The 53,761-nt window shown below is 58.7% G+C and carries 65 protein-coding genes and 1 pseudogene (2 of these 66 cut by a window edge); 29 read left to right on the top strand and 37 right to left on the bottom strand.

Going from position 1 to position 53,761, the window contains the following annotated elements; all coding sequences use genetic code 11:
* From D460_RS0103965 to D460_RS0103945, 5 genes are all read right to left on the bottom strand, one after another.
* A protein-coding gene (locus D460_RS0103965; protein WP_026282766.1) for an adenylate/guanylate cyclase domain-containing protein crosses the window boundary here: on the bottom strand, nt 1-155 show its beginning. Its footprint begins 1,051 nt before the window's first position; the window shows 155 of its 1,206 coding nt (coding positions 1-155); the start codon lies at nt 153-155; the stop codon falls past the left edge of the window.
* Nucleotides 156-327: 172 nt separating this feature from the next.
* The gene (locus D460_RS0103960; protein WP_018897210.1) at nt 328-1,194 is read right to left on the bottom strand and encodes an HlyD family secretion protein; all 867 of its coding nucleotides are present in this window, start codon (nt 1,192-1,194) and stop codon (nt 328-330) included.
* Nucleotides 1,191-1,400, bottom strand: coding sequence for a DUF1656 domain-containing protein (locus tag D460_RS0103955; RefSeq protein WP_018897209.1), 210 nt, complete (start codon nt 1,398-1,400; stop codon nt 1,191-1,193). Before D460_RS0103955 ends, D460_RS0103960 begins: the two co-directional genes overlap by 4 nt.
* Entirely contained in the window at nt 1,397-3,490 is a 2,094-nt protein-coding gene (locus D460_RS0103950; protein WP_018897208.1) for an FUSC family protein, read from the bottom strand. The genes D460_RS0103955 and D460_RS0103950 overlap by 4 nt, the downstream gene beginning before the upstream one ends.
* On the bottom strand, nt 3,480-3,935 hold the full coding sequence (locus tag D460_RS0103945) for a MarR family transcriptional regulator (RefSeq protein WP_018897207.1): 456 nt from the start codon (nt 3,933-3,935) through the stop codon (nt 3,480-3,482). The genes D460_RS0103950 and D460_RS0103945 overlap by 11 nt, the downstream gene beginning before the upstream one ends.
* Before the next feature lie 249 nt (nt 3,936-4,184).
* On the opposite strand from D460_RS0103945, the gene D460_RS0103940 reads away from it, so the two are divergent.
* Entirely contained in the window at nt 4,185-5,609 is a 1,425-nt protein-coding gene (locus tag D460_RS0103940; protein WP_018897206.1) for an efflux transporter outer membrane subunit, read from the top strand.
* Between the two features lie 106 nt (nt 5,610-5,715).
* Here D460_RS0103940 and D460_RS0103935 read toward each other — a convergent pair whose 3' ends face one another.
* Nucleotides 5,716-7,554 (bottom strand): ABC transporter ATP-binding protein, encoded by a 1,839-nt coding sequence (locus D460_RS0103935; RefSeq protein WP_026282765.1) that lies wholly within the window; start codon nt 7,552-7,554, stop codon nt 5,716-5,718.
* 56 nt (nt 7,555-7,610) lie between these two features.
* On the opposite strand from D460_RS0103935, the gene D460_RS35830 reads away from it, so the two are divergent.
* Together D460_RS35830 and D460_RS0103930 are read left to right on the top strand one after the other, a co-directional pair.
* Nucleotides 7,611-7,865: a hypothetical protein gene (locus D460_RS35830; protein ID WP_155947671.1), complete on the top strand. Its 255-nt coding sequence runs from the start codon at nt 7,611-7,613 to the stop codon at nt 7,863-7,865.
* 84 nt (nt 7,866-7,949) lie between these two features.
* On the top strand, nt 7,950-8,174 hold the full coding sequence (locus tag D460_RS0103930; RefSeq protein WP_018897204.1) for a hypothetical protein: 225 nt from the start codon (nt 7,950-7,952) through the stop codon (nt 8,172-8,174).
* Nucleotides 8,175-8,380: 206 nt separating this feature from the next.
* On the opposite strand, the gene D460_RS32565 is transcribed toward D460_RS0103930, so the two are convergent.
* The 3 genes from D460_RS32565 to D460_RS0103915 form a co-directional block, all read right to left on the bottom strand.
* Entirely contained in the window at nt 8,381-9,226 is an 846-nt protein-coding gene (locus D460_RS32565) for an aspartyl/asparaginyl beta-hydroxylase domain-containing protein (protein WP_018897203.1), read from the bottom strand.
* Nucleotides 9,227-9,397: 171 nt separating this feature from the next.
* Nucleotides 9,398-9,739, bottom strand: coding sequence for an SMR family transporter (locus D460_RS0103920; protein ID WP_018897202.1), 342 nt, complete (start codon nt 9,737-9,739; stop codon nt 9,398-9,400).
* 27 nt (nt 9,740-9,766) lie between these two features.
* Nucleotides 9,767-10,327: a TetR/AcrR family transcriptional regulator gene (locus D460_RS0103915; protein WP_018897201.1), complete on the bottom strand. Its 561-nt coding sequence runs from the start codon at nt 10,325-10,327 to the stop codon at nt 9,767-9,769.
* Nucleotides 10,328-10,480: 153 nt separating this feature from the next.
* Here D460_RS0103915 and D460_RS0103910 point away from each other — a divergent pair, with 153 nt between their 5' ends.
* Nucleotides 10,481-10,870 carry a group II truncated hemoglobin gene (locus tag D460_RS0103910; protein ID WP_018897200.1) on the top strand — a complete coding sequence of 130 codons (390 nt, stop codon included), beginning with the start codon at nt 10,481-10,483 and terminating at the stop codon, nt 10,868-10,870.
* 10 nt (nt 10,871-10,880) lie between these two features.
* Nucleotides 10,881-11,255 (top strand): DUF423 domain-containing protein, encoded by a 375-nt coding sequence (locus D460_RS0103905; RefSeq protein ID WP_018897199.1) that lies wholly within the window; start codon nt 10,881-10,883, stop codon nt 11,253-11,255.
* A gap of 20 nt (nt 11,256-11,275) precedes the next feature.
* Here D460_RS0103905 and D460_RS0103900 read toward each other — a convergent pair whose 3' ends face one another.
* From D460_RS0103900 to D460_RS0103875, 6 genes are all read right to left on the bottom strand, one after another.
* The gene (locus tag D460_RS0103900) at nt 11,276-11,647 is read right to left on the bottom strand and encodes a VOC family protein (protein WP_018897198.1); all 372 of its coding nucleotides are present in this window, start codon (nt 11,645-11,647) and stop codon (nt 11,276-11,278) included.
* Between the two features lie 3 nt (nt 11,648-11,650).
* On the bottom strand, nt 11,651-11,965 hold the full coding sequence (locus tag D460_RS0103895; RefSeq protein WP_018897197.1) for an antibiotic biosynthesis monooxygenase: 315 nt from the start codon (nt 11,963-11,965) through the stop codon (nt 11,651-11,653).
* A gap of 8 nt (nt 11,966-11,973) precedes the next feature.
* Nucleotides 11,974-12,243: a hypothetical protein gene (locus D460_RS0103890; protein WP_026282764.1), complete on the bottom strand. Its 270-nt coding sequence runs from the start codon at nt 12,241-12,243 to the stop codon at nt 11,974-11,976.
* Nucleotides 12,240-12,647 carry a DUF2325 domain-containing protein gene (locus D460_RS0103885; protein WP_026282763.1) on the bottom strand — a complete coding sequence of 136 codons (408 nt, stop codon included), beginning with the start codon at nt 12,645-12,647 and terminating at the stop codon, nt 12,240-12,242. The genes D460_RS0103890 and D460_RS0103885 overlap by 4 nt, the downstream gene beginning before the upstream one ends.
* A gap of 147 nt (nt 12,648-12,794) precedes the next feature.
* Nucleotides 12,795-14,099 (bottom strand): energy transducer TonB, encoded by a 1,305-nt coding sequence (locus D460_RS0103880; RefSeq protein ID WP_018897194.1) that lies wholly within the window; start codon nt 14,097-14,099, stop codon nt 12,795-12,797.
* A 56-nt stretch (nt 14,100-14,155) separates the two neighbouring features.
* The gene (locus tag D460_RS0103875) at nt 14,156-14,614 is read right to left on the bottom strand and encodes a hypothetical protein (protein WP_018897193.1); all 459 of its coding nucleotides are present in this window, start codon (nt 14,612-14,614) and stop codon (nt 14,156-14,158) included.
* 142 nt (nt 14,615-14,756) lie between these two features.
* Between D460_RS0103875 and hemP the strand changes: the two genes are divergently transcribed.
* The 7 genes from hemP to D460_RS0103840 all read left to right on the top strand — a co-directional run bounded on the left by hemP (nt 14,757) and on the right by D460_RS0103840 (nt 19,735).
* A complete protein-coding gene (gene hemP / locus D460_RS0103870) occupies nt 14,757-14,939 on the top strand; it encodes a hemin uptake protein HemP (protein WP_026282762.1) in 183 nt (60 codons plus the stop codon).
* A 9-nt stretch (nt 14,940-14,948) separates the two neighbouring features.
* Nucleotides 14,949-15,998 (top strand): hemin-degrading factor, encoded by a 1,050-nt coding sequence (locus D460_RS0103865; RefSeq protein ID WP_018897191.1) that lies wholly within the window; start codon nt 14,949-14,951, stop codon nt 15,996-15,998.
* Nucleotides 15,999-16,008: 10 nt separating this feature from the next.
* Nucleotides 16,009-16,917: an ABC transporter substrate-binding protein gene (locus D460_RS0103860; RefSeq protein ID WP_026282761.1), complete on the top strand. Its 909-nt coding sequence runs from the start codon at nt 16,009-16,011 to the stop codon at nt 16,915-16,917.
* Between the two features lie 2 nt (nt 16,918-16,919).
* Nucleotides 16,920-18,032, top strand: a complete 1,113-nt coding sequence (locus D460_RS0103855; protein ID WP_018897189.1) for an iron ABC transporter permease — start codon at nt 16,920-16,922, stop codon at nt 18,030-18,032.
* A 9-nt stretch (nt 18,033-18,041) separates the two neighbouring features.
* The gene (locus tag D460_RS0103850; protein ID WP_018897188.1) at nt 18,042-18,833 is read left to right on the top strand and encodes a heme ABC transporter ATP-binding protein; all 792 of its coding nucleotides are present in this window, start codon (nt 18,042-18,044) and stop codon (nt 18,831-18,833) included.
* A gap of 143 nt (nt 18,834-18,976) precedes the next feature.
* Nucleotides 18,977-19,324 carry a DUF883 family protein gene (locus D460_RS0103845; protein WP_018897187.1) on the top strand — a complete coding sequence of 116 codons (348 nt, stop codon included), beginning with the start codon at nt 18,977-18,979 and terminating at the stop codon, nt 19,322-19,324.
* 9 nt (nt 19,325-19,333) lie between these two features.
* Nucleotides 19,334-19,735, top strand: a complete 402-nt coding sequence (locus D460_RS0103840; protein WP_018897186.1) for a hypothetical protein — start codon at nt 19,334-19,336, stop codon at nt 19,733-19,735.
* 84 nt (nt 19,736-19,819) lie between these two features.
* On the opposite strand, the gene D460_RS0103835 is transcribed toward D460_RS0103840, so the two are convergent.
* Complete coding sequence (locus D460_RS0103835; RefSeq protein ID WP_018897185.1) at nt 19,820-20,374, bottom strand: RNA polymerase sigma factor; 555 nt, start codon at nt 20,372-20,374, stop codon at nt 19,820-19,822.
* Between the two features lie 10 nt (nt 20,375-20,384).
* Nucleotides 20,385-20,588, bottom strand: a complete 204-nt coding sequence (locus D460_RS0103830; RefSeq protein ID WP_018897184.1) for a NepR family anti-sigma factor — start codon at nt 20,586-20,588, stop codon at nt 20,385-20,387.
* 273 nt (nt 20,589-20,861) lie between these two features.
* On the opposite strand from D460_RS0103830, the gene D460_RS0103825 reads away from it, so the two are divergent.
* The 5 genes from D460_RS0103825 (at nt 20,862) to D460_RS0103805 (ending at nt 26,485) form a co-directional block, all read left to right on the top strand.
* Nucleotides 20,862-21,656: a response regulator gene (locus D460_RS0103825; protein WP_026282760.1), complete on the top strand. Its 795-nt coding sequence runs from the start codon at nt 20,862-20,864 to the stop codon at nt 21,654-21,656.
* A 168-nt stretch (nt 21,657-21,824) separates the two neighbouring features.
* Entirely contained in the window at nt 21,825-22,856 is a 1,032-nt protein-coding gene (locus tag D460_RS0103820) for a PAS domain-containing sensor histidine kinase (RefSeq protein WP_155947670.1), read from the top strand.
* 444 nt (nt 22,857-23,300) lie between these two features.
* Entirely contained in the window at nt 23,301-24,662 is a 1,362-nt protein-coding gene (locus tag D460_RS0103815) for an NAD(P)-dependent oxidoreductase (RefSeq protein ID WP_018897181.1), read from the top strand.
* A gap of 15 nt (nt 24,663-24,677) precedes the next feature.
* The gene (preA, locus tag D460_RS0103810; protein ID WP_018897180.1) at nt 24,678-25,991 is read left to right on the top strand and encodes an NAD-dependent dihydropyrimidine dehydrogenase subunit PreA; all 1,314 of its coding nucleotides are present in this window, start codon (nt 24,678-24,680) and stop codon (nt 25,989-25,991) included.
* 170 nt (nt 25,992-26,161) lie between these two features.
* A complete protein-coding gene (locus D460_RS0103805) occupies nt 26,162-26,485 on the top strand; it encodes a hypothetical protein (RefSeq protein WP_018897179.1) in 324 nt (107 codons plus the stop codon).
* An 18-nt stretch (nt 26,486-26,503) separates the two neighbouring features.
* On the opposite strand, the gene ftrA is transcribed toward D460_RS0103805, so the two are convergent.
* Complete coding sequence (gene ftrA, locus D460_RS0103800; RefSeq protein WP_018897178.1) at nt 26,504-27,526, bottom strand: transcriptional regulator FtrA; 1,023 nt, start codon at nt 27,524-27,526, stop codon at nt 26,504-26,506.
* A 77-nt stretch (nt 27,527-27,603) separates the two neighbouring features.
* Between ftrA and D460_RS32560 the strand changes: the two are divergent.
* Nucleotides 27,604-27,912 (top strand): annotated as a pseudogene (locus D460_RS32560) (rhodanese-like domain-containing protein); the annotation flags it as partial.
* 83 nt (nt 27,913-27,995) lie between these two features.
* Nucleotides 27,996-29,807 carry a recombinase family protein gene (locus D460_RS0103790; RefSeq protein WP_018897176.1) on the top strand — a complete coding sequence of 604 codons (1,812 nt, stop codon included), beginning with the start codon at nt 27,996-27,998 and terminating at the stop codon, nt 29,805-29,807.
* 4 nt (nt 29,808-29,811) lie between these two features.
* On the opposite strand, the gene D460_RS34430 is transcribed toward D460_RS0103790, so the two are convergent.
* The 15 genes from D460_RS34430 to D460_RS0103710 form a co-directional block, all read right to left on the bottom strand.
* Nucleotides 29,812-30,852: a phage tail protein gene (locus D460_RS34430; RefSeq protein ID WP_018897175.1), complete on the bottom strand. Its 1,041-nt coding sequence runs from the start codon at nt 30,850-30,852 to the stop codon at nt 29,812-29,814.
* Between the two features lie 186 nt (nt 30,853-31,038).
* On the bottom strand, nt 31,039-33,162 hold the full coding sequence (locus D460_RS0103780) for a hypothetical protein (protein ID WP_018897174.1): 2,124 nt from the start codon (nt 33,160-33,162) through the stop codon (nt 31,039-31,041).
* Nucleotides 33,162-33,980 (bottom strand): M15 family metallopeptidase, encoded by an 819-nt coding sequence (locus D460_RS32550; RefSeq protein ID WP_018897173.1) that lies wholly within the window; start codon nt 33,978-33,980, stop codon nt 33,162-33,164. The genes D460_RS0103780 and D460_RS32550 overlap by 1 nt, the downstream gene beginning before the upstream one ends.
* A 67-nt stretch (nt 33,981-34,047) precedes the next feature.
* Complete coding sequence (locus tag D460_RS0103770) at nt 34,048-35,883, bottom strand: hypothetical protein (RefSeq protein ID WP_155947669.1); 1,836 nt, start codon at nt 35,881-35,883, stop codon at nt 34,048-34,050.
* A complete protein-coding gene (locus D460_RS0103760) occupies nt 35,883-37,196 on the bottom strand; it encodes a tail fiber domain-containing protein (RefSeq protein WP_081619844.1) in 1,314 nt (437 codons plus the stop codon). Before D460_RS0103760 ends, D460_RS0103770 begins: the two co-directional genes overlap by 1 nt.
* A 2-nt stretch (nt 37,197-37,198) precedes the next feature.
* The gene (locus D460_RS0103755; RefSeq protein ID WP_018897169.1) at nt 37,199-37,591 is read right to left on the bottom strand and encodes a hypothetical protein; all 393 of its coding nucleotides are present in this window, start codon (nt 37,589-37,591) and stop codon (nt 37,199-37,201) included.
* On the bottom strand, nt 37,591-38,925 hold the full coding sequence (locus D460_RS34425) for a hypothetical protein (RefSeq protein WP_018897168.1): 1,335 nt from the start codon (nt 38,923-38,925) through the stop codon (nt 37,591-37,593). The genes D460_RS0103755 and D460_RS34425 overlap by 1 nt, the downstream gene beginning before the upstream one ends.
* A 24-nt stretch (nt 38,926-38,949) precedes the next feature.
* Nucleotides 38,950-40,473: a hypothetical protein gene (locus D460_RS0103745; protein WP_081619843.1), complete on the bottom strand. Its 1,524-nt coding sequence runs from the start codon at nt 40,471-40,473 to the stop codon at nt 38,950-38,952.
* Complete coding sequence (locus tag D460_RS34420; protein WP_018897166.1) at nt 40,467-41,045, bottom strand: hypothetical protein; 579 nt, start codon at nt 41,043-41,045, stop codon at nt 40,467-40,469. The genes D460_RS0103745 and D460_RS34420 overlap by 7 nt, the downstream gene beginning before the upstream one ends.
* Complete coding sequence (locus tag D460_RS34415; RefSeq protein WP_018897165.1) at nt 41,045-41,407, bottom strand: hypothetical protein; 363 nt, start codon at nt 41,405-41,407, stop codon at nt 41,045-41,047. The genes D460_RS34420 and D460_RS34415 overlap by 1 nt, the downstream gene beginning before the upstream one ends.
* Nucleotides 41,408-41,479: 72 nt before the next feature.
* Nucleotides 41,480-42,412, bottom strand: a complete 933-nt coding sequence (locus D460_RS0103730; protein ID WP_018897164.1) for a DUF5309 domain-containing protein — start codon at nt 42,410-42,412, stop codon at nt 41,480-41,482.
* A gap of 13 nt (nt 42,413-42,425) precedes the next feature.
* Nucleotides 42,426-43,421, bottom strand: coding sequence for a hypothetical protein (locus D460_RS0103725; RefSeq protein ID WP_018897163.1), 996 nt, complete (start codon nt 43,419-43,421; stop codon nt 42,426-42,428).
* A gap of 54 nt (nt 43,422-43,475) precedes the next feature.
* Nucleotides 43,476-43,733 (bottom strand): hypothetical protein, encoded by a 258-nt coding sequence (locus D460_RS0103720; RefSeq protein ID WP_018897162.1) that lies wholly within the window; start codon nt 43,731-43,733, stop codon nt 43,476-43,478.
* 9 nt (nt 43,734-43,742) lie between these two features.
* Entirely contained in the window at nt 43,743-45,965 is a 2,223-nt protein-coding gene (locus D460_RS32530; RefSeq protein ID WP_018897161.1) for a hypothetical protein, read from the bottom strand.
* A gap of 171 nt (nt 45,966-46,136) precedes the next feature.
* Nucleotides 46,137-47,546 carry a hypothetical protein gene (locus D460_RS0103710; protein WP_018897160.1) on the bottom strand — a complete coding sequence of 470 codons (1,410 nt, stop codon included), beginning with the start codon at nt 47,544-47,546 and terminating at the stop codon, nt 46,137-46,139.
* Between the two features lie 129 nt (nt 47,547-47,675).
* Here D460_RS0103710 and D460_RS0103705 point away from each other — a divergent pair, with 129 nt between their 5' ends.
* A complete protein-coding gene (locus tag D460_RS0103705) occupies nt 47,676-47,990 on the top strand; it encodes a hypothetical protein (RefSeq protein ID WP_018897159.1) in 315 nt (104 codons plus the stop codon).
* 51 nt (nt 47,991-48,041) lie between these two features.
* Here D460_RS0103705 and D460_RS34410 read toward each other — a convergent pair whose 3' ends face one another.
* Nucleotides 48,042-48,476 (bottom strand): hypothetical protein, encoded by a 435-nt coding sequence (locus tag D460_RS34410; RefSeq protein WP_018897158.1) that lies wholly within the window; start codon nt 48,474-48,476, stop codon nt 48,042-48,044.
* A gap of 193 nt (nt 48,477-48,669) precedes the next feature.
* Here D460_RS34410 and D460_RS0103695 point away from each other — a divergent pair, with 193 nt between their 5' ends.
* Genes D460_RS0103695 through D460_RS32515 form a run of 4 tightly spaced genes read left to right on the top strand, consistent with a single transcriptional unit; the run spans nt 48,670 to nt 49,811 of the window.
* Nucleotides 48,670-48,996, top strand: coding sequence for a hypothetical protein (locus D460_RS0103695; protein WP_018897157.1), 327 nt, complete (start codon nt 48,670-48,672; stop codon nt 48,994-48,996).
* Entirely contained in the window at nt 48,983-49,237 is a 255-nt protein-coding gene (locus D460_RS32520; protein ID WP_018897156.1) for a hypothetical protein, read from the top strand. Before D460_RS0103695 ends, D460_RS32520 begins: the two co-directional genes overlap by 14 nt.
* Entirely contained in the window at nt 49,237-49,368 is a 132-nt protein-coding gene (locus D460_RS37055) for a hypothetical protein (RefSeq protein ID WP_018897155.1), read from the top strand. Before D460_RS32520 ends, D460_RS37055 begins: the two co-directional genes overlap by 1 nt.
* On the top strand, nt 49,368-49,811 hold the full coding sequence (locus tag D460_RS32515; RefSeq protein WP_018897154.1) for a DUF5681 domain-containing protein: 444 nt from the start codon (nt 49,368-49,370) through the stop codon (nt 49,809-49,811). Before D460_RS37055 ends, D460_RS32515 begins: the two co-directional genes overlap by 1 nt.
* Nucleotides 49,812-49,857: 46 nt before the next feature.
* Here D460_RS32515 and D460_RS0103680 read toward each other — a convergent pair whose 3' ends face one another.
* A complete protein-coding gene (locus tag D460_RS0103680; RefSeq protein WP_018897153.1) occupies nt 49,858-50,391 on the bottom strand; it encodes a hypothetical protein in 534 nt (177 codons plus the stop codon).
* A 457-nt stretch (nt 50,392-50,848) separates the two neighbouring features.
* Between D460_RS0103680 and D460_RS0103675 the strand changes: the two genes are divergently transcribed.
* The 5 genes from D460_RS0103675 (at nt 50,849) to D460_RS0103655 (ending at nt 52,523) form a co-directional block, all read left to right on the top strand.
* Nucleotides 50,849-51,193 carry a hypothetical protein gene (locus D460_RS0103675; protein ID WP_155947668.1) on the top strand — a complete coding sequence of 115 codons (345 nt, stop codon included), beginning with the start codon at nt 50,849-50,851 and terminating at the stop codon, nt 51,191-51,193.
* Complete coding sequence (locus tag D460_RS0103670) at nt 51,190-51,498, top strand: hypothetical protein (RefSeq protein WP_018897151.1); 309 nt, start codon at nt 51,190-51,192, stop codon at nt 51,496-51,498. Before D460_RS0103675 ends, D460_RS0103670 begins: the two co-directional genes overlap by 4 nt.
* On the top strand, nt 51,495-51,764 hold the full coding sequence (locus D460_RS0103665; protein WP_018897150.1) for a hypothetical protein: 270 nt from the start codon (nt 51,495-51,497) through the stop codon (nt 51,762-51,764). Before D460_RS0103670 ends, D460_RS0103665 begins: the two co-directional genes overlap by 4 nt.
* Nucleotides 51,764-51,946 (top strand): hypothetical protein, encoded by a 183-nt coding sequence (locus D460_RS0103660; RefSeq protein ID WP_018897149.1) that lies wholly within the window; start codon nt 51,764-51,766, stop codon nt 51,944-51,946. Before D460_RS0103665 ends, D460_RS0103660 begins: the two co-directional genes overlap by 1 nt.
* A gap of 67 nt (nt 51,947-52,013) precedes the next feature.
* Nucleotides 52,014-52,523, top strand: a complete 510-nt coding sequence (locus tag D460_RS0103655) for a hypothetical protein (RefSeq protein WP_018897148.1) — start codon at nt 52,014-52,016, stop codon at nt 52,521-52,523.
* A gap of 4 nt (nt 52,524-52,527) precedes the next feature.
* Here D460_RS0103655 and D460_RS0103650 read toward each other — a convergent pair whose 3' ends face one another.
* Nucleotides 52,528-53,058: a hypothetical protein gene (locus tag D460_RS0103650; RefSeq protein WP_018897147.1), complete on the bottom strand. Its 531-nt coding sequence runs from the start codon at nt 53,056-53,058 to the stop codon at nt 52,528-52,530.
* Between the two features lie 478 nt (nt 53,059-53,536).
* Nucleotides 53,537-53,761 carry the 3' portion of a hypothetical protein gene (locus tag D460_RS0103645; RefSeq protein WP_018897146.1) on the bottom strand. The gene runs 156 nt beyond the window's last position, so 225 of the gene's 381 nt are visible here — the last part of the coding sequence; its start codon lies off the right edge, out of view — the gene reads right to left on this strand; it ends in the stop codon at nt 53,537-53,539.

Below are 53,761 nucleotides of genomic sequence, written 5' to 3'. Positions count from 1 at the left end.
TGAAGCGTATCGATGACGGCAACCGACCGGCCGATCGGCAGGCCGTTCGCCACGCAGCGCTCGCAGAAGCCGTCGAGCAGGTCGGCCTCGGACAGGCCTTTCAGCCCGCTCTGCATCAGCCATGTGGTGATTTCGATGACGTGGCGATCGTCCACGGGTGTCTCCTGATCCCGGATCATTGAGAGTATCCGGGCATTCTTAGGTTCAGGCATGCGCGGACGGGCTTAATCCGCGCATGCCTCGTCACGGCCCTTGAAGGACCCGTGGGCCGTAACGTGTTGGGTCATGCGTAAGGCGCCGAACCAGCTGCCTCACGCGACTGGTCGATCACTCGATGATCGTGACGCTTGCCGTGCGACCGGCGACCAGTGCCGCACCGCCGGGCTCTCCATCGAGCGTCACCCGAACCGGCACGCGCTGCGCCAGGCGAACCCAGGTGAAGGTCGGGTTCACATTGGCAAGCTGGGCGCCCGTATCGCTGCGTTCGCGGTCTTCTATGCCGCCTGCAACGCCGGTGACGCGTCCCTTGAGCGGCGTCTCGCTTCCCATCAGGTAAACCAGCGCTTCATCACCGACCTTGATGCGATCGAGCTTGTTTTCCTCGAAGTAGCCGGAGATGTAGTAGGAGTCGGTGTCGATCAGCGCCGTCACGGCACTACCCGCCGTCACGTAATTGCCAGGACGCATCGAGAAGTTGGTCAGCACGCCGTTGACGGGTGCGCGCACGACCGAGCGGTCGAGGTTGAGCTGCGCGGTATCGCGGCTGATGACGGCCTGGTTATAGGTCGCCTCGTCCTGCTGGACCGTGGTCTCCGCCTGCTGGATCTTCTGCCGGGTCACCGAGTTGTCGCCGAGCTTGCGGTAAAGGTCGAGATCGCTCTTGGCCATGTCGAGCGCGGCTTTGCTGCTTTCCATCTGGGCCTCGGCCTGACGCAGCGCCAGAGCAAAGCGAGCCTGGTCGATGCGGAATATCACGTCGCCCTTCTTGACCGTCTGGTTGTCGGTCGCGTCGACTTCGCTGACGATGCCGGAAACGTCCGACGCCAGGTGAACGACATCGGCGCGGACCTTGCCGTCACGCGTCCATGGGTCATTCATGTAGTAGTCCCAGAGATGCCAGCCCAGCACACCGGCCAGCGCCACGACGACGCCGGTCAGAAGGAAGCGGCCGGAATAAGCAAGAAGCGATTTCATAATGACACCTTGTTCAAAGACAGCGCGAGCGCGCCGAGCAGGCAGAAATACATGGCCGTATCGAAGAGTGGCCGGTGCCACACGAGACGATAGAATCCGATGAAGGCCAGGATCCGCCGCAGGATGGAGTTGAGAAAGAAGGCAGCAACGGCGATTGCCGCCAGCGTGGGTATGAAGACGCCATAAAGATCGAGCTCCGGTCTCATGCCGCGTTCTCCTTTGCGAGTTGTCCGCCGGCCTGAATGGTCGCGTCAGGCATCACGAAGCGCGCATCCGGATACAGATTGTAGCGAAGCGACGTGATGGCCCGGCGTGCGCCCTCAACGGCCGATGACGGATTTTGGTTGATAAGGTCGACCAACGATGTGTCGATCGCCTTTAAGAGGCCCTCGCCCGGCTGGGCGTGGCCATGCTTTTGCTTTTGCTGATAGAAGCCAGCAATTCCAGACAGAACGTCGTCGACATCCTTTCGGCTGTCGCGGGTCAGCAGCTGACGGTGGCGCTGCAGTTCCATCGTGTTCAGGCCATTGCGCAGATCGCCAAGGATGTCGTTCTGGGCGACGGCGGATTCGACCGGGATGCGCGCCAGGCGCGGCGCGACCAGACCGAAGCGGTCCACCATGCGGTAGAGCAGCCTTGCGAAGTCAGGTGCATCCGACTTGCGCGCCACGGCGACGATATCCGCCCAGCCGGCGCGCAGCACACGGTACGCCGTCCACTCGGCACCGACGGAGCGCACCAGAACCGTCGTGCCGCAGGCAATGACGAGGCCGATCACCATTGCCATGTTGGAATTCAGGAACGAGCTGAGGTCGGGGTTCAAGCGATCCTGCAGGGCCAGCATGTTCGGGAAGTTGACGCCGAAACCGAGGCCGTAAATCATCGTGGCCGGCTTGGTCATCAACACGCCGGCCGGAATGAGCACCAGGCCGAGAGACGCAGCCAGCGGCAGGTAGCCATGAACGAGCGGCAGTAGGCCGAACTGGAAGACGAAGGCAACGGCAACCGCGAAGATCGAGACATACATGAACTTCAGCATCATCGGCGCCGGATCGTCCATCGTCGCGAAGATGCAGCAGAGCACGCCCGCCATCATGGCGGCGGCGGCGCCCTGCGACCAGCCGGTGAAGATCCAGAGGGCTGCGGCGATGAAGGTCGACAGCATCACAGCCAGACCGGAATGGATCGCCATGCCGTAATCGCGGTGGATCGGCGCGCGGTCGAAGAGCGTGCCGAAACGCTGCCAGCGCAGCTCGCGGCGACCACCGGTCTCGATATCGTCGCGCAGCGCCAGACAGTCGCTCCAGATCTGCAGGAGGTCGCGCAGGCGGGAGGTGAAATTATGGGCAAGAAGGCCGTTCCATTCCTGCTGCTCCCGGCCCTCCTTTTCAGCTTTCTCCATCAGCGCCAGAATTTCCTGCCGCTCCGCGTCGCCATAAGAGGCCTCGTTTGACAGCAGCTCGGTCACGCGGCGGATCAGGTCGTTGGCCGAGTCTGTCAGCTTGCCATCGGTCGCCTTACGGAAGGCATGCAGAAGATCGGCAAGGCCGGAGACGACGGGCAGCATGGCGACCATGCGCTGCTGCAGCGTGCGCGTGCGCCCAACCATGTCGCGCAGGCCCGACGTGTCGTAGGCAACATGCGTGGTGAAGCTGTGCAGATCGACCGCATCGGCAGCGAGCTTGCGGGCGGCGGCCTGAAGCGCGTCGCTCTTGTCGCTGCTGTTGAGCGTGCTGATCGCAAGGGCGGCGACATCGCGCACCCAGCTATCCATGCGCGCGGCAAGCACAGGGCCGGCATGCCGCGGAAAGACCAGGCGGCTGACGAGCGCCGCGCAGATGATGCCGAGCGCGATTTCCTCGACGCGGGCAACCGGATAGGTGAAAGCGGTTTCGGGGCTGGCGACGATCGGAAAGCCGGTGAGCGCGGTCGTGTAGCCGGCGAGCATGAAGGAATAGCTCCGCGGCGTGCGATCAAGCAGGCTGACACCGAGGCAGAAGGCCATCCACAGCGCGATCGCCAGCGTCAGAAGCTCGGGCGCATCGACGAGGTTTGGCACCAAGATGATGGTCATGGCGCCGCCGATTGCGGTGCCGATCAGGCGATAGATCGCCTTCGACGTGCTGGCACCCGACAGCGGATGCGCCACGATATAGACCGTGCCGACGGCCCAATACGGGTTCGTCAGATCGAAGCAAAGCGCAATCAGAAGCGCCAGCATCGCCGCGATGAAGGTCTTGATGGAGAAAACGACATCCCAAATGCTTGGAGAGATCGTAGTGTGGCTACTCGTCATTGTCCTGCGTTCCAGTTATCGCCGCGGTCCTATCCGCGACGGCGCGCAAAACCTCGATAGCGGCATCGACCTGGTCCGGGTCGAGATCGCCAAGGATTTGCTCTCGCAACTTTGCCGCACAACGCTCGGCGCGCTCGGCGACCGTTGTGCCCTCATCGGTAAGCTGCACCAGCTTGATTCTGCGGTCCGCCTCATCGGCAACCCGGCAGATCAGGCCGTCATTCTCCAAACTGTCGAGCACGCGCACCAGCGTCGGGCCTTCCACCCCGACCCGTTCGGCGAGCACATTCTGCGGGATCCGGTCGCCATGGCGCAGCAACGCGATGAGCGGTGCGGCGCTGGCGTCGGAAAGCTTATGGTCGGTCAAAGCGGCGTTCAGCGCACGGCGCCATCCACGCCCGCAGATCATCAGCAAGGGTGCGAACTCGGTCCAGGTCTTCTTCATGTTCGTTGCCATGGAATTAGATAACATCCTATCGATTTGAATTCAATGATATTGGTGCATAGCTGCCATTCGATAGTTAGCGAACTCTTATCCGCCCATTGTCTGGTGATCCCCCTCTCAACGCGCCGAGCCCCCTCTCCGCGAAACCTGCCATGCGACTTTGCCGTGCAGCATGGAAAGTAAAAATTAACCATAAGCGATAATAGATTGTTAGCGAACCGCCTTGCGGTCATCGCTTATGGAGATTTCATGCGCCGCATCGCAATTCTTGCCGGATTATCCGTTCTCGCGGGCTGTGTGAGCGGCCCGGATCATGTTCCCCCGGAGATGCCCCTCCCGGCCAAGTTCAATGAAGGCTCTGCCAAGGCCGACGGCGACGTCTCGACGGTCGCATGGTGGACCGCGTATCGCGACACCCGCCTGAACGGACTGGTCACCGAGGGCCTCAATGAGAACCTGTCGATCCAGCAGTCGCTGGAGCGCATCAACGCCGCTGCCAGCAATGTCACGGTGGCGGGCGCCGGCGCCCTGCCGAGCCTGACTGTCGGCGCCGACCATACGGTCAGCGGCAGCATGGGCGAACGCCGCACCTCGATCGGTGCCACCAACACGAGCGGCGGCAGCGCCAGTGTCGGCTGGCTGCTCGACCTGTTCGGCCAGTATCGCCGTTCCAAGGAAAGCGCCCAGGCTTCGCTCGACGCCGCCTACTCGACCGCCGACGTCGCCAAGCTCACCTATCTCCAGGATCTGGTGAACTCCTACATCAACGCCCGCTACTACCAGGAGCGCATCGCGCTCTCCAAGGCCAACCTGAAATCGCGCCAGGAAACCTACGAGCTGACCAAGTTCCAGCTCGATGCCGGTGCAGCCTCGCGTCTCGACGTCGTGCAGGCCGAAGGTCTGGTGCAGTCGACCCAGGCTGAAATCCCGGGTCTGGAAACCAACTTCCGCGTTGCCGCCCACCACATCGCCACCCTGCTCGGCAAGCCGGCCGGCTCGATGGTCGCCGAACTGCAGCGCGGCGGCTCGCAGCCGGTCTTCCGTGCCGGCATCGTCTCCGGCGTTCCGGCCGACCTGATCCGCAATCGTCCCGACATCCGCGTCGCCGAGCGCAATCTGGCCGCCGCCACCGCCAATATCGGCGTTGCGATCAGCCAGCTCTATCCGTCGATCTCGCTCTCCGGTTCGATCTCGCCCACCTACGTCAAGGCGGCCGGCGTTTCCGGCGGCGGCCTGACCAGCTGGTCCTTCGGCCCGACGCTGACGCTCCCGATCTTCGACGGTGGCCGCCTGCGCGCCAATGTCGATATCGCCAAGTCCGACGCCAAGACCCAGTATCTTGCCTGGAAGCAGGCGGTTCTGCAGGCGGTCGAGGAAGTGGAAAACGCGCTGTCGGCGGTTCGCCGCGATGCGCAGACGGTTGCCGCACTGCGCGCCCAGGTCAAGACGACCCAGGAAACGCTGGATCTGTCGACCGCCAGCTACAAGGACGGCGCCTCCTCGCTGCTCGACGTCCTCGACGCCCAGCGTCAGGTCTCGCTCGCCCAGGCAAGCCTGGCCGCGGCCGTCCAGCAGATGGCAACCGACTACGTCGCCCTCAACGTCGCCATCGGCGGCGGCTACAACCCCGGTGGCAACACCGCCCCGGTCAAGGTTGCCGCAAAGACAAACTGAGACGACAACAGCAATTGAGAAAAAGCCCCGGTTCGCCGGGGCTCTGAGATCGCAGGGCCGGTGCATCGATCACGATGCTCCGGCCTTTTGTTTCGAATGCCAGCGATCACATGCTGGCCTGCACGCTGTGCAAGCCGGCATAGATTCCGTCGCGGGCCATCAGATCCTCATGCCTGCCCTCCTCGACGATCCCGTCGGCGGTGAGCACGAGGATGCGATCGGCGTGCCGGACCGTAGAGAGACGATGCGCGATGACGACGGTTGTGCGCCCCTTGGCGAGCCCGAGCAGCGCCTGTTGCACCGCCCGCTCGCTCTCATTGTCGAGCGCGCTGGTCGCTTCGTCGAAGATCAGGATCGCCGGGTTCTTCAAAAACGCCCGCGCGATCGTCAACCGCTGCCGCTGCCCACCCGAGAGCCGCACCCCGCGCTGGCCGATATCGGTATAGTATCCATCGGCAAGCGCCATGATGAACTCATGCGCATTGGCCGCCCGCGCTGCTTCTTCCACCTCGGCGTCGGTGGCATCCGGCCGCCCATAGCGGAGATTGTCGGCGACCGAGCCCGCGAACAGATAGACGTCCTGCTGCACCACGCCGACATGTCCACGCAGCGACGCCAGCGTGACATCACGGATATCCGCGCCATCGATCAGGATCGACCCGGCCTGCACGTCGTAGAAACGGGGAATGAGCGAGCACAACGTACTCTTTCCCACGCCCGACGGACCGACCAGCGCCACGAACTCGCCGGGCGCGATGGTGAAGGACAGGTTCTCGAACACGCCAGTCGTGTCGGCGTCATAGCCGAAGCTGACATCCTCGAACCGGATCTCTCCCTTCGGCGCCGGCAGCGCGTAGGCATCTGACCGGTCGACGATATCGGGCTCGACATCGAGGATCTCCATCGCCCTCACGAAGCCGGTATAGCCTTCCTGCCAGAGCCGCACGAAATTGGCGAGCCGCTGCACGGGATCGACGAGCACCGCGACGCAAAGCAGGAAGGTCAGGAGATCGGCCACCGTCATCGCCGACGACACGATCCTGACGCCGCCGATGACGATGACCAGGATCGTGATGAACTGCGCGAAGCTCTCCGTTCCCACGGAAAACCACGCCTCGCTGCGATAGCCATCGGCACGGCTTACGAGAAAGCGCTCGTTCTGAACGGCGAAGCGATCCCTCTCCAGCCCTTCATTGGCGAAGGACTGCACGACGCGGATACCCGCGAGGCTGTCTTCCAGCCGCTCGTTGACACCGGCGATTTGCTGCTTGCTGCGTTCGAGCGCGCGGTTCATGCGGCGGTTGAAATGCAGCGCGTAGGCGACCGCGAGAGGCGTCAGCAGCAGGATCAACCCTGCCAGGAGAGGATCGATATAGACAAGCACCAGCATGGCGCCGCCATATTTGAGGATGGCGATCGAGACATCCTCGGGACCATGGTGGAACAGCTCGCCGAGCCAGAGGGAATCGCTGGTGATGCGGCTCATCAGCTGTCCGGTGCGCTGGCGATCGTAGAAGCTGAAGGAGAGCTTCTGGCAATGATCGAACAGTTCCTGCCTGACGGCAGCCTCGATGCGCGCGCCCATCACATGGCCGCGATAATCGACGAAGAACACCGCGACCATCTGCACCGCGAGCAGCGCCAGCATGACGGCGCCGACCTTGAGGATCAGCACCGTGGCCTCCCCCGCATCCGCGATCACGAGAAGGCGGTTGGTGACGATATTGGCGCAGATGGGCAACGCCACCGCGGTCGCCGCGACGAGAATGGCGCAGACGACATCGGCGCAGAGCAACGGCAGATGCGGACGGTAGTAGCTGAGAAACCTGGCGACCCGAGAGCGCCGCCGCGCATGTTGATCGTCGGCAGTATCAGGCTCGGAAGTGGTCGGGAGTGGTTTACGACGCGGCGCGTCTTTTCGCGCGCGGGCGAATTGAATAGACATGAAGCGGAGTGTCCTTGTGAGTGATCGTTCCTTTCGTTCTGGACAGGATCGCTTTCATGACAGTCTCCCTGGACGAGTTTGCGTTCAGCTTCGCGCCATCCTTAACAGATCGATCGCCCGCCCGCAAACGCCACTCCGCACAGAAAATCAGAAAAACACGCTTAACGTGCGTTAACGGCGCGGGCCGCGCGTCGGCCGGCCGTTGGGCCCTCGCCCAGGATTTCGATCCGGATCGAGACATTCCGGCCTCTGTTTCCAGCCGTTTTCGGCTCGTCGTTTCGTTCCGCGACACCGCGTCTGTCGCAGCCTGAAACACCCGCGAGCCTTAACCTTACTGGGTAACCAATCCATTAGCATCCTGTTGAAAACGAAGGCGGTTATGGCAATCTTCAGCCATGACAAACATCCGCTCTCCAAGATTCAACGCCGATGATATGGGACGGTCGCGGGAATGCGAAAGCGTCTGCAAAGGGGCGATAACCGAAGTTGTCCGTCGCGCAATCGCGGCGGGATGGCGTGAAGCAGAAATTGCGCTTCACCTGGCAGACGCAGCAGAAGATTATGTCATCTACCTGGCAACCAAGCCGGACCGTCGCCTGAAGGCGGCAAACAACAACTAGTTGCGAATGGGGGCGACTGACGTCGCCGGAGCAAGGCCTGCTTACGAGGGGAAGCGACCTGCCGGCTCCGAAACATACGCATCGAGACTGCCTGCGGCGCTATCGCCGCACGACCATTTCAGAGCGGCGTCCCACCCGCCGAACAACAGCATGGCCGCTGAAACGAGGCCATGCTGTTTTATCTTTCCGGGCGCAGCCTTGTTGGCTTAGCCCTGCGGCCGGTTTCTGAAGGCCTCGGCTTCCGCGTAGAACTTCTTTTCCCACTCCTTGTGGTTATCCAGCCCTTCGCGGATGAACGGCGTGAACACGGCGAGGTTCATCAGCGCCCAGTTGACGAAACGGGCCGGAAACTTCAGCGGCTTGTCGAAATCGACGAACAGCACCACGCGGGTCTTGTCCGTGTGGTTCCAGGCCTCGTGCTCATAGGCATCGTCGAAGATCAGCGCCTTGCCTTCCTGCCAGTGGCAGATCTGGTCCTTGACGCGGATGGCGAGCTTGTCGGCCGGCTCCGGCACGATCATGCCGACATGCAGGCGCAGCACGCCGTTATAGGGCCCACGATGCGCCGGCAGATGCTTGCCGGGCTCGAAGATCGAAAACATCGCCGTCTTCAGGCCGGGGATCTTCTGCACGGCGCGCCACGTCTCCGGGCACTGCGCGATGTTCTGTTCCGATTTCACGCCGAAACCGAGGAGGAAGAAGGTCTTCCAGCCGGAATCTGTCGAGATGGTCTTCACGTCGGTCGAGATATCCTGGAAGGTCGGCAGCTCGCTCTGGCGCACCAGCACGCGCTCCAGCTCGGCACGGATCTGCGGATAAGCGGCCTCGACCTCTTTCGCCCAGGGGAAGGTGGCGTTGTCGTAGACCGGCGGATTGCCGAGCTTGGCGTATTTGTAGTTCAGCTTCTCCGCCCAGGCGACGATGCCCATGAAGAACCGGGTAACCGGGCTCGGGCGTCCCATTGGGGCGATGCCCGAGGTGCCGAAGGTCTGTCCCTCGGGCTTGGAATCGGCGGATTTTGGGGAGGTAAGATCAGCGGTGCTGTCAGTCATGGGTGTTCCAATGCGCGATGCTTAAACTGTCATCTGTCACTCAGGATATGGACATCGCAGCCGATTGCGCAAGTCAGGCCTCCGTGAGGTGAGGTCAAATATCGCGACCCCGGGGGCCATCTCCCCTGGTGACTGGGGGCTTTCCTCGCATACGACCGGATTCCATTAAAATCAATGGGTGACGGATTTGGAGAACAGGTTGACCACCAGCACACCCGCAATGATCAGCCCAAGGCCGATGACTGCGGGCGTATCCAGCCGCTGCTTGAAATAGATGAGGCCGACGCTGGAAATCAACACGATGCCGAGCCCACTCCAGATCGCATAGGCGATGCCGACAGGGATCACCTTCAGCGTCTGCGACAGGCAGTAGAAGGAGGCGGCATAGCACGCGACCATCAGCGCGGTCGGCCAGAAACGGCTGAACTGCTGCGAAAGCTGCAGCGCTGTCGTGCCGATGACCTCCAGCGCGATCGCCGTAAACAAGAGCGCATAGACCGCAACCGGTGCCATGATGATTTATCCTCTATTGCAGGGAAGTTAGCGTGCGGTCAGCTCGACCAGGCGTGCCAGAAGCGCCTGGCGCTGCGTGTCGTCGGAGGCGCCGCCGATCATGTCGGCGAGCCAGAGGCCATCGGCCGCGAAGCGCACGATCTGCGCATCGATAGACGAGTCCGTGCCTACATATTCCTCGATCCGCCCGTCGATCCACTCGCCCCAGCGCTGCCGCAGCCGCGGCTCGGCCAGAAGCGCGATCGTCACCTGCGCCCAGTGGCCGGCGTCGTCAGGGCTGTCGCGCAACCCGGCGACTGCGTTGAGATAGGCGCGCGTGAAGCGGCCATGCGGCACCGGATCCTCGCGCATGCGCTCGTCGAGATCGGCATCGAAGCGCGCCAGAAGATCCTCGAAGAGCGCGTCGAGCAGCGCGTTCTTGGTCGGGAAATGATGGAGAAGGCCGCCCTTGCTGACCCCGGACGCGCCGGACACGGCATCGAGCGTCACGGCACTCATCCCCTGCTCATTCGTCAGGCGCGCGGCGACATCCAGCAGCTGCTGGCGAACGATGGCGGGTTGCTTGCGGCGGTGATGAGCGTTTGACATGATACATAAAGATACCGTCTGGACGGTTCTGTCAAGATACCGCGAAATTTCGCCGTCGAAGCTTGCGCGAAATGTCGCGCTCGGTAGTGCTGGTTACGGTTGCGATCGAGACTGCGGCGGTGCATGAAGGGGCAAGCTGTGAGGAGCCGCGCCGTGAGCGAGAATACCATTACACTTTACGAGGCCGTTGGCGGCGACGCGACGATCCGCGCGCTGTCGCATCGCTTCTACGAGCTGATGGACACCCTGCCGGAGGCGAGCAACGTTCGCGCGGTCCACCCGCCGACGCTCGAAGGCAGCGAAGCGAAATTCTACGAATACCTGACCGGCTATCTCGGCGGCCCGCCCGTTTATGTCGAGAAATACGGCCATCCGCGCTTGAGAAGCCGCCACTTCATCGCCGAGATCGGCCCTGTCGAGCGCGACGAGTGGCTCCTGTGCTTCCGCCAGGCGCTGGAAGAAACCGTTCCGAACCCGAAGCTGCGCGAGATCATTCTGCCGCCGATCGAGCGGCTGGCCGATCACATGCAGAACAAGCAATAGGCTTCCAATAATGACGCTCAATCAGCGCTTCTCGCCGCTTTTCCTGGTGCTTTCAGGCCTCTTCGGCTTTGCCGGCGTGGCGCTGGCCGCCGCCGCCGCCCATCTCGATGGCGACGGACACTTCCTCGCCTCGGCCTCGGCCATGTGCCTCGCCCACGCCCCTGCCCTCCTGGCACTGGCGCTCGCTGGCGAAAAGCTGAAGACAGCCTGGCTCGCCGGCCTGCTAATGGGCCTCGGCACGCTGCTCTTTTCAGGCGATCTGGTGACGCTTCGCTTTGCAGGCTCCAGCCTGTTTCCGATGGCTGCGCCCACGGGCGGCTTCGCCATGATGTTCGGCTGGCTGGCAATCGCCGCCGGCGCCGTCTTCCGCAACCGCGCCGGATAATCTGGCTGGGAATAGTCGGCTTATGCCTGCTGCGGGATCCGGCCGAAGCGCAGCAGATTGCCGTGCGGATCGTGGATGTAGAACTCTTCCATGTTCCATGGCCGCACCGTCATGTCGCTGAGCTTCTCGACGCCGCGCGCCTTGTATTCCGCGTGAAGCGCGCCGATGCCGCCGCCGCGCAGGTAGACCGATGTGCGCTCGCAGAGCGACCGGTCGTCCGTCAGCCAGAAATGCAGCTCCATCTCGTCGCGACGCAGGATGAGATAATCCTTGTCCTGGTAGACGATCGTCTCGAAGCCGAGCCCGCCGCGATAAAAGGAAAGCGTCTCGCCGATATCGAGCGACGGCAAAACCGGCAGAACTTCGATACGGTCAGGATTGTCAGCAACCATCGCTCAGATCCCGTCCACGACTTGAAAGCCCTCGAACACGGGCGGCCCCTTGTACATCGCCTTGCGGTCGCCGGCATTGCGATGGGCAGCCCGAAACTGCTCGGACTTCGTCCAGTTGAGGAAATACTCTTCGCTGCGCCAGATCGTGTGCGAGGAAAACAGCGTATAGCCCTCCTCCGCATTCTCGCGGCCGCGCAGCAGCCTGAATTCCACGAAGCCGGGCACTTCCGAAAGGCTGGAATCGCGGTTGCGCCAGACGCTTTCGAATTCCGCCTCCGACCCGATCGATACCTTGAAGCGGTTCATCGCGATAAACATGGGAGCACTCACGCCTTGCGTTTCCTCTCGGCTTCGGGAGCCTCGAAGGCTATCACATTGCGACCCTCAAGGGCATCGCGCCCGAGCGGCTTTTCTGGCAATTCGCCCGGCATGCGCGCTTCCCAGATCGGAAACTGCTCGACATTGGGATAGTACCTGCGCCGCTCTTCGCGTTCCATCATCAGCTCATAGAGTTCGGGAACCATGCCATCGCCATTGTGGGCGGCCAGCTTGTGCAGGCCGATCAACGTATACCCTTCCGGGTGTCTGTCGCTCATCGGGTGGCGTTTCGCTCATTCATGGTCGTCAGCGCCCGCTCTAGGCTCGACTTGCTGCCGTTGCGCAGCGGAATGAAGGTCTTGCCGAACTTCTTGCAGCCGGTCTTTACCCTCAAGCAAGCATCATGGCTGATACAGTCGATCGGGCAAAAGACGCAGTCGACGGAGGGGAGCACCGTGTCGATGCGCGACACCGCCTCGCGCAGGCCGCCATCGTGGTGGATCAGCTCGGCGCCGAAGTTGCTGGCGATCTGGCGCAGATGCGCCACCTGGCAGTCACGCCCGCCGACATAAAGGAAGCTGCGGCCATCGAGCTTGGAACGTCCGGAGGTCTCCTCAACCGTATTTGTATCCGCACTCACGCGGATTTCCCGGTTAGAACCCTTCTTCGCCTTACGCGCCATTGACCACCCGTTCGTTCATTGATCGGCACACGATTGCTGCGTGTGTGGGTGGACCTTAGTAAACTTGATTTTTAGAGTAAAGTATAAAGTTGATTATTTTCATCATATTTTCTGGACGGTCCGATTTTGTCATCGGGCCGCCTCTTGTCAGCGACCCGTCGTGACCTGCACTTCCTGGGTGAAGGTCCAGACAGGCTTGCCCCATTCCGACGGCAACGGCGGGAATGGTGCTGCGCGGCGAACGCCATCGACCACGGCGGCGTCGAGTTCGGGAATGCCGGAGCTGCGCGCCACCGACAGACCACCAAGCGCGCCCGAACCGGTGATGCTCAACCGGATGCGAACACTCATCGCGGCGTTCATGCGCCTATATTCTGAAGGCACGCGGACGGACCGCCGGATTTTCGATTGCACCTTGCCCGGATAGTTCGCGACAGCGGCACTGCCGGAGCCGCCGCGATTCCCGGCGCTGCGCGAATCCTGGTCGGAAGCCTGATCGACGCCATCAGACGCGCCGCGGCGGCTATCCTGCTTGTTCTCGCCCTGGGAGCCTGAACGCGTGACAACCTTCTTCGGCGGCTGCTTCTTCTCAACCGGCTTCGGCTTCTCGACTGGCTTCTGCGCAACCGGCTTCGGGTCAGGCTTCGGTACGGTCTCCGGCTCAGGCGGAATTTCCGCCGTCTCGGTCGGCTGCACCGGCGCCACGTCTTCCGGCGTCGTGGGCGTCGTCGGCGTGATCTCCGGCTGAACCTGCGTCGGCACCTCGGTCGCCACCGGCTGAACCACGGAGGTCTCGGCCGGCACCTGCGATGTCAGCACCTCAGGTTCAACCGCCGTCATGTTCTCAGGAGAGACGCGCGTCACTTCCTGCGTCGGCGCGACAGGCTGCGGATCGACCGGCTGCGCATCGGGCTGAACCTCCGTCGGCTGCTGCGCGGCTTCGGGCTGCACCTCTTCGGCCACGATCTCTTCCGGCTGCGGCTCGGTGTTCTCGTCGCCTGCCGATGCCTGGTCGAGATCGGAATCGCCGAGCATGATCACGCTCACCGTCTCGCCGGCCTCTTCCTCCGGCTGCTCCGGGGCAACGACAACGCCGACGATCAGCGCGATGGCCAGCGCGCCGTGAAAGATGAAGGAGCCGATGCAGGCGGCCGTCACGCCGAGCTTGCCGCGATGCGACCGGGTGGCCGCCGGCATCTCGACACTCGCATCCATCAGCGGCGCCGCGGCATGGCCGTTGCTCGCGCTGCGCGGGTCCTGCGGGAAGGACGAGATCTGCGCCTGGCGCGTATAGTGGATAACAGCCTCGGCCGCCGGCTGGCGCGCGACGTTGCGAAGATCAGACAACTCGTGGCCGGGATGCATGCCCGGATTGTTGTCGTTCACACCGCCATCGGCGACCGTCTCGTCGAAGAGAACCTGTCTCGGCTTTGATCTCGCTGAAACCACCATTTTGGATGCCTTGTACCGCTGCAACGCAAGAGGCCGGGGCTATCCCCGGCCGTCGCTCAACCTTCGAAAGGAATGGAAACCTGGGAGCGAGTCACCAGACCCTTCATGCACTCGCCCTTGTCGGGGCCTTCGCAGGCCGGCGTGTCGTTGATCAGCACCCGCGTCACCGCTTCGCATTTCACATTCGGCATATCGAACTGCCGCACCCGCTTCTTGCCCTGCGGCAGTTCGCGGAAATCGAGAACCGTGATCTTGTCGACGGCGTTCTTGTCGTTGAAGAAGGCGAGCTCGAAGGACACCTTGGTGATGTCTTGAGGCAGCGTGTTCAGCGCCACGAAGGTCATCATGCAGCCCTTCTGCGAAGGCGCCAGCCCGTTGAGCTCGACATCGAGCGCCGCCTTTGGCGCGGCAGCCGCGGCGGGTTCCTGGGCATAGGCCTGGATCGCGCCGGAAAGGACCAGCGAGCCGGCCGCCAAAAGCGTTGCAAATCGGGTGACCGGCCTCGTGACTGCCATTGCGCATCTCCAATGAAATTCTAAAACTTGACTTACAAAGTCCGCTATTGCGTCTTTAAAAAATGATGACTATGAGAGTCAAGATAATTGTAGGTCGCAGGGGCTTTTTTGGCCCACCCAGAGAAGCAAAAAAGCCAACGAAATGATGGTCGAGAAGCCGGACACACTGAAGCAAACGCTATTGGCGCGCGACGCCGTGGCCGACGTCCGAATCCTGGAGAGCAGCGAGATTTTTCGCGGCGCCAATGAGATCGTCATCCGCCACGACGGCGCTCTGTACCGCATGAAAATCACCCGCCAGGGCAAGCTAATTCTGAATAAGTAGGGGTAGACAATGACTGAGAACACCAAGCCGTCGCCGGCCGAAATCCGCGCCTTCCGCGCCGAAAACCCGAAGATGCGCGAGCGCGATATCGCCGCCCAGCTCAAGGTTTCCGAGGCAGCGCTCGTTGCCGCCGAAGTCGGCATTTCCGCCACCCGCATCGACGGCAGCGCGATCAAGCTTCTGGAGCGCGTCGCCGAGCTTGGCGAAGTCATGGCGCTCTCGCGCAACGAAAGCGCCGTCCATGAAAAGATCGGCGTCTACGAGAACATCAAGACCGGTGGCCAGGGCGCCATCGTGCTTGGTGAAAACATCGATCTCCGCATCTTCCCAAGCCGCTGGGTCCACGCCTTCGCGGTCACCAAGAAGGATGGCGACCAGGAGCGCTTGAGCCTGCAGTATTTCGACAAGGCCGGCACCGCCGTCCACAAGGTTCACCTGCGCCCGGCCTCCAACGTTGAAGCCTATCGCGCAATCGTGAACGACCTGAAGCTCGAGGACCAGTCGCAGGACTTCGTCGCCGACGACAGCAAGACGGTGGCCGACGAGAGCGGCAGCGTCACCAAGGACGAGCTGCGCGACCACTGGAGCAAGATGACCGACACGCACGAGTTCTTCGGCATGCTGCGCAAGCTGAAGATCGGCCGCCAAGCCGCCGTGCGCACCGTTGGCGACGACTTCGCCTGGCAGCTCGACAACACCGCGACCGCGGAGATGATGCACGCCTCGGTGAAGTCCGGCCTGCCGATCATGTGCTTCGTCGGCAATGACGGCATCGTCCAGATCCACTCCGGCCCGATCTTCAACATCCAGCCGATGGGTCCGTGGATCAACATCCTCGACGAGACCTTCCACCTGCACCTGCGTCAGGACCACATCGCCGAAACCTGGGCCGTGCGCAAGCCGACCAAGGATGGCCACGTCACCTCCGTCGAGGTTTACGGCGCCAATGGCGAAATGATCATCCAGTTCTTCGGCAAGCGCCACGAAGGCTCCGCGGAACGCGCAGACTGGCGCGACATCGTCGAAAGCCTTCCCAAGGCGACGAGCGTTGCGGCATAAGCCGAAGGAGATGACGATGCCGAGCCACAATCGCGGTTCATTCAACAAGACGTCCATGCTGCGGGGCCTCATGGCCCTGCCGCTGGCAGCCTCGCTTCTCGCCTTCTCGCCGGCTGTCCATGCCGAGGACAAGATCGACAGCACCCGCCTGATCTCGATCGGCGGCGACCTCACCGAGATCATCTATGCGCTCGGCGAAGAAAAGCACCTGATCGCCCGCGACACGACCAGCCTGTTTCCCGAACAGGCCCTGAAGCTGCCCGATGTCGGCTACATGCGCGCGCTGTCGCCCGAAAACATCCTCGCCATGAACCCGACTGCCATCGTCGCCGTCGAAGGCTCCGGCCCGCCGGAAGCGCTCACCGTACTGCGCAGCGCCAGCGTCCCCTTCGAGACGGTGCCGAACGCCTATACGCGCGACGGCATTCTCGCCAAGATCGACAAGGTCGGCGCGCTGCTTGGTGTCGAGCCAAAGGCCGCCGAACTGCACAAGCAGGTCGCGACCGATCTCGATGCGGCAATCGCCGACGCCGCCAAGCACCCGGAAAGCGAACGCAAGCGCGTTCTCTTCATCCTCAGCATGCAGGGCGGCAAGATCATGGCTTCGGGCACCGGAACGGCGGCCGATGGCATCATCAAGCTCGCCGGCCTGGTCAACGCCGTCGGTACCTTCCCGGGCTACAAGCCGCTGACCGATGAGGCGATCATCGAAGCCAAGCCCGACGTCATCCTGATGATGAACCGCGGCGATGGCGCAGGCACCAAGAACGAAGACCTGATGACACAGCCGGCGTTGGCGCTGACGCCCGCCGTACAGAACAAGGCGATCATCCGCATGGACGGCCTGCACCTCCTCGGCTTCGGACCGCGCACGGCAAGCGCCGTGCGCGAACTCACCAAGGCGATCTACGGGGGCTGACCATGGCGGTGTTGAACGACATGGACGGACGTCGCATCGTGTTTTCGGCCTCGGGGATGCTTGAGCGTCACCGGGCCGGCGATCGCTCGCTGCTGGCACTGGCGGTCATCGCGCTGCTGGTGGTCGGCTCCGTCCTGTCGTTGCTGTTCTCCGTCACGACCGGCGCCTCGGATGCGTCCTTCCTCGACGTGATCGCCAATGTCGCGGGATCGGATGATGCGCTCAGCATGCGCGACCGCATCATCATCTTCGACATCCGCATGCCGCGCGCCATTCTCGGCTTCCTCGTCGGCGGTTCGCTGGCGGTGTCGGGCGCCGTCATGCAGGGCCTGTTTCGCAATCCGCTGGCCGATCCCGGCCTCGTCGGCGTCTCCTCCGGCGCCGGGCTCGGTGCTGTCGTCATGATCGTGCTCGGCAGTGGCTTTGTCGCTCCGCTCTACGTCCTGCTCGGCATCTACGCGCTGCCGCTCGCGGCCTTCGCCGGTGGCCTCGCCACGACGCTGCTCCTCTACCGCATCGCCACCAGCAACGGTCAGACCTCGGTCGCAACCATGCTGCTTGCCGGCATCGCGCTCGGCTCGCTTGCAGGCGCCATGACCGGCCTGCTCGTCTACATGGCCAACGACCAGCAGCTGCGCGACCTCACCTTCTGGGGCATGGGCTCGCTCGCCGGCTCGACATGGACCAAGATCGCCGCCGCCGGCCCGATCATCCTCCTGTCCTTCATCGTCGTTCCCTTCCTCGCCAAAGGCCTCAACGCCATCACGCTTGGCGAAGCCGCCGCCTTCCACATGGGCGTTCCCGTCCAGCGGCTGAAGAACATCGCCATCGTCACCGTCGCGGCCGCGACAGGCGCATCGGTCGCCGTCAGCGGCGGCATCGGCTTCGTCGGCATCGTCGTGCCGCACGTGCTCCGCATGGCGATCGGTCCGGACCACCGCTATCTGCTGCCGGCCTCGGCACTGCTTGGCGGTTCGCTGCTGATCTTCGCCGACGTGATCGCCCGCACCATCGTCGCGCCCGCCGAACTGCCGATCGGCATCATCACCGCAGCCGTCGGCGGCCCGTTCTTCCTCTGGATCCTGCTGCGCCAGCGTTCCCGCCTTGCCCTTTGAGTATCTGCCATGATCGAAGTCTCCGGCGTCTCCGTCCGCCTGTCGGGCAAAACCATCGTTGAGGACGTCGGCTTCACCGCCGCCTCGGGCAAGCTGACGGCGATCGCCGGGCCGAACGGCTCCGGCAAGACGACCACGATGAAGGCCGTATCCGGCGAACTCCTCTATAGCGGCTCGATCCGCATCAACGGCGAAGACGTGCGCGGACTGCAGCCATACCAGCTGGCGGCCGTGCGCGGCGTGCTGCCCCAGGCAAGCAACATCTCCTTCCCCTTCACCGTGCGCGAAATCGTCCGCATGGGCCTGACCTCGGGGCTGAACCGCAATCCCGAGCGCGCCGAGCAGACGGCTGCCAAGGCGCTGTCTTCCGTCGATCTCGACGGCTACGAAGGACGCTTCTACCAGCACCTCTCCGGTGGCGAGCAGCAGCGCGTGCAGCTTGCCCGCGTGCTTTGCCAAATCTCAGAACCCGTCGTCGACGGCAAGCCGCGCTGGCTCCTCCTCGACGAGCCGGTCTCCAGCCTCGATATCAGCCACCAGCTGACGATCATGCGCCTCGCCCGCGCCTTCTGCGATGCCGGCGGCGGCGTCATCGCCGTGATGCACGATCTCAACCTGACGGCGCTCTTCGCTGACCAGATCATCCTCATGCAGCAGGGTGGCCTCGCGGCCCGCGGCACCGTGCATGAGGTGCTGACCGATAAGACCATGCACTCGGTCTTCGGCTGCCCGCTGCGCATCAACAAGGTGCCCGACGACGGCACCCCATTCGTGCTCGCCCACAGCGCCGTCGGCGGCTGACCACGCGCGGAACCTTTTGCCCACAACCCGCGTTAAGCCATTGATTTGGGTCATTGCCGGGCATCTGTGTTCATGCAAGCTTGCGTTCTGATCCTGTGTTTAACCAGGCGGTGCGAAACCGCGCCGTAACAATGGAGAAAACCATGGCATCGTTCCTTCAGTCCGGCCGTCACCGTCGTAATGGCAGCGCGGCTCTTCACAATATCGAAGCAACGGTCGAGGACCAGATCGCGTCCCTTCAGGATGAGATCGCGTCGCTGACCAAGCTGATCAGCAAGAACTCGCGCAAGCAGAGCGAAAAACTCAGCGCCCAGGCAGCATCCGGCTACGAAGATCTCGTTGCCCGCAGCGAGGACTTGCTGCGCGACCTGCAGGATGGTTATCTGCGCGGCGCTTCCGAAGTGCGCGACACCGTTCGCAGGCACCCGGTCGCCACCATCGGCGCTGCTGCCGCATTCGGACTGGTCGTTGCCCTCCTGGCACGACGCTAAGGAGGCTAGATGCTGTTCCCGATCCTCAGCCTCCTGGTAGGCACGAGTGTTCACCGCACCGTTGCGCGCACCAAGCGCAACGGTATTTTCATTGCCATCGCCGCGATTTTCGTGCTGACCGCCTATGCGCTGGCCGTCACAGCCGGTGCAATCTGGCTTGCCGGCATTTACGGCGCCGTCGGAGCAGCACTCTTTCTGGCGGCCTGCGCGCTTCTGATCGCCATCATCGTGATGATCGTCATGATGGTGATGAATGCGCAGGAGGCCCGGCGCGCCAAAGAACGCAAGCAGGCGTTCGAAACTGCTGCTGCGGCCAGCCTCGGGATCATCCGCTCGCAGCCGCTTCTGACCGCCGGCGTGATCGCCGCCATGGTCGCCGCCAATCTCTTCACCTCGAAGGATCGCGACTGACCGCACTGCCGCTTTCGCTGAACGCATAAAAAAACCGGCGCCCGCAAGGGGCAGCCGGTTTTTCCTTGTCCGTTCAATGCACTTTCAGAAGGCGAAGGCCTTCGAGGTCAGCGGCGACGAGGTCGCATCCGGTCCGAAGTCGGCCTCGCCGGTGATCTGCAGCATTTCCTGCAGCCGCTGGCGGGCACGATTCACGCGGCTCTTGATCGTTCCGACCGCGCAGCCGCAGATTTCGGCGGCTTCCTCATAGGAGAAGCCTGATGCGCCGACCAGAATGATCGCTTCGCGCTGGTCACTCGGCAGCTGCTCGAGTGCCTTCTTGAAGTCCTGAAGGTCGAGCGCGCCATATTGCGACGGGTGCGTTGCCATGGATTCCGTGAACAGGCCGTCGCTGTCCTGGATCTCGCGGCCGGCCTTGCGCATCTGGCTGTAAAGCTCGTTGCGCAGGATGGTGAAGAGCCAGGCCTTCATGTTGGTGCCCATCTCGAAGTGATCCTGCTTGGCCCATGCCTTCATGATGGTGTCCTGCACGAGATCATCGGCGCGGTCATGACGACCGATCAGCGAGATGGCGAATGCGCGCAGGCTTGGGAGAGCCGAAAGGAGCTCGCGTTTGAAGCTTGGTTGCTGCTTGTCCATAGATCAACCTTCACTTCGCTGCTTTGGCCGAGGCCATTTCGGCCTGGTCGAGCTTTTCGAGGAGATCGAGGAAACGATCTGGGATCGCTTCTTCCTGAACGGCAGCATAAAGCGACCTCAAACGCACCCCGATCTGGCTGTTGGGATCCATGATATCGCTTGCACGTAACTCAGCGCGTTGGCCGTCTATGTCTTCGTTGTTCCGGCTTGTCATTAACTTTTCACTTCTTGTCCGTTGTCTCTAAGCCTCGCGTACCGCTGCGGGAAAACCTTCATTCCGGTCCCTCGCCGCCTCGGTCGAATTCTCGCCGGACAACCCTCTCGGAATGCATGTCGTGTCGCATGTCAGTTTACGATGAGCCCCTTCTCGTGGGCAGTAGAATGCGCGGTGGTAAAAAAAGTTCCTGATCATCTGGAACTTTTTTCAGGTAGTGTGCGTTCTCGATGCACTGGAGCTGTTTTTCGGCCCTGCTTATGGGAGCTTTCTATGACACTTTCTACTCGAATTGCGCCGCACCTTCCTTATCTGCGCCGCTATTCACGGGCGTTGACCGGCACACAGACATCAGGCGACGCGTATGTCGCCGCAGTGCTTGAGGCAATCATTGCCGACATATCCATTTTCCCTGACACATCGAATGACCGCGTCGCACTCTACAAACTGTTCACGACGCTGTTTGGTTCCTCGACAGTGCAGATTCCAGAGCCCTCCTCCCCCTATGCCTGGGAGCAGCGCGCCACCATCAACCTCGGCAAGGTCTCGCCGCGCGCCCGTCAGGCCTTTATTCTGGCCTCGGTCGAAAATTTCCGCGTCGGCGAAATCGCCGAAATCCTCGACAGCGAGGAGAGCGAAGTGGCGAACCTGCTCGACAGCGCATCGCGCGAAATCTCCCGCCAGGTCGCGACCGATATCATGATCATCGAGGACGAACCGCTGATCGCCATGGATATCGAGCAGATGGTCGAAAGCCTCGGCCACCGCGTCACCGGCATCGCCCGCACCCACACGGAAGCCGTGGCGCTCTACAACAAGACCAAGCCGAGCATGGTTCTCGCCGACATCCAGCTTGCCGACGGCAGCTCGGGTATCGACGCGGTCAACGACATCCTGAAGACCTCGAGCGTGCCGGTGATCTTCATCACCGCCTTCCCCGAGCGCCTTCTGACCGGTGAGCGTCCCGAGCCGACCTTCCTCGTCACCAAGCCTTTCAATCCTGACATGGTCAAAGCTCTGATCAGCCAGGCGCTTTTCTTCAACGAAAGCACGAAGGCAGCCGCCTGACGCTATATTTCAGCCATTGCGGAACAATGCGAAAGGGGGAGCGTTCCAGTCCATCTGCAGCGCTCCCCGGATATTAAGATTTTATCTAGCGCTTGCCTCTAAAAAGAAGCGGTGGGCGGACTTTAGGGTCTGCTGGCGGCATAAACGGATTGAAGGAAAGGCGGCTGGGTGAAGAGGACTGGACCATTGGCCGGCACGCCCTTCGCATTGGAAGGCAAGGAGCTCTTGATGGAGCGGGCGCTCGCGAGCGCCGGCATCGCCGTTGTCTATCAGGATCCCGACCTCGGCATCGTCTACGCCGAGAACCTCCCCGCGCATCTTGAACACGCCGTTCTCCCCGGCGGCAGCGACGCCGACATGTTCGGCGAGGTCCACGCGCGCAATCTCGAAACACTGAAGCGCAAGGTGCTGGAAACCGGCACGCCGGCCAGTACCGAGGCCGACATCGCCATCGACGGCGAAATGCGCACCTACGAAATCAAGGTGCAGCGCGTCACGCTCGGCCATGAGATCGGCCTGCTGTCTATTATCACCGAGATCACCGAGACCAGACACCGCGAAAAGGTGCTGAAATCGCTTCTGCGCGAACTCTCGCACCGCTCGAAGAACCTGCTCGCCATCATCCAGGGCATCGCCACGCAGACAGCCCGCAACACGCTGTCTCTCGACAGCTTCCTGGTCAAATTCCGCGGCCGGCTACAGTCGCTGTCGAACTCGCAGGATCTAATCACCGACAGTAGCTGGCGCGGCGCCTTTCTTTTCGAACTCACCCGCAAGCAGTTCGCCCCCTATTGGCCGGAGAGCGCCGGCCCCCTGCCCGTCACCGGGCTCAATGTTCACCTGACCCCGAACGCAGCTGTGCATGTCGGCTTGGCGCTCCACGAGTTGATCGTCAATTCGGCGACCTTCGGCGCCATTGCCGGCGGTGCGCCCGCGATCGCGCTCGACTGTCAGGAAACCATGCACGGCGACCGCAAGGCGATCAGCTTCACCTGGACGGAAACGCTGCCCAACGACGAAGTCCATGAATTCAGCGACAACAGCTTCGGCCGCATCGTGCTCGAGCGCGTGGTGCCCTCGTCGGTCAACGGCAAGGCCGATTTGCGCCTGACGCCGGGCCGCATCGAGTACCACCTGTTGATACCCGACACGGAATTCGAGATCCTCAAGCGCGCGCCGCAGCAGGTCGGCGGCGTCTGACCGTCACAACCTGACATTCCATCGATTTTTACTGAATACCGCACACAAGAAAACAGCCAGTGCGAGGGCGGCGCACCGGCTGTTTTCACTCACCGGGAGGGGACCGTGAGTGTGATCCGAAGGTGGTTTGGGGGCGCGCATTTTTGGGTCGATGCGATCACCATTCGGATATCGCCATAACGGGCTATGCGAGGAATGGTTCCCACCCTTCACGAAAAATCTCTGATTTTTTCAGTTATTCTTCCGCCTTGAAGATCGGCGCGGCCGCAAGCGCTCATTGAGTAATTTGACAGCAATCAACTCAAAAACGAAAAACCGTTTTAAAACAGCAGGATGAACCGCCCTTCAAGGCTGCCTCATGCTAAAATTTTACCGTTTGATAAATTTTTTATCCTGAGTTACGCTCCGTTCCACTGGCCGTTTACCTATAATGAGGGAACTTCAATGGAACGTCTGGACACTGGGATTCATGCTGGCCGGCTTTCGCCCGCCGAGTATGACAAGAATTTCTCCGATCTTCACCCCCGCCTCGACAAGCACGAGGCTCTGGTCGCCGCCGACCGCTGTTATTTCTGTTATGACGCGCCCTGTATGACGGCCTGTCCCACCGCCATCGATATCCCGCTCTTCATCCGGCAGATATCGACTGGCAATCCGCTGGGCTCCGCCAAGACCATCTTCGATCAGAACATCCTGGGCGGCATGTGCGCCCGTGTCTGTCCCACCGAAGAGCTCTGCGAACAGGCCTGTGTACGCAACACGGCCGAGGAACGCCCCGTCGAGATCGGCCGCCTGCAGCGCTATGCCACCGATGCGGCAATGCAAGCTGGCAAGCAGTATTACACCCGCGCTGCTTCATCAGGTAAGAAAATCGCCGTCGTCGGCGCCGGCCCGGCCGGCCTCGCAGCCGCGCACCGCCTCGCGGTCAAGGGCCATGAGATCGTGATCTATGACGCCAAACCGAAATCCGGCGGCCTCAACGAATATGGCATCGCCACCTACAAGTCCGTCGACGGCTTCGCACAGAAGGAAGTCGACTATGTGCTCTCGATCGGCGGTATAGAGGTCCAGCACGGACAATTGCTCGGCCGCGACTTCCAACTCGCCGACCTGCAACAGCAATATGACGCCGTCTTCCTCGGCATCGGCCTATCGGGCGTCAACGCGCTCCGCGTCGAGGGCGAAAACCTCGCGGGCGTCGACGACGCGGTCGATTTCATCGCCGCACTGCGCCAGACCGACAACAAGGCCGACATCGCCATCGGCCGCCGCGTCATCGTGCTCGGCGGCGGCATGACCGCCATCGATGCGGCCGTGCAGGCAAAGCTTTTGGGCGCCGAGGAAGTGACCATCTGCTACCGCCGTGGCAAGGAGCACATGAACGCCTCGGAGTTCGAGCAGGATCTCGCGACCTCCAAGGGCGTCATCATCCGTCACTGGCTGGCGCCCAAGGCGATCCTTGCGCAGGACGGCAAGGTCGCGGCCCTTGAGGTCGAATACACTACGCTGTCGGAAGGACGCCTTGCGACCACCGGCGAAACCGGCGTGATCGCCGCCGATCAGATCTTCAAGGCGATCGGCCAGACCCTCGTCTCGTCCAGCCTTGGAAGCCTGCGTCTGGAATCCGGCCGCATCGTCGTCGACGCCGAAGGCCGCACCTCGCTTGACGGCGTCTGGGCCGGCGGCGACTGCGTTTTCGGGGGTAACGACCTCACCGTCTCGGCCGTCGCCAATGGCCGCGACGCCGCCGAATCCATCCACCGCATGCTGGCCGCCGATGCGCAGCCGGCCGTTGCCGTCGCCTGAAGGGGAGAGTGAACCATGGCTGATCTCCGCAACAATTTCGTCGGCATCAAATCGCCGAACCCCTTCTGGCTCGCCTCGGCGCCGCCGACAGACAAGGCCTACAACGTCGAGCGCGCCTTCAAGGCGGGCTGGGGCGGCGTGGTCTGGAAGACGCTCGGCGAGGAAGGCCCGCCTGTCGTCAACGTCAACGGCCCGCGCTACGGCGCGATCTGGGGCGCCGACCGCCGCCTGCTCGGCCTGAACAACATCGAGCTCATCACCGACCGAGACCTCTACACCAACCTGCGCGAAATGAAGCAGGTCAAGATGAACTGGCCGGATCGCGCGCTGATCGCCTCGATCATGGTCCCCTGCGAGGAGGAGAGCTGGAAGGCGATCCTGCCGCTTGTGGAAGAAACCGGCGCCGACGGCATCGAGCTCAACTTCGGCTGTCCGCACGGCATGTCCGAGCGTGGCATGGGTGCCGCCGTCGGCCAGGTGCCTGAATATATCGAGATGGTGGTGCGCTGGTGCAAGCAGTACACCCGCATGCCCGTCATCACCAAGCTGACGCCCAATATTACCGATATCCGCAAGCCCGCCCGCGCCGCCAAATCAGGTGGCACAGACGCGGTGTCGCTGATCAACACGATCAACTCGATCACCTCGGTCAATCTCGACACCTTCTCGCCCGAACCCTCGATCGACGGACGCGGCAGCCATGGCGGCTATTGCGGTCCGGCGGTCAAGCCGATCGCGCTCAACATGGTGGCCGAGATCGCCCGCGATCCGGAAACCCAGGGCCTGCCGATCTCGGGCATCGGCGGCGTCACCACCTGGCGCGATGCCGCCGAGTTCCTGGCGCTCGGCGCCGGCAACGTGCAGGTCTGCACGGCGGCGATGACCTACGGCTTCAAGATCGTCCAGGAGATGATCTCCGGCCTCTCCGACTGGATGGACGCCAAGGGCCACCGCAACCTCGACGACATTACCGGCCGCGCCGTGCCCAATGTCTCCGACTGGCAGTACCTCAACCTCAACTACATCGCCAAGGCCAAGATCGACCAGGACGCCTGCATCAAGTGCGGCCGCTGCCACATCGCCTGCGAGGACACCTCGCACCAGGCGATCACGCAATTCGTCAACGGCGTCAGGCACTTCGAGGTGATGGAAGACGAATGCGTCGGCTGCAACCTCTGCGTCAACGTCTGTCCCGTCGAAAACTGCATCACCATGGAGCAGCTTCCATCCGGCAGCCTCGACGAACGCACAGGCAAGACCGTCGACCCCAACTACGCCAACTGGACGACGCACCCGAACAACCCGATGGCCAGACAGGCCGCGGAGTAAGGCGAACATCTGAACCCATACCGTGAGACCGCGATCTCACGGTATGGGTCTCCGCTTCATTCATGACGCCGTGTGATCCTGGCGATGCCGATCACCGGTATTTTAGCGATAGTATACATAAGATACTAAAGCGCCCCTGCTACAACCTTAAGAGGTTTTCGGGGCGGATCATGAAGTTTCCAATCATCGTCGCTTTGTGCGCAACAACCTCATTCCTTGCCGCCGGTGGTTATACCGTGGTGCCGCAGGCGCTGAGCTTCACTCGGGCAACGACACCCGCCAAACCGATGATCATCGAGAACGGTGTGATCGTTCAGCGAGGAACCTCTTGCAACATCAAGGGCAACATCAGCATCAACTCGGGCGAACGCATCTATCACGTTCCAGGCCAGCATTTTTACGCAGCCACGAAGATCTCGCCGCAATATGGCGAGCGGTGGTTCTGCTCCGAAGCCGAAGCGCGCGCCGCAGGCTGGCGCAAGGCCGGCTATTGATCACCGCCGCCAGCGGCATCATACGCCCCGGCCCGCACCCGTAACACCACCCGAAAACACCTTCCGATAAGCCCCCGGGCTGGTCCCCAAACGCCTGCGAAAATGATGCCGCATCGTTGCCGGCGTGCCGAAGCCGCAGGCGATGGCGATGTCGTCGAGCGATGCCTCGCCCTTTCGCTCCAGGAGTTCGCGCGCATGTCGCAGCCGCTCGGTGAGCAACCATTCGCCGACGCTCGATCCCGTGGTTGCCTCGAAACGGCGCTGGAAGGTCCGCTGGCTCATCCCCGCCTTTGCCGCGAGCAGGCTGATCGGCTGCTCCTCGTTGAGCCGCGCCCGCATCCACTCGATAAGCGGCCCGAGCCGCACGCCTTCGCGTGGCTGCGGCACCGGAGCGCGGATGAATTGCGCCTGCCCGCCCTCGCGATGCGGCGGCACGACGAGGCGCCGGGCGACCGAATTGGCCGCTTCCGCGCCGAAATCGCCGCGCACCACATGCAGGCAGAGATCGATGCCGGCGGCACTGCCCGCCGCCGTCAGCATCCGCCCTTCGTCCATGTAGAGCACATCGGCATCGAGCCCGATCTCGGGATAGCGCTCGGCGACGGAAGCGACATAGCGCCAGTGCGTCGTCGCCCGCTTGCCTGCAAGCAATCCCGAGGCGGCCAGAACCGCAACACCCGAGCATAGCGACATGATCCGCGCCCCGCGCCCATGCGCCGCCTGCAACGCCTTTGTCAGCCCTTCAGGCACCGGCGCATCGATCGCCCGCCAACCGGGAACGACAATCAGATCGGCATCCTCGAGATCGTCGAGACCGCCATCGACGGTGACGCTCAGCCCACCGGCCGCACGAAGCGGACCGGGCTCGACGCCGCAGGCGCGAAAGCGATACCAATTCGCCCCCATCTCCGGCCTCGGCAGGCCGAAGACTTCGTAGGCGATGCCGAACTCGAAAGTGCACAGACCGTCATAGACGAGCACGGCGACCTTGGGTCCGGTAAGTTCGATGGCATTTGGCATGATCTTTACGCCAGTCGTCATTATGGCCAGTTTCGCCAAGACCTATCATCGCGCATCTTCCGCGGCAACAGCAACGGCAGGAGACACCGATGACCGACATGATCCCCGAACCACAGCCCGCAACCCACCCCGCAGCACCAAGCTACGTCGCCGAAACCTCGGCCGCAGCACCCGAGGCGATCGCAGCCTACTATGCCCGCAAGCTCGCCTTCGAGACCGATTGCTGGGACGTTCACGCCTCGCTTGCATCAGGACGCATCGACTTCGTCCTCCTCGACGTCCGCTCCCCCGCCATGTTCGCGCGGTCGCATGTGCCCGGCGCCCAGAACCTGCCGCACGGCAAGATGACCGCGCACCGTATGTCTCAGTGGCCATCGGACACCCTCTTCGTCGTCTACTGCGCCGGCGCGCATTAGCGAATTGTGCGTTTGCTGTGCGCGCTTTTTTAACGCCCCCCAAGTAGCGTGGGCGCAAGCGTGGATGGCAGCAAATGACAAAAGCATATTCCTACATTCGAATTTCCAGCAAGAAGCAAGAAGACGGTCACGGCCTTGCTCGTCAGGTCGAAGCCACACAAGCGTATGCCGAACAGAACGGGCTGACGCTGGACCAAGAACTGCAAGACATCGGATCGGGCTTTAAAGGCGATCACGTCAAAGCCGGTCACCTTGGCCGCTTCCTCGATCTAGTCAAACAAGGTCAAATCCCGACGGGCTCAACGCTGATCGTTGAAAGCCTAGACCGACTGTCCCGACAAGAACCGCTTGTCGCGCAGAGGCAGTTGATCGACCTTCTATTGGCCGGAATGACGATCGTCACCCTGATGGATCGTCAAGTCTACCATCGTGACCGCGACTACACTCAGCTAATCGTCGCACTGTCGATCATGCAGCGGGCGAACGATGAATCGCAGACAAAAAGCGAGCGATCCAAAAGCAACGTGCAAGCCAACCGCATCCAAGCGCTGCAAGGGCATAAGCGACACGTTCAAACGCTTGTGCGCTGGATTGATCAGCGAATGGTTCCTGGCACGAAGTCCAAAATCGCGATGGCGACCTTCGAATTCAGCCTGAACAAACACGCGGATACGGTCAGAGAGATATTCGAACTGCGTGATATCGGAATGGGTGCGAGGTCGATTGCAAAGTATCTGAATGACCGCAATGTTCCTGTGCTGAAACCCGGCATGTCGAAAACGCAGAAATGGAAAGACCCGATTATTCGTCTGATCCTACAGAACGAAGCTGCAATCGGAACGTATCATGTGTTCGAAACCGTCGATGGCAAACGGGTGCAGATGGGCGAACCGATCCGCAACTATTTCCCCGCTGCTGTCGATGAAGACCTGTTCTGGCGAGTGCAGGGAAAGAACAAGCAGCTGACAACACGTGGCGCGAAAGGTCGTGTTCATACCAATCTGTTCACTGCCCTCTCCTGCTGCGCAACTTGCGGCAATCGGCTGCGGATCAAACATTCGGGTGGCATCAAGAAGGAAGGTGATGATCCTCGTTACAGGCTGTATCAGTGCATGGGCTACGAGACGATGGGTAAGACCGTTTGCAACACGAAACGGAAGTCCGTCCCATACGAGCCTCTTGAGAAAGCCATACTGGACCACGCGACTGAATTCTATCTGGCAAGCGACTTGGCCGGAAATCGAGCGTACCGGGAAAGCGACCTGAAACGGATGATCTCGGACTTGTCCGCGAATATTGCGAAGAACGAGAAACAACGCGCCAACTTTATCGCGGCAGTCGGTTCAGCAGAAGACGCAGAGGATCGACTTGCCTACCAGACGCAGGCTAGCGCAGCTCGTCAACAGATCGAAGCGGACAAGTCGCAGCTGGCCGAATACGAAATCGCCCTCCGCGAACTGAACGAACAGGAAGTCGAGCGTTCGAATGTCGCGGAGATGATCGCGATGGAACGGCTACGTTGGACCACGGCGAGCGATGATGAAGTCATGCAAAGCCGGTCGCGGGTCAGTCTGGCCCTGCGCAAGTTCATCAGCCGAGTTGAAGTCAATTTGGACCAGCAGGAGACGATTGTGTTCGTAGCTGGTGGTTTGAAGGGCTATCGCTTCGATACAGCTGGCAACCTGACAGGCAAGTATGACCTCACTCCGAGTTTCCAGACGATCAACGGTGAAACCCCGTATACGATGGAACACCTGACCAATCACATGAACGCGTTGGGCTTCAAAGACGCGGAAAAGGCCACTGCGAATGAAGCAGCGGCCCAAATCCTATCGTTGGCCGGTATTTCGCCGGAAGCAAAGCCGAAAGCGCTTCACTCAAAGTGAAGGCTCAGTATTTGATGCAAGCAAGGAGCGCGATGTTACGTGGACGCGCTTCTGTGCCGCCGTTGTTCTGGATCGAAATGTTCGTACCAGCAGCGTAGATGCCGATACCAGTACCTGCTGCGGACGTTGAACCGACTTGGCCGAAACCGCCGCCAGTCGTTCCCTGACCACCACCACCACCAGTGTATACCATAAAATTGTAGCCCTGCGCTCCATGCACGTGACCCGGATCATATACACTATGGGCATGGCCCGGATCGGTGATTGCGTGGTTGTGAGCAAGGTTTTGCGAAGCCTGTGCCGAACCGAATACACGGGAAATGTCTACACCACGACCACTGTCGAAGCCACGAATGAACTCGCCTCGGAGATCAGGAACATTGAACGTCGTTGAACCGTCACCGATGCCGTATGTTGTTCCGATCGCTGCGAACAGACGAGCGTATGTTGTACGAGACTTGGCTGAGCCATCAGCCGCGAAGTAGCCCGTCGGAGCGGCATTTGCGGCTGTGTGAATAACAGTTCCAGCCGGGACAATCGCATCGAGAACGGCCTGTAGGCCGGTGATCGTCGCTACGTCCTGTGTGCCGGTGTGATTTGCACGAGCCTGATACCAAGCACCTTCCTGACCATCCAGCTTATCGCTGTCGAGACCAGACCCAGCGCCATCATTATCAACGTTGAACACTGGCTTGCCGCCAATGGTCATACCAGTCGTAGCCGTTACGGTACCAAACGAGGCATTTGCAGTCGAGTTGACGATGCGGAATTTGCTGCCGTCGTATGTTGCCGTGAACACCATACCCGCGACGAGATCGCCAGCCTTGAGAGCCGAGCCATCGTTTTGCACGATGTCGCGAGAACCGAGACCGTTGATGTTGAGGGTTGCTGCGCCTGTGTTCGTCGCGTTGACGAAGAAAGAGAAGAATTCGCCCTTCTCATATGCAAGCGGGCCGACATCGTACGTTAGCGAATACGCATTGGCCGAATTTGTGAGAAGGCCCATTGCGTTGATGCGGTCGAAGGATCGAACCTGCGCACCCATACCAGCGCGGATGACTGCCGGGACCGCACTAGGTGCAGAGCCGGTCGAGATGCCGTTAGGGCTTGGACTTGTGTTCTGGGAATCGCTCTCGTTCCATCGAGGATCTGTGTAGTCTACCATTTTTCACCACTTTATTATTTTTGTTATTGGGTGCGTCTCCCCGCCTTTTGACGGTGGAGCAGTCTGTTATTTCGAGTAGCCAATCTCCCTCAGATACTCATTGATCGCGACTGCGGTTGCGTTGTCACCAACACTTCCGGCCATTGCTGCGAGACGTTCGACGTGCTTCTGCAAGCCGCCTTTTTGCATCTGCGCAGCTGGTACTTGAGCAAGCCAATTGACGGTGCGAGGGTCGGTCAGCATTTTGACCTGCCACTTTTTGTAGCCGTAGCCCGCTGCCTTCGCGCCCTGCGCAACAGCAAAGCCCTGCGGACCAGCAAGCACGGAACCGATAATCGTGGACTTGTCGAACGGGTTGAGCGCAGCTAGCGCACCAGCCGCCTTGTTCGTGTTCGAATGATTGTCGAGACGACGATAGCCCTTCATGTTGTCCGCGATGCGGGCTAGACGGTCCAAGTCCTCACGATACTGACGACGAGCCGTGCCTTCGAACATCGCGTTCTTGGCTTCGTCGGAAATCTTAGCCCAGCCGCGAAGCATCGTTGTCGGACTGAAATTGCCGGAAGCATCAATGCCCATGCGCTCGACTGTCGAGCCTGTCAGCGTGTTCCACAGGTCAGCACCACCTTCGCTGCGCTCGATCTGACGACGCACGGCATTCAAGCGCGTACCGCCCTTGTTAGCCTGTGCAAGTACCCAATCCGCCGCTTGTTCCGGGGTCTGTGCCTTCAAGATCGGATCGATTGCGCTCTTCGAATTGAAGACACTGCCGGTCTCGTTTGCGCGACGAGTTGCATTGTTGGCCTTTCGCCAAGCCTGAAACGCATCTGGATTTGCAGCCTTCGCGGTTGCTTCCATGTCCTTCGAGATTGCATCGTAAAGACCTTGAGCGCGTGCCTTCATTGTAGCATCGAGTTCAGGGCTGTTTGCGATGCGACCGATGTTCGTGCGGGCTTCCTTCAACGTCATGAAGTTCACGCCGCTTCCGATATCGTCGGAAACCGCACCGGCCTGTCTGAGAAGCGCGTCGTATTCGGCACCCTTGTTCAATGCATTCGAATTGGAAAGACCAGCACGCTCAGCGGCCAAGCCTTCTGCAAACTGACGAGTTGCGTTGCCCTGTGCTGGTGCATCACCTGTCAGAGTGCCGACGCGATCCCAGAGAGCATCGTGATTTTCTTTGATGCCGCGCTTTGCCGCTGCTGCCTGATCCTTCAACGCCTGACCGAGTTCCTGACGGCTCATCGTCTGCGGAGTGATATCACCGACGATACGACCGGCTTCACCATCCATCGCACTGAACGCCTGCTCGATACGATCTTGGATTGGCTTACCAGCGCGTTGTGCTGCTAGCGCCTGTTCCTTCACGGCAGTTTCAGCAGAACCGTTGACCATGCCAGCTGTCGGCTCTGCGCCGATTGCACGCATATCAGCCGCACGTTGACCAGCAAGCGCAGCGTCATCAGCACGACCAGCTACAAAGCCCTTCGGACCAGCGCTGAATGCATCACCGATGCCGCGAGCAGCCTTCTTGACTAGCGGAGCCGCCGCAACGCCTAGACCTTCACCCGCTGCATTTAGGCCGAATGTCTTCGCAGCATCCCATGCCTGTTCGCCACCAGTACGCGTGTCCTCGTTGCCGAACAGGTAGTTCAAGCCACGCTGCGTTGCCTCACGGCCAACCGTCGCACCAGCGCCAGCGCCGAGCATACCACCAGCAACAGCACCCGCTGCTGTACCAGCAACAGGAACAACACTGCCCGAAGTACCACCAGCGATACCGCCGCCGATAGCTCCACCGACAGCACCAACGCCCTCACCGATTTCCGGCAGGATACTTGCGATGTCGCCACCACTCGGCATCCAACCCGGCTGATTGTAAATCATCGTCTTGCCGGTCTGAGGATCGGTCATGATGAAGTTATCGCCATCATAGGGCTGCGCATCTGGATAAGTCTTTCGAACTGCCGCTAGACGATCCTCTGGCTTATCGAGCGCACCGACTTGAGCGCGGACGATTGCAGGGGCTTCCAGTTTCGGATCGATGTCAGCGGACGAAAGCATACGAGCCTGCGGCGCGTTCTGCTCTAGGATCGGGTCGTTTTCCCAAGGGGCATTGCCACCGGCTGGCTCAACGATTGGATCATTTTCCCACGGCATAGCCTCACGAGTTGTCTTTTGATCGGCCATTATGCTCTCCCTCTGCTAAACATCGACATCACTTCCCACGGCTTGAACGTCTGCTTTGGCTGCATCTGTTGCGCGGTCTGGATTTCGATTGGCTGGCTGCGAAGGAGACCGCCTTGAGGCGTGCTGTCCGGCTGTTGCGGTTGCTGCATTGCCAACTGCGAGAACGCTAGCAGTCCGCCGAGGTTCTTGTTTCCCGTAAGCCCAGGAACGTCTATGCCTAGCAAACCCTTCGAGGTGTCCGCTGGTGCAGCTGGCGCTGCGGCTGCTGTCTCTGGCGTTCCTGTGGACCCTGTGACTGCTGGGGGCGTGTAGCCTGCGGGCGCGTTGCCACCCGCTGCTAGCACTTCGGCAACCGGGTCGATCTGCTTGCCCTGAACCTGCGCCATCATCGTTTGCGGATCGCTTGCGCCACCGCCGGTATATTCGAAGTGCATGGCATCTGGACGCTTCCAAGTGCCGCCCCACTCCAAACCCCACTTCTTGGCGAGTTCACCGACGTTCGAAGGAAGATCGGTTTTGACAGCATCGCCGGGATTCATTCGGGGATTGGTAGCTGCGTTCAAATCCAGCGCAGTGCCGAAAGCGTGCTGGCTGAGTTTGTCGCCGCCGCGAATGTTGCGGTAGTTAAAGCCGCCGCTCGATTGAAGCGGATAGCCAGTTGCGGCTAGATCACCGAGAAAGCCGTTGAACGCTTGCTCAGCAGGCTTGTAGACCTGCCAGCGTTGCCCTTTTACGGGTTCGATCCATGTCAGGTTTTGTGCCTGCCAATCTGCGGAAGCGGGGTTGCCTAGACGGTCAACCGTTGCCCAATTTGCCAATATTCACCTCGTCCCCTTTTTCGGGGCTTCTTGTCGCGACCTCTTTTGGGTCGGTTGTTTCTCGTAGTTATCGCTTCGTGCGTGTTTTGCCCTGTGGATCGATGTAGACGGTTCCCGGTGCCAACTTCTGGAAGTCTTCAACACCACTAATGCGAGGAATTGCCGGTGCAGCTGGTGCAGTCGGAGCGCCATCAGCGCCCGCTAGTTCCTCAGGTGTCAGCGGGTTCAAACCATAGTTTACCGGGTGACGAGCCGGGCCATTGCCGGGACCGTGCACGAGGTCCATCCACATGTTGCGGAAGTTGTTTAGGTTGCGGATAAACTCAGGACGGCTCTGAGACTGCTCAAGTGTCGCGAACGACGCTTGGATCATCTTCTGCTCGCTGTCCGAAGGCGAACCCATACCAGCGCCAGTCGGGCTTTCATCGCGCATCTTCTGCAATGTCGTGAGCGACGCATTCGCCTTCAAAGTCTCAAGCGCAGCGCGGACGTTGTTGGACGCTGTTCCGCCAACTTCGTTCAACATGCCACCGAAGAAGCCAGTCGTCGGAAGTACGCGCTCGCCATCAACACGGAGAACGTTGTTGAAAGCAGTATCAACGGCATCAGACGAAACCTGTGCGTGATCCGACTTCGTGTCCTTGGCCTTTGCAGCCTGATCCGCCTTCACAGCATCCGGCGAACCCGGAATTGCTTCCATGTACGCGCCGTTCGGGCTTTCAACTAGGCGATAACCCGGTGGAATTGTGCCGTACTTGTTGCCATCGTTGACGTTGACCTGAGTTGCGCCCGCACGCTTCTGCGATGTTTGGTATTCTTCCATACCAAGCGGAGGCAGACCCTTTGCGGCACGTTCGGTGTTGATCTGGTTGAGTTCCTTCTGCTCGTTCGTCCACGCATTGCGCTGACCCAACGACGTTCCGGTTGCCTCGGCCTGCTTGAGAGCGCTTGCGCCTTCATTGAAGCCCGGTGCTGCGCTGTACTTCTGACCATCCCAGACAAGACCCTGTTTTGCAGCTTCGTTGTCCAAGTTGTTCATCTGCGCGAAGATCGGACGGGCGTTCTCGCCGTCACCGATTGCCATCAAGCCGTTGTATTGAGCCTGATACGTTGCACGCTGACGGTTGATCTGGCCTGCTAGATCGTTGCCAGTTGGGGCAGCGGGTGCAGCACTGGCAGTAGTAGGAGCAGCGGTAGCGCCAGTGTTGCTACCTCCGTTAAAACCTAGACCGCCTCCGAACAGACGTGCGCGAGCCTCGGCCTGACGCTGTTCAAGTGCCATCTTCTGTGCATCAGCTGCATTGGCTACACCGAAACGCTGCGTCTGTGCGGCCTTGTAAGCGCGATCAGTGTTGCCGTCCTTATAGCCTTCGTAGCCAGCGATACCGGACATACCGCCTTGCGCGATGTCCTGGCCTACAGAATGCGGCTTGTCAGAAGGACCACCAGCAGCCATCAAGCCCATCGAACCCGCAAGTAGACCACGCATTGCTGCCTGCTTGCTGTCCTCATCCTTGAAGTTGAGAAGACCACCGAAAGCGGTCGGTCCAGCCTTGCCGTCGTTCCAGCCGAGTGCACGACCAACGCCGCCAAGCATACCGCCCATGCCGGGTGCATCTGGGAACTGACCTGTCAGACCCGGAGCCGATGGAGCATTTGGATTTGCAAAACTCGCATACTGACCAGCATTCGGCGGAAGCGAACCAGTTGTCGTCGGATCAACCGGGGGCGTTGCTGGTGCAGCCTGAGGACCCGGAGCAACAGGAGTTGCCGGTGTCGCCGGGGCCACTGGTGTAGGGGTCATTGGCATCTGACCATCAGGACCAACGTTCGGCATCGCACCGCCCATCTGTCCCGGCAGGCCCTGTAGAGCCTTCATGATTTCATCGAAATTACTGAACATTATGCTGCTTCTCCAATTAGTGCGCGGGCGTCGATACGCTTAAATCCGTCGATCTCACGAACCGCGTGCGGACGAGTAATTTCGACTTCTTGTGCCATTGGGCCTTCGTAGACTTGGCCGGATGGGTCGTTTTTGTAGGTGAATTCGTAGATGCGGGTGCCGTTGAGCATGTAGCCGGTGAACTTGATGTTCTCCTTGGCGCGAATGTCGCAAAGCATACCGAAGATGGACGCGAGCGAACCGAGAGCGCCTAGACCAGTGGAAAGGCCATTGGAGTAAACCGGCTTCGTTGTCGTCTGCGTGTTGTAACCACCGCCGTTGAGGACGTTGACGAAGTTCGCCGCGTTGTTGATGTCCTTGTTCTGGTTGTAATTCCACTTGTCGATGTCGGCCTGCAACTTGGTGTCCGCATATGCGTCCTGCTGCGCACCGACTTGAGCCAACTGGTTTGCATCGAGATAATCGTTGCCGCGCTGATCGCCTGCCATACCAGCGCCCTGCAACTGCGTCTGCGCCTGACCCTGCTGACCAGCCATGAGGCCGGATGCAGCCTGATTTCGACTGTCCTGCTGACCCTGTAGAATACCAGCGAGCGAGTTGTTCGCGCCGATCTGCGTTTGAGCATTGCTGTTGTAAATGTCGCCAATGCTCTTCGAGGCGTCTAGCTGGTTCTGTCGTTCGGTAGCGTAGTTTGCGCCGTAGATGTTCTGCGCGTTCTTCGCCATCGCATCAGCGGCAGTCTGTTCCGCTGTATTGCGGACGCTCGCATATGCGCCGGAGCCGTTACGACCGCCCTTCGCAAATGCGCTGTCGATGCCCGGTGCAATATTGTTGTTGAAGTCAGAAACGACAGCAGCGTTCGCGTTCTTCACCATCTGGTCAAGATACGGATTGCTGTTGAGGTAATCGCCGTTCGCCGTGCCCTGCAACAATGCCGTCGCTGGGTTGTCCTTGCCCGCGAGAATGTCCGACAATGACTGAGCATTGCCAGCCGCACCGTTGGTGTAGGTCGTGCCGTCCTTCAACGTGTTTGCACCAGCCGGATCAAATGCCGCGCCGGTCGTCACACCATTAACGGCGTTCTGGCCGTTCTTGATGATCTGCGAGCCGTTGCCAGCGGTGTTAATGATCTGCTGTTGCGCAGCTTTTGTCGCGTCGGACTGATCAATGACCGTCGAACCCGGATAGTACGCGGGTTGGCCGTTCTTGATTGCCTGATCGATGGTCGCGTACTGCTGTTCCAAGTACGGCTGAGCACCGGCCCACGGCGTAGTCTCATTCTTTGTGGTCGTCTCTTTTGGTGTACTGGCCATTTTTAAAATTCCTTAAACATGACGATGGATGAAAATTCGAAGCCGTGGGGCGCAAGCACGCGCTCCCAGCCCTTGCGACCGAAAAGCACGAATGCCTCACAGCCGTTGGCCTTGGCCCAGGTCGAAATGACCTCTTGCCCCTCGCCTAAAATTTCGGAGAGATCGCCAGCTACGAGATAGAGGATGCAAACGGGGCGATTGTCCCACTGCATGTTCTGCGTGATCGCCGCGCTACGCTCGCCGGTCCACAACAGGTACTTTCGTTCTGTCAGGCCATCGAGAACGCCGCGCTCGTCGCCATTTGTGGAATGCGCAAGCGCGTCAAGCAGCCAGCCACGAACACGCGGATACTCGGTGCGCAAATCCTCAATCGATGTGATCTGTCTAATAGCCATCAGTACCCATAAAAAACCGCGTAATACTCGACGCCTGTCTGACACCAGCCAGCACCAGCAGCAGTAATTCTGCATTGCAATCGATGATGAGTTGTCGTCGGTGCTGTATTGCTCGCGACCAACGACGCATTCGAATATGTCGTGTTGAAAAAGAACATGTTCGGAACGGCTCGCATGTGGCCGACGAACGTGAGGTCTAGGAAGACGTTCGCGCTTGCTGCGCCATAGCCGGAAATCAAAACGTTCTGAAAAAACTGATAGTGGCGCAGCAACTCAGCTAGCTCGACACCAACACCCTTCGGGAAGAATGGATCAGGCACGTCTGTTGCATCGCCTTCAACGATACTGACATGAGCGATATCAAAGGTGCCGCTTTGCTGACCAAGGCTTGCAGTGCGGGAATTGAAGTTCGATCCGGCGTCGAACCAGATATTGAAGTCCAATGAATCCTGATAGTTCGCGTCGAGCGTCTTGCCCGCGATACTCGGAATGTTGATGACGGCCTGACACTTCTGCCAGCTTGTCGAAAGTGTAAACTTCTGTGCGCCAATGCCTGTTACAGCAGCGCTAGCCGTGCCATTGCCGAAAAATTGCACGAACTCGATTGCGATCGGACGCGCTGCATCGGCCTTTGCATAGAAGGTGACAGTTGCGGTTTTGCCTGCAAGCGTGCGGGCGTTTTCCATTGGCTGACGCGAGAACACGCGATTGCCAGCACCCGCGACACTGGTGACAACTGTGCGGAGGAACGTGTCATCAAAACCGGGAACCGCAGTTTGGCCGGAAGTGAACGTCTGCTTGGAGACAACTTTGGTCGAACCGAAATGGCCGTTGTACCAGCGGTCAGCACTACCGAAGTCGTCGTTGGTCTGACCGTTGCTGATGCGCCAGAAATAGAAGTTGCCGTTGTAGATGTAGTTGAACGGCACATACTGTTTGCGATTGTCCCATGTGGTCTGCGCAAGCGCACCAATTGTGGAACGCGCTGTAGCTGCGTCTGTGTCATCGAGGAGCGTCTTCGCAAATGGAGAGACGCCCAAACTTGTGAGGGCAGTGCTAGCGCTGGCAGCTGTAGCAAGCGCAACGCCGGTAGCTGTAAAGCCGAGCGTAGAAAGCGCCGTAGGGCTGTCAGGATCGTCCAGCAGCGTTTTTGCAAAGTCGGACATACCAAGCGCTGTTTGTGCTGCGCCCACGTTTGCTGAGGTAAGGACGGTCTCCATGTACGGAGATATTGTTGGGCCGGAACCACCACCCGCAGAAGCAACGGCATCGACCAGCTGATCGGTCAACACCTTCACGTCGCGTGGTGTGTGATTTTGCTTTAGTTTCAGCATCTTCCGCCGTCTCCTTTGGGATATTTAGCGGAAACCGGCCGGAACAGCGTCGTACTGGAAACTCTGCGCTTGGGTGAAATTGCCGGTCAGTGTCAGGCGAACGCGATGGAAACGGCCCTGCTGACGGACATTGCACCAGCCGCTTTCATTCGGAGCTGCCATCTGGCTCCATGTGACATCACCATGAGAGAGCAGACGAGAACCGACACGAGCGACGACATTGCCGAAGCCTTCAACAATCGGACGAATGCGGGTGACGACCGTGCGGTCGCCCTTCGCATTTGGGTTCAGCTGTTGCAGCGACTGCATTAGCAACTGCTCATTGCTCTCAATCGTGCCTGTCTGGTTGTCTCCAGTGAAAAGCCACTGAGCGCCACTAATCGACATGCCAGCGAGCGAGCTATTGCCGCCTGCCCACGTTGGAGAGTCGAAGGGAGCCGGTAGGTCTTCGATAGTGCCGAACTGATCAAGCTGCGCGATGGTCCAAGGAAGCGAAACTGTCGTGTAGATGAAATCGACTTCGCTGGTCGCCTCAGTGAATTCACCGAGCGCATAATTGTAGATGAGCATCTTGTCGGGCGTGCCGTCGATACCGTCGATGCTCGAATAGCACCAGTAGATGAGTTTCTTCGCCGGATCAGCCGCAACACTCATGTAGGAATATTGCGATGTGTTCACGCTGCGCAGGAAGTAGTTGTCGACCTTGCCTTCACCGATACGCTTGAGCGACGTGGAGCCGTCGTACATGTAGAAGCCGTCATCGGATAGGAAGTATGTGATACCCTCAACGGTGATGAGGCTTTCAGGAACAGCGCAGCCTTTGCCGGGAATTATTTCGTCAAACTGCCAAATCAGCGGAGTGCCGTAGTAGGTCATTTTCACGATGGAGTTCTTCATGAAAATGGTCACGTCTTCGCCACCGACGATGCCCTGAATGACACCGGAACCGCCGTTGATGTCCTGAAAGTCTGCCTGTGTGGTCAGGGAGAAATCCCAACTCTGAGGCTGATCGAGACCGGACCAACGCACGCGATAAGGAACGTCGCCGTCGAATGGGTCGTTGGTGTTCGCCACGATGATAAAGCCGCGAGACGTTGTAACGTAGCGGGCTTTCACGAGTGTCGTCAGGTCATCGAAATGCAAGTCCTCGTTCATGTCGATGTACTGAGGCGGATTGACGAAGTTTGTGCCGACTGCCCAGCTTCCGTACTTCGTGAAATTCCACTTCTCAGTGCCAGTCGTGTACGGACTCGATGTGCGGGAAATGTCCTGCCATTGCAGATCGGAAGGGTTCACCTTGAACAAGCCTTCTTCGCAACCCGCGTAGACCTTACCGTTACCAGCAGTGTCCTGACCGGAGATCGCACCGAGTGGGCGAGAAGGCAGCGTGCTATCCGAGAACAACTTCGTGCGCTTCATGGGCTCATAGGCGATAGCGCCGTTCGTTGCTCCGATTGCAGGGAGAACGTTGCGGGCTACAGTGACGCCGGTATTGTTGAATGCAGGGCGATCAGGACGCCATGGGCCGAGGACGCTATCAATTACCAAGATGGCAACTCCTCAATAATGGTGTTGCCGTAGACAGCTGCGCGGTTGTGGTCGCGGACAACTGCGCTGAGTGCATCCGATGTCAGGTCTTTTTCGCCCTGTTCGGCAGCTGCGTCTTTCAGCCAGTGATAAGCCTGCGCAAGCGATGCGCGAAGGTAGACGGTCGGGAAGTATGTGAGCAGCCAGTTTGTCGTGTTGGTCGCGGAGAGCGACGGCAAACGCTGGTAGTAATAGAGGTCGAACTGATAGTCCTCAGTCGGCACAGGTCGAATTTCCAGCGTCGTGCCGGTCAGGACGTAGCCGAGTGTCGAAGGGTCAGTGTTCTGAAAACTGAGAGGACGAGGACGCTTGCCGTTTACGAGGATCGCACGCGCTTCCTGAAAATCCTCTGGCAGCGACGGCGATGTTCCGCCTGGCACTGTTTGAGTGAGTTTCTTTTCCATACGGTAGTGCTTGAGCAGCGGGCGCAACGCCTCTTCTGCCAGCATCACGCATAGATCACCGGGCGCACCAGCACCAACGGTGTAGCTGTCGATTGCGGAGATCAGGTCGGAATAACTTTGAATGGCCATTAGATCACCAGCCCGTTCGTGCGGAACTTGCTGTGATCGCCATCATTCAGGAGGCGAGCCATTTTGACCGGATCGTCTAGGTAGCCTTTGCGCTTCCAGTCCTGATAGACACCGAGGGGAATGCTCGCCACGCGAACCATTTCACCGAGTTTGCCGGTCTTGCTGAATTCATTGGCCTCGGCAACATTCGCGTCGAGCAGCGAACCGAAGTCCTTCCAGACTGTGGTTTCCAAACATGTCTCGCCTTCCTTGGTCCAGAAGACTGTCTTGTTCTCGTCTTCGTAAACCGGAATGGTTGTGCCATCTGGAATGATATCTGCGCGGGTAAGTCCGAGGGGATTTAGGGCGTTGTACGCATCCATAGTTCGCCTTTTTGTTATTGTTTTTATTGGCGATATGAAAAGGGCCAGCACTTGGCTGGCCCTTCGTCAGTCTTAGTTCACGTCAGCGATCTTGCCGTTACCAGCCTCGTTCTTGCACTCAAGTGTGAGTTCTGTGACGAGCATCTTCTTGTCGCTGTCGCCTGTCTTCGCGAGGTCGATCTTCTTGAGCGGACGCAGAGTAGCAACTGCCCAAAGAGAAGGATCGAACGCAATAACAGTTGTCGCGCTCATGAACTGGTGTGGGATGATCTGGTGCTTACCGAAGTCGGAAACGTAGTAGTCTACGCCCTGATAGATCGTCTTCGAGTTCGCGTCCTGATACTTCGTACCATTGCCAGCGAATGTCGAAATCTTCTGCTTCAACTTGCCCGGTGCGATAACCAAAGTAGGATCGCCGCCCTGAGTCCAGACGTTCTGAACCATGTCGTTGAACATTGCTTCTGTGAGGCCGCGAGCAGTACCGTTCACAACCGCGCCAACTGCACCAGCTGTGTAACCAGCTGTCGAGCCGCTTGCTCCGTGGGAAATGTTGGTCTTGATCCATGCTTCTGCGCCGCCGAGTTTACCAGCTGTGGAGCCGGAACCGAATACAGCAGCGTTGGACGAAACCAGCGCGGATTCAATGTCGCGGTTGAGTTCTGCACCAACCTTAGCAACCTGACGAGCATACTCGTCCTTCGTGCCAGCTGTGTTCACAGCCTGCAAAGTAGCCGAAACCTGAACGTACTTGACGAAGTTCTGGGTCGTGTTCGAAATCTTCGTTGGTGGAACGAGAGTACCGAATACAGCGTCAGCGCCTTCAATGGCAGCGTTGTCCTTGTTAGCCGCAGCTAGATCGTCCTTGAGGAACTGGTGGTTAGTAGCGGATGCCTTTGTCGAACCGATTTCAGTCTTGAACGGTGTCTTCTCTGGCGAGATGCGGGAGATTACGTCTCCGAGGTCTTCGCGAATGTTGGTCGCGTTATTTGTAATCAAAGTGGGCATTTTTGCCTTCTCCTTATAGTAGATGCTTGAGAACGTCGGCCGCAGCTGCCTGCGAACCAGTACGCTTGAGGGCGCTCATCTTTCGTTCAACGACGCTTTGCGAGGAGTTCGAACGTGCCGGGGAAGAACCGGGCGTGGTCAACGGTGGTTTCGCGTCAACAACCTTGACTGCCTTTGCCTTCTGGGCCTGTAGCTGATCGAACTGCATGGCCTTGAAGGCGATGCTGAAAAGTACAGGGTTCGTCTCACGGCCAATTGCTTCCGCTGGAATACCCGCGTTTACGAGGTAGTCACCGAGAGCCTTGGCCTTGCCTGTTTCCGGCTTGGCTAGTTCGGGATGCATTTCCCACAAACGCTTCTGACCTTCGGCCAAATCGCGCTGCAATTGTGCTTCCTGAATCTGAGCCTGCTGCTGTTCAACAAGCGCTCGCTCTTGTCGGAGGCGTCCGATTTGAGCATGAATTCCAGCCCACTTTTCCTTTTGAGCTACGTACTCGGCAGGATCATCCGTTGCGAGTTGCGCCCAATTCGGCTCTTGTGGGAGGTACATTGCAATGTCGCGTTCCATGTTCTGGAACCACTGCAATGATTGATCGCGAATAGAATTGACCTGAACGTCTACACCCTTGCGGGCTTCGGCTAGTTCCTGTGTCTTTCGCGTATAATCAGCGTAGCGAAGGTTAGCCTCTTTCCACTGCTTGCCGGTGATTGTCTCGCCGTCGATTTCGAACACGAGGTCATCAGCAATCTTGATTGGGGCTGCTTCGGCTGTCGCCGCTTCATCCTCTTCCGCATCTACAGTTTCGTCCGAGTCCTCTAGGGATTGTTCGTCAGAAAGTTCGATCTCGTCGTCAGATGGTGTTGAAACCTCATCGGTTTCGTTCTCAACATCACTAGGTTCGTCGGTTGTAGCAATATCGAGATTGCTGTCGAGAAGGCTAGAAATGTGGCTCGCAGCGTCGTTCTGCGAAAGGCCAATTCCGTTATCGGAGTTGCTGGCATCTGTCATTTGGTTGCTCCAAATTTGTGTTTTTATTGTCCTTATTTAGCTGGACACGTAATTTTATTGCGCCGTTGATGCGGCCTGCATAATATTCTCATCACCCAACCGCTCTTTCATTTTTGCAATGAAGCGCTGAGCAACGTGGAGCTCGTAGCGGGTCGATCTACGGCCCTCGTCGTCAGTGAGCGGGCTTTCGACCAGCTCCTTCACGAGATCGTCCATGATTTCGGCCCAAGTTTCCTTCCACGCGGGGTTGTTCAAAAGTTCCTTCGCCTGCGCACTGCGTTGGATTTTCTGCGCCTCTGTGTATGTCTGCATGTCTGCTCCTTATGCCTGTGGCGGCATCTGAGGTGCCTGCTGCTGCTGTGGTGGGGTCTGCGGCTGCATCGCTGCGATATCGGCAAAGCCCTGCTGCAATGAATCGCGATGCGCGTTCACCTGTGCTTGCACGCCTGCTACATCGACCTGGGCCGCATACTTGGCTTGGATTTCAGCCTTACGAAGTTCGAAATCCATCGCCATCTTGTCGCGTTCGCGGTCGTCTTCCATCTGCAACTTGAGCAATTCGAGTTCGCGCTTTTGCTTGGCATCCGCGGCCTTAGCCTCTGTGTCTGCCTTCTGCGCTTCCGCCATGATTTCAGCCTCTGACGGCTTCTCAGGCTTTTTCTGTCCAGCATCCGGGGATTTAGAAGGATCGTTGACGAAAGCAGCCGAGTTCTTGAAACCGGCGTTCTCGAGGAATGCGACCGTCGCATTGTAGATGTTCTGCTCGGTGGCAAGCGCGGACTGCGACTGCACGGCCTGCGTTTGCATACCGATGATCTTTTCGAGCATCATGCCGTTGTAGTCCTTGTTCATCATGCCAAAGGCGACGGTCGTGGACATGTCCATTTCGGGATCCCACTTATCCATCGCCAGCGGAGTAAACTGACCGTAGAGGCGTGTGAACAAGTCCTGCGCGCCCTCTGGATTGCGACGGATTTGATCGACCATCACGCGGAACGAGTAGCGAAGGCCGGTATCAGCGAAGAAGCGGATGGACTTTTCGATGATCAGCATTTGCGCGTTCGAATGCTGGCTCATCGCGCTCGGTGACGTGCTTTGCAGGTCCGTGGCATTCATGACGGCCATAGGACCACCAACGCCGGTAACACGACCAATTTCGTCCGTTACCTTGTCCGCGAATTGCAACGAAGGACCGCCATTAAACGGCACGTTCACGTAATTGATGCCATTGGTCGGGTCGGACGAACGGACCAATTTGCCGGGATGCGGGTTCAACAGGTCGTCAAGATTGACGCTCTCTGGGTTCACGATCTTCATCGGATTGGTGCTTGCACGCAGACCGTCGATGTTCTCGCGGTAGATGCTGCTGATGAGAACCTGATCGTCAGCAACGCGATCAGCGATGCCGTGGCCGAACAGCGTGTCAGGCAGCGGGAACGGGCAAAATGCCGCGTACGGATAAAACTTGCTGACCTCTTCCCAATTCAGCAGAACCGGAGCATTAAGCAGATCGCCAGCAATGGTCAGGTGAACGTGTTCACGCCAGCCGTCTCCGTCAATATCCAAACGCATGTAGATTTCGTAGACTTCGACATCATCATCAATGTCACCAACGCCCTGATCATAATCGACCTCTTTGGCGCGTTCCATCGCAAGGCCGTCCATGGCGTCGGTAGCAGACGAGGCAAGTGCAACCTTGTCTTCATCAAAGCCCATTTCTACGAGAGCAGCACGAGCAATAATGCACTTGTGACCCTGCAAACGCGCTCGGATACCGCCTGTTTGCTGATCGAATACCGCGTCCTTCGACACGATAAAGTTTTCAGGGCGAACGCTTTCAAAGCGCATCTTCCAAGGACTATTTCGCTTGCGGACCTTGATATCGCGGAGCATTGGCAATGGAACGCCCATCTGTGCGAGCGTTTCCGGTGTCATGCCCTGCTGCTGTAGCTCTGGTGGCAGCGGAGCCGCATATGGCTCGCTACGGCTGATGATCTTCAGCTCGCCAGCTTCTTCTTGTGCGACTAGCTCGACCAGCTGCTCCTCTGGCACGCCCTTCATGGTTTCGGGCGGATGCCAGCCTTTTTCCTCGTAGAAATTGATATGTGCGATACCGAGGCCGGTGATGCCTCCGTTCATCAGCCATGAATCAAGCAGCGCGACATAGGAGTTTTGCGTGCGAACAAAGAAGTTGCCTGCATCGGTCATCTGCTTTGCGGTTTCGGCGTCTTCGGGGCCAGTCGGAGTGAACTCAACAACCTTAGCCTGACCATCAAGAACACGTTCGAACTGGCTGACAAACGTTGTCACCTGCTCCTGAACAAGAGGAACAACGTGCTTGGAACGGCCATTAAGCGGATCAGGCTTGCCGTCTTTTGCAAGGTCTTCCGCGAACAGGTCGCGATTATAGAACTTGAGACCTAGCTCGCCTTTGGTTGCGATATTGTCTTTCGACCAGTCAGCAGCCTTGCGAAGAGGGCTTCCAACGCGGTTGAGAATATCTTCATCACTGAGGGCTTTCTTGCCCTTCTTTTTGTCTGCCATGAAAGCCTTTCAATGGACGCTTTGCGCGTCTCTAGTTCTTGGATCGCTCTACCGATTGCCGTGTTGGCGTTGTCGATCGCTGCGATCAGCGCGGAATTGTCGTTAGTCATGTTCGCTCCTCCATGGGCTTTCGGCCCTCGTCATATTTAGCGGATGGAGCATTTTCGCCGCTCATTGGTAGTGGCGAACGTCGTATTCGATTGGCTTGGACCACGCCCATTTGCCGGTGTGCTGCTTGGTATTACTAGCGAAGGTCAGGCAAAGCGCGTCGGCAAAGTCTGGTGACTTGCGACCACGCTTGCGAATCGACTTCTTGTCCTCAACCTTGATCTTGCCGGTTGCCTCGTACTCGTATGTCGGAAAGGTCAGTTCGCTGATGAGATCGGGATGGTTCGGAATGCTGACATTGCCGTCTTCGAACCACTTGCGACATTCCCACCACAGCTGATCACGCAAGCGGCTGTAAACCTGCGGATCGCGGGTCGGGCTGTTCTGAACCATGACCTTTTTGACAGGCAGGCCCATGTTCAACAGCATCGTGTAGACACCGTAGCCGGGACCGTTGGCATCAACGCAAATCTCGACCGGCCTCAACTTCTGAGGGGTTGCGCGGTATTCATCATGGATGGCTTGAGCTAGCTGGACAGCATCGAGATTGGAGAAATCCTTGATGTCCTCGACCACGTTGTCACGACGCTTGCAGAGAACGCTTCTGTCTTTGCCGCCACCATTGGGGTCCAAGCCCCAGACAACAATCGCGTCGAACGGCGAGATCGCATCGATGTTCTCGATTGCACGGATGACAAGATCGCGAGGAATGACGCCATCGACTTCCTCAAGCGGAAACTCACCCTCGACGTGGATGCGATAGTCACGAGAGCCCTTGCCCCCGTACATGATCTCCATTTCCTTCGCTGCTTCCGGCGATAGGTCTGGATTGTCGGCCATGCGACCGTGAACGCGCGTCCACAGCTCCGAAATGTCGGGGTGTTCCCACGTGTCAAAGAAGAAACCGCTTGTGCGCGATGGGTTGGAAATCAGGCACAGTTTCGGATTGGGGTCAGGGAAAATATTGCCGAGAACCTGAAAGATTTCGTCGGGAACACCTGTCGCCTCGTCCACAAGCACAAAGTTATTGTGCATGTGGATACCGCGTGCGGTTTCGATGTTGTCTTTATTAGCGAGACGAAATTCAGCGAACGCAGCGGAAGGCGTGTCTTTGCGGGTGAGTTTCGTCGCGGAGTATTCGAAGCGATCCTTAAACGCCTCGTTCATGCGACCGAAGAGAATGCCGATTTCCTTCCAGATCGAACCTTTGATCTGGCTTTCGGATGGACCGAAAATCGTCACCTGAACATTGTTGTGACAGAACAGGCTCCACCAGACGACAATCGCCATGACGTGGGTTTTGCCGAAACCAACACCACCCTTGAAACTGATACGTCGGCTGTTCTGAAAGGCTTTGCAGAATTCGACCTGCTTGGGTCTAAGGTCGCTGTTGAAAATAGTTTTAGCGAAAAACGGAATGTCTTCGCGGAACGCAGCAAGTAATTCCTGCGTCTTCTCATGATTGATTGCCATAATATTCCGAATGTTTTCTGTTCGGATATTTAGCGAAAAACAGGAATTTTTGATTTTCCTGTGTTTTTACTTGTCCTTACGCATCGATGGCGCAACGTTATAAGCACAACAACTGCTGAGGGACTAGCAATGGCGCTTTGGATTATCGTCGCAATACTTGCAATCGTATTTTGGAGACAACTCTATTACGTGCTGGCCGTGCCGGTCTGCGTTTGTGTGGCGCTACTGCCCACTGTGTTCGCGGGACTGATGACGCTGGACGCGACGGAGACTTATCGGCTGACTTGGCTGCACATCGCGTGCGTCGTCTACTTCGGACTGAGCCTGTTGGTTATCGGCTGGATCTTTTGGCAATACGTGAGCGTGATGTGGTTCACCCCTGCACCGCCACAGCACGTTCAAAATTCAATCAAACGGATGGAGGGCATCACCAAGACAAAATGAGCAGTGCATAGGAATTCATACATTTCGCAACATTTGACTACTCGATCCCATCTAACTTCGTCGCTTTCGACGGACCGGGGCTTTCACAGACTCCGGTTTTTCTTCCTCTGGAATATCGATGGGTGCAGCTGGAGGGTTCACGGCGTCAGCTAGTCCCTTCAAGGACGCTTCCGATGGCAAGCGGGGTTTCTTCGACCAGTCTGTTGCCATTCGAACCGCGCCCTCTGCCAAGCGCAAACCGATAATGCCGATGCCGAATGCAACAGCGTTCGTCGTGCTAACCTGAGAACCGTCGAGGCCCATCCAGCCCACGACCAACGGTGTCAGATAGATCGCACATAGCGTCCCGACGAGTGCGCCGGAAATTGCTTCCCATTTTGTCTTGCCTTCGCTGATGATCGCGTGAACCGACGCACCGGCAACACCGGCTGCAAAGTAGGTTGGATTGATACCGAGAGATTCGAGATAGGTGGAGAGATCACGCAACAGGCACCGCCTGGAATGTCCCTTTGTGTGTGTGGTCGATGAACATTCTGCCCTGCCCGATCTGTTATGAAATGCGATCCAATATTTACCGGACGACGCCCAATCAGGGGCTCTTATAGAAGCCAAACAGGGGCCAACGACGTTCCGGCTGCAAAAAGCGCTTTCCCGGTAAATACGGGAAAGGGAGTGCTTTATGAGCAAAGTTCTATTCAACATCGCGGGCGGTCATATGCGCGGAGAAATCAAGGCCGAGATCGACAACAATCCTTCCAAGACACACGCCGATGTCGTCAGTGAATGGATCGAGCGTCGTTACGGCGGGTGGGTCCGCAAGCATATGCAAGGCAAGACCTTCATCATTGCCGACGTGATCGTGACAGGTAGTCCAACGAATGTGCCGCCTGATTTGGCTGGCAGTTTCACCATCGATTTCGAAAATCCGAACGATGAAGACTTCTTCGTCCACAATGTCGGCGGCAAGATCATTCCATCCGTGGAGGTGAGCAATGACCTCTCTTGATATCGAACGCAATTACCTGACGACTTTGCAAGTACGAGCGGTTGAAGCAAAACTGAAGCTGGAAACAGCACGCAAAGGTCTGCACGATGGGGATCATGCTCGTATCGCCGCATACAATAAGGCTCTCTTTTGTCATCATGACAGCGTTCGAGAACTCCGACGCGTAGAGCGGAAGATTGCCGAGCTAGAACGTGAGGCTGAAAAGCCGTCGGTGATCGAACGCTTGTTTGGAGGTGGCTGATGACTAAGAGCGAAAAACGCCTGCTGAAAGACCTGCTTGTTCAGTTCCTCAACTCGAAGCGCGGCACATCGATGTCATACTGGTTGCCCCTTCATGTGCACGTCGAGGCCGTGATCAAAGAGGTAAAGTGATGCCAGCGAATAACCAGACAGAAAGAACACGCACACAGAAAGCTGCGCAGTTTCAAAAGGGCAAATCTGGCAACCCGGCTGGCCGTAAGCCCGACACGGAAGAGGTCAAGCAGGAGAAGCGAGATGCTACCGAGCTGGCGAAATGCTACACGGTAGAGGCGGTCGAGGCGCTGGTGAAAGTCGTCCGAACGGTTGACGACCCCAAACATAATGCCGCCGCTGTTGTGAACGCAGCGAACTCCCTGTTGAACCGTGGATGGGGCGCGCCAAAGCAAACAGTCGATGTCGATGTGAACCACAAGCAGAATTGGTCAGATCTTCTTCTAGCACTGGATAAGCGAAACGCTGAACTAGCGCTTACGCAAGCTGAAACTGTCCCGCTGATCGAGGCGACCGTTATAGAATCGTTGACCGATTCAAACCAAATCGCTACAAATGAGTGACGGGCGAAATTGATCGCCCGTCACATGGTTAGAGTTTAGGCTCTTCTCATGTACCACCTCCTGGACCGGCTAAACGGCCATCCGCACTGGGTTCTAATGCCGTCGATTCCTCGTCTTCCCCAAGCACTGGATCGACGGCATTACTCGTTTTAGGCAGCGAGTACCGAGACTGATCGTCGCGCTCTATCGTGCCTGCTTTCCACATTCGCCAAGCAACTGCGTTAACTCGGCCAATGTCTGCGTCTGGATCATCGGAAGCGATGATCGCGCGATGAATTTCTTTCGGCCTAAGACCGACTTTGTGATCCTTTTCAGCCAGCGCGAGCCCAGCTAGAATCTTCTCTGGCATGGTCTTCCTTTTCGCCCTAAAGCGCTTCTGACGCAGTGCCCTCCCCTTATCGAAAATACGGTGTGTTGACGTGGAGGGCTTAATCCCACCAGTCAATTCGGCAAGCACGTTCCAAGCGATTTCTAGCCTCTCCATCTCTTTCATCTTCACAATGATCTTCTCATTGAGAAGGGAAATTTCCTCCTCGACTTCCTTTCGCCGTTGCCTGATAAGATCAAGTTCGCTTGCCATTGGTTCCGCCGATTCAACTTTTGTGATGGTGATTAACCATCAGTGTCGAAGGTCTGGCAAGTGGAATCTTCTCATTTTGGCCGTCATCCCGAAAAAAGATAGCAATTCTTCTTTTGTTCTCATGCTTTTCGGCCTTCCCTCGTGATTACTTGAGAGAAGATATTCGCGCTATGTTCTACATTGAGACAAAGACAGGTCATTCCACCTCGCGTTGACCGGCAAATGATTCGGCTCGGCGGCGTTAACCAATCGATAATTTTTATATTGACGGTTTCCAGAGCCACGGCTTATACCTCGGCCTTCACGTTTCATCACGTGATCGTAGGTCTGGCAGGGTGCCGCTGGCTGAGAGTTCAAATCTCTCTGTGACCACCAAGACATTCGGAACCATGACGTTCCCTGTGCTTGTCCGCTTGCCATCCGGCAGCGGAAACGATCACCTATGGAGCGTTCTCCCGTGACTAATCTTGCACCGCATAAGCGGCTTGTACTTGGCCTGACCGCCAACCCACTCTTTCAGACTGAGTTCAACAACCACACCATCAGCTGGTTTGGAATCGACGCTGGCTCTGACACCGTGTTTGTCATTCCCTTTCTCGATACGTTCCGCCCGACATTCGCGACGAAAACAATCGGCGCTGTGATCGGTAGCGGCATTCTGTATGTAGATCACATCGACAACATTGAAGAAGCTGCGCTGGGCGAACTCGCTATGTTTCCCATTCAGGGCGTAGCGGCATTCGAACCGGCTGTTGTCGAGGTCTTTCAGGACTACCTTTCGAGCGAAGGAGGTCAGGCATGAGTCTCAAGGGCTTTCCACTTCTCCCCCAGCGCACAACATACTTCGATGGTCACTTCATCAACTGGTTCAGGCCGGATTGGATCAAGAAGCCGAGCCTCGTCCCTTTTCTTGATGCGACATTCACCGATGACAAGGCAAAGATCATCTTCATGAACACGGCGAAGAAGCATGTCGTCGCTGACCTGAAGAGCGGCATCCGTGGGGCTGGCATTCCCTGCATGTTCCCGTTGAAGAACTTCGACAAGGTCGAAACGCAGGTGGTCGCCGTCTATCGGGCGTGGCTCGCACAAGGAGGCAAGCCATGAAGATGGCCGGTGTAACCTCAGCTGAACTCCCGAAGAGCGTCACGCGCCTTCGCAAGAGGATCAACAGCAAATTCATCCAGCTTCTGGAGAAGGATCAACGCGCATTGGATCTAATGATGGCGCTTGTCTTCCACGAGGACAACAGCGCGGTAGCAATCTATTTCGCGCAAACGGTCGTCAACGATCTTGATGACGCGACTGTCGAGGCAATCGAAGAGCTGATGGACGAATGCCGCAATCTCTCGGTGAAGAGGGATTTGCACTGATGGCGAAGAAAATCCGCAACATCAAGGTCGGCGGCAGGGCAACGACTAGTCGGAGCGTAGCAGAGGCGTTCCGCTTCGGTCGTGGCAGTGAGGTCGCTCGGCTGCAACGGGCGCTACAGAGCCAAGTCGTGCCGGTTGATACCTTCATGCGGGCGATGACCCGGAAATGGGACAACCGTTAACCAGACAAACCGGGGAGATTTTTAAGCCTCCCCGGTTATCAACGCGCCATAAGCACAGGAGCAAAAATTGGCATACTATTTTAGCAAGCCCGTTGATACAGCGGACGCAATCGCAGATTTTACAGCAGCAATGGGCAAAGAGGGCGTGACCGGGCGTGTACTCGTTGAGGCTGGTTCGGTTCACGAAGGCAAGCGGAGCCGGAGTGAGATCTCGATTGCATACGGCACACATGTTGCAGACTCAGCTGAGTTTCAGAAGATTTTCAGACCGGAGCTGGTTTGGGTCGCCTACGATATGCGAGGTCTCGGCCCAGATTATTTCGCGACTATCGCAGACGCATCAATCGAACCGGCAAAAGCCATCTGTATCGATACGGTGTCTGTGATTGCATTCGTCAGCTTCGATGGGTCCAACGACAATCCGTTCGACTTCTTTGCGAAGGACTGGTCAGAATCCTACGATCTATCGGAAGTCGATCCATTGGACCTCTGCGCGTTTTATGCGTTTGTTGGCTTCCACTCGACAGCTGATCGAGATCGGGCGCTCGCAGTCATGACCCGCGATATCGTTATCTGAGCGATCACATGAAGATTATATCGTCGCTGAACCCAAGTTTCAGCTGCATCGCCTGATTCTTGTCAGCGACGATATAGACGCCGATCCAATCCAACGGAGACAGCGATTTCCGGTTCTTCTTCATGAAATCGAGGCTTTCGAAGAAGTAGATCGACAAGCTGCCGGCAATCCGTTTCTCCAACTCGGTCTTGATACCCATGCGAGCGGTTTCAGTTAGCTGGCGCGATTTCGGAAATGTCCCGAATGGCGGTTGCTTGAGGGTCCAATCGATCAGCGCAATCGTGTTGTAACCGAGGAAGAAGACGAGTTTTTCGGTTGCATCCACTGACTCTAAAAGTGGATGATCATAGAACGCTGTTTCGTAGCGATGCACTTGATCACGGAGCATCTGGTAACGGGGATGGCTTTTCGCGATAGCTGCGGGAAACTCGTTGATAACGCCGAGATCGTGCTTGGCTTCCTTATAATACGTCACGCGGTCCTCGAAAATGCGGCAGGCATATTCGAGTTCAACTTCTTCGATGGGATTGGACATGGTTGCTCCTATGGGTCGCCATGCATAGCGCGGAGATTTTTAAGAGCCGATTAAAACGCTGACTGCTGAAACTTTTAAAAATCATATCAAATGGTTGGCGCAGTATAGAGGTTTTTATGGGCGGGCGCAGGGGGGCCTATGGGCAGATTCCCGCATAGAAAACAGTCAGCGGGACCAGTAGACGCCCATCCGCTACGATGGTGAGCCCACATGTGTAATGCAGCGTGGACGGCTAGAGCCAGCCAGAGACTGTCCTGTGGACCCATCGACGTAAGCGTGCAGAGTCCTCAGATTACCTCAGGACTTGCGTGAGCCCTGCCCTACATGCTGGTGCAAACTATGCAGCCATCGCAGTGTATGACGCTCCTAAGGACTCAGTGAGTGCGTGCGCAGTTGTGCCAGGCCATACGTTGCAGAGCATGGAAAAGCCCCAGCCTTTCAGCCGGGGCTCGATCCGATTGCGCAATCAGACCAGCGTTTACTTTGCCTTCTTAGCGCGACCAGCCTTCAGCCGAGCGCTGCGTTCAGCCGAGTGCTTGGCGATTGCGGCCTGCAACTTTTCATCAGCGCCGATTGCTTCCTTCGCAGCCTTCAGCAGTGCCACGACCTCATCGAGATCCTTTGCACGGAACAACTTGCTGCCTGCGATCTCGAAAGCGTTGCGACCGATGCGGACAACATAGCCCTGTGCGTCTTTGCGGAA

The organism is Rhizobium sp. 2MFCol3.1 (genome assembly GCF_000377565.1).
In the GTDB taxonomy this organism is placed as follows: domain Bacteria; phylum Pseudomonadota; class Alphaproteobacteria; order Rhizobiales; family Rhizobiaceae; genus Rhizobium.
This window is presented reverse-complemented; position numbering and strand designations above follow the sequence as displayed.

What these genes read in the sequence shown, in the direction of transcription:
- D460_RS0103960 (WP_018897210.1), bottom strand. Translation starts at nt 1,194, where the DNA reads ATGAAATCGCTTCTTGCTTATTCCGGCCGCTTCCTTCTGACCGGCGTC.
- D460_RS0103955 (WP_018897209.1), bottom strand. Translation starts at nt 1,400, where the DNA reads ATGAGACCGGAGCTCGATCTTTATGGCGTCTTCATACCCACGCTGGCG.
- D460_RS0103950 (WP_018897208.1), bottom strand. Translation starts at nt 3,490, where the DNA reads ATGACGAGTAGCCACACTACGATCTCTCCAAGCATTTGGGATGTCGTT.
- D460_RS0103945 (WP_018897207.1), bottom strand. Translation starts at nt 3,935, where the DNA reads ATGAAGAAGACCTGGACCGAGTTCGCACCCTTGCTGATGATCTGCGGG.
- D460_RS0103940 (WP_018897206.1), top strand. Translation starts at nt 4,185, where the DNA reads ATGCGCCGCATCGCAATTCTTGCCGGATTATCCGTTCTCGCGGGCTGT.
- D460_RS0103935 (WP_026282765.1), bottom strand. Translation starts at nt 7,554, where the DNA reads ATGTCTATTCAATTCGCCCGCGCGCGAAAAGACGCGCCGCGTCGTAAA.
- D460_RS35830 (WP_155947671.1), top strand. Translation starts at nt 7,611, where the DNA reads ATGACAGTCTCCCTGGACGAGTTTGCGTTCAGCTTCGCGCCATCCTTA.
- D460_RS0103930 (WP_018897204.1), top strand. Translation starts at nt 7,950, where the DNA reads ATGACAAACATCCGCTCTCCAAGATTCAACGCCGATGATATGGGACGG.
- D460_RS32565 (WP_018897203.1), bottom strand. Translation starts at nt 9,226, where the DNA reads ATGACTGACAGCACCGCTGATCTTACCTCCCCAAAATCCGCCGATTCC.
- D460_RS0103920 (WP_018897202.1), bottom strand. Translation starts at nt 9,739, where the DNA reads ATGGCACCGGTTGCGGTCTATGCGCTCTTGTTTACGGCGATCGCGCTG.
- D460_RS0103915 (WP_018897201.1), bottom strand. Translation starts at nt 10,327, where the DNA reads ATGTCAAACGCTCATCACCGCCGCAAGCAACCCGCCATCGTTCGCCAG.
- D460_RS0103905 (WP_018897199.1), top strand. Translation starts at nt 10,881, where the DNA reads ATGACGCTCAATCAGCGCTTCTCGCCGCTTTTCCTGGTGCTTTCAGGC.
- D460_RS0103900 (WP_018897198.1), bottom strand. Translation starts at nt 11,647, where the DNA reads ATGGTTGCTGACAATCCTGACCGTATCGAAGTTCTGCCGGTTTTGCCG.
- D460_RS0103895 (WP_018897197.1), bottom strand. Translation starts at nt 11,965, where the DNA reads ATGTTTATCGCGATGAACCGCTTCAAGGTATCGATCGGGTCGGAGGCG.
- D460_RS0103890 (WP_026282764.1), bottom strand. Translation starts at nt 12,243, where the DNA reads ATGAGCGACAGACACCCGGAAGGGTATACGTTGATCGGCCTGCACAAG.
- D460_RS0103885 (WP_026282763.1), bottom strand. Translation starts at nt 12,647, where the DNA reads ATGGCGCGTAAGGCGAAGAAGGGTTCTAACCGGGAAATCCGCGTGAGT.
- D460_RS0103880 (WP_018897194.1), bottom strand. Translation starts at nt 14,099, where the DNA reads ATGGTGGTTTCAGCGAGATCAAAGCCGAGACAGGTTCTCTTCGACGAG.
- D460_RS0103875 (WP_018897193.1), bottom strand. Translation starts at nt 14,614, where the DNA reads ATGGCAGTCACGAGGCCGGTCACCCGATTTGCAACGCTTTTGGCGGCC.
- hemP (WP_026282762.1), top strand. Translation starts at nt 14,757, where the DNA reads ATGATGGTCGAGAAGCCGGACACACTGAAGCAAACGCTATTGGCGCGC.
- D460_RS0103865 (WP_018897191.1), top strand. Translation starts at nt 14,949, where the DNA reads ATGACTGAGAACACCAAGCCGTCGCCGGCCGAAATCCGCGCCTTCCGC.
- D460_RS0103860 (WP_026282761.1), top strand. Translation starts at nt 16,009, where the DNA reads ATGACGATGCCGAGCCACAATCGCGGTTCATTCAACAAGACGTCCATG.
- D460_RS0103855 (WP_018897189.1), top strand. Translation starts at nt 16,920, where the DNA reads ATGGCGGTGTTGAACGACATGGACGGACGTCGCATCGTGTTTTCGGCC.
- D460_RS0103850 (WP_018897188.1), top strand. Translation starts at nt 18,042, where the DNA reads ATGATCGAAGTCTCCGGCGTCTCCGTCCGCCTGTCGGGCAAAACCATC.
- D460_RS0103845 (WP_018897187.1), top strand. Translation starts at nt 18,977, where the DNA reads ATGGCATCGTTCCTTCAGTCCGGCCGTCACCGTCGTAATGGCAGCGCG.
- D460_RS0103840 (WP_018897186.1), top strand. Translation starts at nt 19,334, where the DNA reads ATGCTGTTCCCGATCCTCAGCCTCCTGGTAGGCACGAGTGTTCACCGC.
- D460_RS0103835 (WP_018897185.1), bottom strand. Translation starts at nt 20,374, where the DNA reads ATGGACAAGCAGCAACCAAGCTTCAAACGCGAGCTCCTTTCGGCTCTC.
- D460_RS0103830 (WP_018897184.1), bottom strand. Translation starts at nt 20,588, where the DNA reads ATGACAAGCCGGAACAACGAAGACATAGACGGCCAACGCGCTGAGTTA.
- D460_RS0103825 (WP_026282760.1), top strand. Translation starts at nt 20,862, where the DNA reads ATGACACTTTCTACTCGAATTGCGCCGCACCTTCCTTATCTGCGCCGC.
- D460_RS0103815 (WP_018897181.1), top strand. Translation starts at nt 23,301, where the DNA reads ATGGAACGTCTGGACACTGGGATTCATGCTGGCCGGCTTTCGCCCGCC.
- preA (WP_018897180.1), top strand. Translation starts at nt 24,678, where the DNA reads ATGGCTGATCTCCGCAACAATTTCGTCGGCATCAAATCGCCGAACCCC.
- D460_RS0103805 (WP_018897179.1), top strand. Translation starts at nt 26,162, where the DNA reads ATGAAGTTTCCAATCATCGTCGCTTTGTGCGCAACAACCTCATTCCTT.
- ftrA (WP_018897178.1), bottom strand. Translation starts at nt 27,526, where the DNA reads ATGACGACTGGCGTAAAGATCATGCCAAATGCCATCGAACTTACCGGA.
- D460_RS0103790 (WP_018897176.1), top strand. Translation starts at nt 27,996, where the DNA reads ATGACAAAAGCATATTCCTACATTCGAATTTCCAGCAAGAAGCAAGAA.
- D460_RS34430 (WP_018897175.1), bottom strand. Translation starts at nt 30,852, where the DNA reads ATGGGTGCGCAGGTTCGATCCTTCGACCGCATCAACGCAATGGGCCTT.
- D460_RS0103780 (WP_018897174.1), bottom strand. Translation starts at nt 33,162, where the DNA reads ATGGCCGATCAAAAGACAACTCGTGAGGCTATGCCGTGGGAAAATGAT.
- D460_RS0103770 (WP_155947669.1), bottom strand. Translation starts at nt 35,883, where the DNA reads ATGTTCAGTAATTTCGATGAAATCATGAAGGCTCTACAGGGCCTGCCG.
- D460_RS0103760 (WP_081619844.1), bottom strand. Translation starts at nt 37,196, where the DNA reads ATGGCCAGTACACCAAAAGAGACGACCACAAAGAATGAGACTACGCCG.
- D460_RS0103755 (WP_018897169.1), bottom strand. Translation starts at nt 37,591, where the DNA reads ATGGCTATTAGACAGATCACATCGATTGAGGATTTGCGCACCGAGTAT.
- D460_RS34425 (WP_018897168.1), bottom strand. Translation starts at nt 38,925, where the DNA reads ATGCTGAAACTAAAGCAAAATCACACACCACGCGACGTGAAGGTGTTG.
- D460_RS34420 (WP_018897166.1), bottom strand. Translation starts at nt 41,045, where the DNA reads ATGGCCATTCAAAGTTATTCCGACCTGATCTCCGCAATCGACAGCTAC.
- D460_RS34415 (WP_018897165.1), bottom strand. Translation starts at nt 41,407, where the DNA reads ATGGATGCGTACAACGCCCTAAATCCCCTCGGACTTACCCGCGCAGAT.
- D460_RS0103730 (WP_018897164.1), bottom strand. Translation starts at nt 42,412, where the DNA reads ATGCCCACTTTGATTACAAATAACGCGACCAACATTCGCGAAGACCTC.
- D460_RS0103725 (WP_018897163.1), bottom strand. Translation starts at nt 43,421, where the DNA reads ATGACAGATGCCAGCAACTCCGATAACGGAATTGGCCTTTCGCAGAAC.
- D460_RS0103720 (WP_018897162.1), bottom strand. Translation starts at nt 43,733, where the DNA reads ATGCAGACATACACAGAGGCGCAGAAAATCCAACGCAGTGCGCAGGCG.
- D460_RS32530 (WP_018897161.1), bottom strand. Translation starts at nt 45,965, where the DNA reads ATGGCAGACAAAAAGAAGGGCAAGAAAGCCCTCAGTGATGAAGATATT.
- D460_RS0103710 (WP_018897160.1), bottom strand. Translation starts at nt 47,546, where the DNA reads ATGGCAATCAATCATGAGAAGACGCAGGAATTACTTGCTGCGTTCCGC.
- D460_RS0103705 (WP_018897159.1), top strand. Translation starts at nt 47,676, where the DNA reads ATGGCGCTTTGGATTATCGTCGCAATACTTGCAATCGTATTTTGGAGA.
- D460_RS0103695 (WP_018897157.1), top strand. Translation starts at nt 48,670, where the DNA reads ATGAGCAAAGTTCTATTCAACATCGCGGGCGGTCATATGCGCGGAGAA.
- D460_RS32520 (WP_018897156.1), top strand. Translation starts at nt 48,983, where the DNA reads ATGACCTCTCTTGATATCGAACGCAATTACCTGACGACTTTGCAAGTA.
- D460_RS37055 (WP_018897155.1), top strand. Translation starts at nt 49,237, where the DNA reads ATGACTAAGAGCGAAAAACGCCTGCTGAAAGACCTGCTTGTTCAGTTC.
- D460_RS32515 (WP_018897154.1), top strand. Translation starts at nt 49,368, where the DNA reads ATGCCAGCGAATAACCAGACAGAAAGAACACGCACACAGAAAGCTGCG.
- D460_RS0103680 (WP_018897153.1), bottom strand. Translation starts at nt 50,391, where the DNA reads ATGGCAAGCGAACTTGATCTTATCAGGCAACGGCGAAAGGAAGTCGAG.
- D460_RS0103670 (WP_018897151.1), top strand. Translation starts at nt 51,190, where the DNA reads ATGAGTCTCAAGGGCTTTCCACTTCTCCCCCAGCGCACAACATACTTC.
- D460_RS0103665 (WP_018897150.1), top strand. Translation starts at nt 51,495, where the DNA reads ATGAAGATGGCCGGTGTAACCTCAGCTGAACTCCCGAAGAGCGTCACG.
- D460_RS0103660 (WP_018897149.1), top strand. Translation starts at nt 51,764, where the DNA reads ATGGCGAAGAAAATCCGCAACATCAAGGTCGGCGGCAGGGCAACGACT.
- D460_RS0103650 (WP_018897147.1), bottom strand. Translation starts at nt 53,058, where the DNA reads ATGTCCAATCCCATCGAAGAAGTTGAACTCGAATATGCCTGCCGCATT.